Annotated in this window: 47 protein-coding genes (2 of these 47 only partly in view); 27 read left to right on the top strand and 20 right to left on the bottom strand. The window is 72.2% G+C overall.

What is annotated here, in order from left to right; genetic code table 11:
- A protein-coding gene (locus WMF22_RS21760) for an ATP-binding protein (RefSeq protein ID WP_438036893.1) crosses the window boundary here: on the top strand, positions 1-155 show its 3' end. Its footprint begins 2,032 nt before the window's first position; only the last 155 of its 2,187 coding nucleotides appear in the window; the start codon falls outside the window, past its left edge; the stop codon is at positions 153-155.
- Between the two features lie 37 nt (positions 156-192).
- On the opposite strand, the gene WMF22_RS21755 is transcribed toward WMF22_RS21760, so the two are convergent.
- From WMF22_RS21755 to WMF22_RS21740, 4 genes are all read right to left on the bottom strand, one after another.
- Complete coding sequence (locus tag WMF22_RS21755) at positions 193-1,383, bottom strand: phosphodiester glycosidase family protein (protein ID WP_437300951.1); 1,191 nt, start codon at positions 1,381-1,383, stop codon at positions 193-195.
- A 159-nt stretch (positions 1,384-1,542) separates the two neighbouring features.
- Positions 1,543-2,031 (bottom strand): hypothetical protein, encoded by a 489-nt coding sequence (locus tag WMF22_RS21750; protein WP_437300950.1) that lies wholly within the window; start codon positions 2,029-2,031, stop codon positions 1,543-1,545.
- On the bottom strand, positions 2,028-2,534 hold the full coding sequence (locus WMF22_RS21745; protein WP_012236567.1) for a hypothetical protein: 507 nt from the start codon (positions 2,532-2,534) through the stop codon (positions 2,028-2,030). Before WMF22_RS21745 ends, WMF22_RS21750 begins: the two co-directional genes overlap by 4 nt.
- A gap of 243 nt (positions 2,535-2,777) precedes the next feature.
- Positions 2,778-3,566 carry a hypothetical protein gene (locus tag WMF22_RS21740; protein ID WP_438036892.1) on the bottom strand — a complete coding sequence of 263 codons (789 nt, stop codon included), beginning with the start codon at positions 3,564-3,566 and terminating at the stop codon, positions 2,778-2,780.
- Between the two features lie 145 nt (positions 3,567-3,711).
- On the opposite strand from WMF22_RS21740, the gene mutY reads away from it, so the two are divergent.
- Both mutY and WMF22_RS21730 read left to right on the top strand, forming a co-directional pair.
- Positions 3,712-4,902: an A/G-specific adenine glycosylase gene (gene mutY / locus WMF22_RS21735; protein ID WP_437300948.1), complete on the top strand. Its 1,191-nt coding sequence runs from the start codon at positions 3,712-3,714 to the stop codon at positions 4,900-4,902.
- Positions 4,903-5,283: 381 nt separating this feature from the next.
- The gene (locus WMF22_RS21730; RefSeq protein WP_020736650.1) at positions 5,284-5,439 is read left to right on the top strand and encodes a hypothetical protein; all 156 of its coding nucleotides are present in this window, start codon (positions 5,284-5,286) and stop codon (positions 5,437-5,439) included.
- Positions 5,440-5,517: 78 nt separating this feature from the next.
- On the opposite strand, the gene WMF22_RS21725 is transcribed toward WMF22_RS21730, so the two are convergent.
- The gene (locus WMF22_RS21725) at positions 5,518-5,934 is read right to left on the bottom strand and encodes a hypothetical protein (protein ID WP_437300947.1); all 417 of its coding nucleotides are present in this window, start codon (positions 5,932-5,934) and stop codon (positions 5,518-5,520) included.
- Between the two features lie 336 nt (positions 5,935-6,270).
- On the opposite strand from WMF22_RS21725, the gene WMF22_RS21720 reads away from it, so the two are divergent.
- The 3 genes from WMF22_RS21720 to WMF22_RS21710 all read left to right on the top strand — a co-directional run bounded on the left by WMF22_RS21720 (position 6,271) and on the right by WMF22_RS21710 (position 8,386).
- Positions 6,271-6,948: a hypothetical protein gene (locus tag WMF22_RS21720; protein WP_437300946.1), complete on the top strand. Its 678-nt coding sequence runs from the start codon at positions 6,271-6,273 to the stop codon at positions 6,946-6,948.
- The gene (locus WMF22_RS21715; RefSeq protein ID WP_437300945.1) at positions 6,945-7,355 is read left to right on the top strand and encodes a hypothetical protein; all 411 of its coding nucleotides are present in this window, start codon (positions 6,945-6,947) and stop codon (positions 7,353-7,355) included. The genes WMF22_RS21720 and WMF22_RS21715 overlap by 4 nt, the downstream gene beginning before the upstream one ends.
- A gap of 65 nt (positions 7,356-7,420) precedes the next feature.
- Positions 7,421-8,386 (top strand): hypothetical protein, encoded by a 966-nt coding sequence (locus WMF22_RS21710; RefSeq protein ID WP_438036891.1) that lies wholly within the window; start codon positions 7,421-7,423, stop codon positions 8,384-8,386.
- A gap of 40 nt (positions 8,387-8,426) precedes the next feature.
- On the opposite strand, the gene WMF22_RS21705 is transcribed toward WMF22_RS21710, so the two are convergent.
- Positions 8,427-9,854 (bottom strand): sulfatase, encoded by a 1,428-nt coding sequence (locus WMF22_RS21705; RefSeq protein ID WP_438036890.1) that lies wholly within the window; start codon positions 9,852-9,854, stop codon positions 8,427-8,429.
- Between the two features lie 192 nt (positions 9,855-10,046).
- Between WMF22_RS21705 and WMF22_RS21700 the strand changes: the two genes are divergently transcribed.
- Together WMF22_RS21700 and WMF22_RS21695 are read left to right on the top strand one after the other, a co-directional pair.
- Complete coding sequence (locus tag WMF22_RS21700; RefSeq protein WP_437300942.1) at positions 10,047-11,144, top strand: hypothetical protein; 1,098 nt, start codon at positions 10,047-10,049, stop codon at positions 11,142-11,144.
- A gap of 24 nt (positions 11,145-11,168) precedes the next feature.
- Positions 11,169-13,244 (top strand): hypothetical protein, encoded by a 2,076-nt coding sequence (locus tag WMF22_RS21695; protein WP_438036889.1) that lies wholly within the window; start codon positions 11,169-11,171, stop codon positions 13,242-13,244.
- Between the two features lie 84 nt (positions 13,245-13,328).
- On the opposite strand, the gene WMF22_RS21690 is transcribed toward WMF22_RS21695, so the two are convergent.
- Positions 13,329-15,215, bottom strand: a complete 1,887-nt coding sequence (locus tag WMF22_RS21690; RefSeq protein WP_437300940.1) for an aconitase family protein — start codon at positions 15,213-15,215, stop codon at positions 13,329-13,331.
- A 620-nt stretch (positions 15,216-15,835) separates the two neighbouring features.
- Here WMF22_RS21690 and WMF22_RS21685 point away from each other — a divergent pair.
- The 5 genes from WMF22_RS21685 (at position 15,836) to WMF22_RS21665 (ending at position 22,620) form a co-directional block, all read left to right on the top strand.
- Positions 15,836-16,183 (top strand): roadblock/LC7 domain-containing protein, encoded by a 348-nt coding sequence (locus tag WMF22_RS21685; RefSeq protein WP_438036888.1) that lies wholly within the window; start codon positions 15,836-15,838, stop codon positions 16,181-16,183.
- The gene (locus WMF22_RS21680; RefSeq protein WP_437301589.1) at positions 16,180-16,647 is read left to right on the top strand and encodes a type II 3-dehydroquinate dehydratase; all 468 of its coding nucleotides are present in this window, start codon (positions 16,180-16,182) and stop codon (positions 16,645-16,647) included. Before WMF22_RS21685 ends, WMF22_RS21680 begins: the two co-directional genes overlap by 4 nt.
- A gap of 39 nt (positions 16,648-16,686) precedes the next feature.
- Positions 16,687-17,208, top strand: a complete 522-nt coding sequence (gene accB, locus WMF22_RS21675) for an acetyl-CoA carboxylase biotin carboxyl carrier protein (protein WP_438036887.1) — start codon at positions 16,687-16,689, stop codon at positions 17,206-17,208.
- Between the two features lie 21 nt (positions 17,209-17,229).
- Entirely contained in the window at positions 17,230-18,576 is a 1,347-nt protein-coding gene (gene accC / locus WMF22_RS21670) for an acetyl-CoA carboxylase biotin carboxylase subunit (RefSeq protein WP_437300937.1), read from the top strand.
- 219 nt (positions 18,577-18,795) lie between these two features.
- Entirely contained in the window at positions 18,796-22,620 is a 3,825-nt protein-coding gene (locus tag WMF22_RS21665; protein WP_438036886.1) for an FAD-dependent oxidoreductase, read from the top strand.
- 130 nt (positions 22,621-22,750) lie between these two features.
- On the opposite strand, the gene yhbY is transcribed toward WMF22_RS21665, so the two are convergent.
- The gene (gene yhbY / locus WMF22_RS21660; protein WP_012236550.1) at positions 22,751-23,053 is read right to left on the bottom strand and encodes a ribosome assembly RNA-binding protein YhbY; all 303 of its coding nucleotides are present in this window, start codon (positions 23,051-23,053) and stop codon (positions 22,751-22,753) included.
- Positions 23,054-23,424: 371 nt separating this feature from the next.
- On the opposite strand from yhbY, the gene WMF22_RS21655 reads away from it, so the two are divergent.
- The 3 genes from WMF22_RS21655 (at position 23,425) to meaB (ending at position 25,704) form a co-directional block, all read left to right on the top strand.
- The gene (locus WMF22_RS21655; RefSeq protein WP_438036885.1) at positions 23,425-24,219 is read left to right on the top strand and encodes an arginyltransferase; all 795 of its coding nucleotides are present in this window, start codon (positions 23,425-23,427) and stop codon (positions 24,217-24,219) included.
- Between the two features lie 62 nt (positions 24,220-24,281).
- On the top strand, positions 24,282-24,560 hold the full coding sequence (locus WMF22_RS21650; protein WP_438036884.1) for a hypothetical protein: 279 nt from the start codon (positions 24,282-24,284) through the stop codon (positions 24,558-24,560).
- A 67-nt stretch (positions 24,561-24,627) separates the two neighbouring features.
- Entirely contained in the window at positions 24,628-25,704 is a 1,077-nt protein-coding gene (meaB, locus tag WMF22_RS21645) for a methylmalonyl Co-A mutase-associated GTPase MeaB (protein WP_438036883.1), read from the top strand.
- 50 nt (positions 25,705-25,754) lie between these two features.
- On the opposite strand, the gene WMF22_RS21640 is transcribed toward meaB, so the two are convergent.
- From WMF22_RS21640 to WMF22_RS21625, 4 genes are all read right to left on the bottom strand, one after another.
- On the bottom strand, positions 25,755-26,036 hold the full coding sequence (locus WMF22_RS21640) for a hypothetical protein (RefSeq protein ID WP_437300932.1): 282 nt from the start codon (positions 26,034-26,036) through the stop codon (positions 25,755-25,757).
- An 11-nt stretch (positions 26,037-26,047) separates the two neighbouring features.
- Entirely contained in the window at positions 26,048-27,031 is a 984-nt protein-coding gene (gene nth, locus WMF22_RS21635) for an endonuclease III (protein ID WP_438036882.1), read from the bottom strand.
- Positions 26,994-28,229 carry a Fic family protein gene (locus WMF22_RS21630; RefSeq protein WP_438036881.1) on the bottom strand — a complete coding sequence of 412 codons (1,236 nt, stop codon included), beginning with the start codon at positions 28,227-28,229 and terminating at the stop codon, positions 26,994-26,996. The genes nth and WMF22_RS21630 overlap by 38 nt, the downstream gene beginning before the upstream one ends.
- 969 nt (positions 28,230-29,198) lie before the next feature.
- A complete protein-coding gene (locus tag WMF22_RS21625; protein ID WP_438036880.1) occupies positions 29,199-34,496 on the bottom strand; it encodes a protein kinase domain-containing protein in 5,298 nt (1,765 codons plus the stop codon).
- Positions 34,497-34,851: 355 nt separating this feature from the next.
- On the opposite strand from WMF22_RS21625, the gene WMF22_RS21620 reads away from it, so the two are divergent.
- The 4 genes from WMF22_RS21620 to WMF22_RS21605 all read left to right on the top strand — a co-directional run bounded on the left by WMF22_RS21620 (position 34,852) and on the right by WMF22_RS21605 (position 40,613).
- Positions 34,852-35,151, top strand: coding sequence for an FtsB family cell division protein (locus WMF22_RS21620; RefSeq protein ID WP_437300928.1), 300 nt, complete (start codon positions 34,852-34,854; stop codon positions 35,149-35,151).
- Positions 35,152-35,454: 303 nt separating this feature from the next.
- Positions 35,455-37,092, top strand: a complete 1,638-nt coding sequence (locus WMF22_RS21615) for a hypothetical protein (RefSeq protein ID WP_438036879.1) — start codon at positions 35,455-35,457, stop codon at positions 37,090-37,092.
- A gap of 487 nt (positions 37,093-37,579) precedes the next feature.
- Entirely contained in the window at positions 37,580-39,139 is a 1,560-nt protein-coding gene (locus WMF22_RS21610) for a pre-peptidase C-terminal domain-containing protein (RefSeq protein WP_438036878.1), read from the top strand.
- 355 nt (positions 39,140-39,494) lie between these two features.
- The gene (locus WMF22_RS21605; protein WP_438036877.1) at positions 39,495-40,613 is read left to right on the top strand and encodes a DUF1566 domain-containing protein; all 1,119 of its coding nucleotides are present in this window, start codon (positions 39,495-39,497) and stop codon (positions 40,611-40,613) included.
- A gap of 97 nt (positions 40,614-40,710) precedes the next feature.
- Here the strand turns inward: WMF22_RS21605 and WMF22_RS21600 are convergent, their stop codons facing one another.
- The 3 genes from WMF22_RS21600 to WMF22_RS21590 all read right to left on the bottom strand — a co-directional run bounded on the left by WMF22_RS21600 (position 40,711) and on the right by WMF22_RS21590 (position 46,046).
- Positions 40,711-41,589 (bottom strand): class I SAM-dependent methyltransferase, encoded by an 879-nt coding sequence (locus tag WMF22_RS21600; RefSeq protein ID WP_437300923.1) that lies wholly within the window; start codon positions 41,587-41,589, stop codon positions 40,711-40,713.
- A gap of 45 nt (positions 41,590-41,634) precedes the next feature.
- Positions 41,635-43,266, bottom strand: a complete 1,632-nt coding sequence (locus WMF22_RS21595; protein ID WP_438036876.1) for a protein kinase domain-containing protein — start codon at positions 43,264-43,266, stop codon at positions 41,635-41,637.
- Positions 43,267-43,643: 377 nt separating this feature from the next.
- Entirely contained in the window at positions 43,644-46,046 is a 2,403-nt protein-coding gene (locus WMF22_RS21590) for a DEAD/DEAH box helicase (protein WP_437300921.1), read from the bottom strand.
- A 295-nt stretch (positions 46,047-46,341) separates the two neighbouring features.
- On the opposite strand from WMF22_RS21590, the gene WMF22_RS21585 reads away from it, so the two are divergent.
- From WMF22_RS21585 to WMF22_RS21560, 6 genes are all read left to right on the top strand, one after another.
- Positions 46,342-46,434, top strand: a complete 93-nt coding sequence (locus WMF22_RS21585) for a hypothetical protein (RefSeq protein WP_437301588.1) — start codon at positions 46,342-46,344, stop codon at positions 46,432-46,434.
- A 225-nt stretch (positions 46,435-46,659) separates the two neighbouring features.
- Positions 46,660-47,013, top strand: coding sequence for a DUF4398 domain-containing protein (locus tag WMF22_RS21580; RefSeq protein WP_437300920.1), 354 nt, complete (start codon positions 46,660-46,662; stop codon positions 47,011-47,013).
- Positions 47,014-47,039: 26 nt separating this feature from the next.
- Positions 47,040-47,507 (top strand): DUF4398 domain-containing protein, encoded by a 468-nt coding sequence (locus WMF22_RS21575; RefSeq protein ID WP_438036875.1) that lies wholly within the window; start codon positions 47,040-47,042, stop codon positions 47,505-47,507.
- Positions 47,508-47,690: 183 nt separating this feature from the next.
- A complete protein-coding gene (lspA, locus tag WMF22_RS21570) occupies positions 47,691-48,374 on the top strand; it encodes a signal peptidase II (protein ID WP_437300918.1) in 684 nt (227 codons plus the stop codon).
- Between the two features lie 255 nt (positions 48,375-48,629).
- Entirely contained in the window at positions 48,630-49,310 is a 681-nt protein-coding gene (gene lspA, locus WMF22_RS21565; protein WP_437300917.1) for a signal peptidase II, read from the top strand.
- Positions 49,311-49,312: 2 nt separating this feature from the next.
- Positions 49,313-50,251, top strand: coding sequence for a prolipoprotein diacylglyceryl transferase (locus tag WMF22_RS21560; RefSeq protein WP_437300916.1), 939 nt, complete (start codon positions 49,313-49,315; stop codon positions 50,249-50,251).
- 230 nt (positions 50,252-50,481) lie between these two features.
- Here WMF22_RS21560 and tatC read toward each other — a convergent pair whose 3' ends face one another.
- The 3 genes from tatC to rlmN are packed head-to-tail and all read right to left on the bottom strand — an operon-like array spanning position 50,482 to position 53,377.
- Complete coding sequence (gene tatC, locus WMF22_RS21555; protein ID WP_437300915.1) at positions 50,482-51,381, bottom strand: twin-arginine translocase subunit TatC; 900 nt, start codon at positions 51,379-51,381, stop codon at positions 50,482-50,484.
- Complete coding sequence (gene tatB, locus WMF22_RS21550) at positions 51,378-52,091, bottom strand: Sec-independent protein translocase protein TatB (RefSeq protein WP_438036874.1); 714 nt, start codon at positions 52,089-52,091, stop codon at positions 51,378-51,380. Before tatB ends, tatC begins: the two co-directional genes overlap by 4 nt.
- A 44-nt stretch (positions 52,092-52,135) precedes the next feature.
- Positions 52,136-53,377, bottom strand: coding sequence for a 23S rRNA (adenine(2503)-C(2))-methyltransferase RlmN (rlmN, locus tag WMF22_RS21545; protein WP_438036873.1), 1,242 nt, complete (start codon positions 53,375-53,377; stop codon positions 52,136-52,138).
- A 310-nt stretch (positions 53,378-53,687) separates the two neighbouring features.
- Between rlmN and WMF22_RS21540 the strand changes: the two genes are divergently transcribed.
- Entirely contained in the window at positions 53,688-55,151 is a 1,464-nt protein-coding gene (locus tag WMF22_RS21540) for an alkaline phosphatase D family protein (RefSeq protein ID WP_438036872.1), read from the top strand.
- 103 nt (positions 55,152-55,254) lie between these two features.
- Here WMF22_RS21540 and WMF22_RS21535 read toward each other — a convergent pair whose 3' ends face one another.
- Complete coding sequence (locus WMF22_RS21535; protein WP_438036871.1) at positions 55,255-56,688, bottom strand: OmpA family protein; 1,434 nt, start codon at positions 56,686-56,688, stop codon at positions 55,255-55,257.
- Between the two features lie 245 nt (positions 56,689-56,933).
- A protein-coding gene (locus tag WMF22_RS21530; RefSeq protein ID WP_437300910.1) for a trypsin-like serine protease crosses the window boundary here: on the bottom strand, positions 56,934-57,671 show its 3' portion. 198 nt of this gene lie beyond the right edge of the window; only the last 738 of its 936 coding nucleotides appear in the window; its start codon lies off the right edge, out of view — the gene reads right to left on this strand; the stop codon is at positions 56,934-56,936.

The raw sequence follows: 57,671 nt of genomic DNA, 5'->3' as shown, positions 1-57,671 counted from the left end.
CGATCCACCCGCGCGCCCGCGTGCTGTACATCTCCGGCTACGCCGAGGACGTCCTCGCGGGCGCCGAGCCCGATCGCGAGCTCGCGCTGCTGCAGAAGCCGTTCACCCCCGAGACCCTCGCGCAGCGCCTGCGCGACCTGCTCGATCGCCGTTAGCGACGCACGCTCTTCCGGGCGCGGCGAGGGCCGGCGGTCACCGCCCGCCGCGCTCGAGGGCGTCGCTCTCGGGCGCCGGATCGGCGATCCCGAGCGGCGCCGACGGCCGGCGGCGTCGCAGGTAGAAGAAGTCGCGCTGCGCCGGCTCCGCGACGTACTCCTCGGGCTTGAACTGCACGTCCGGGATCAGCGCCGAGCTGGCGCGCGGACCCGCGCCGTCCGCGCCGCGACCGTACAGGAGGAAGCGGGGGTAGGCGTGGTTGACGTCGAGCTCCGCCACGTCGTGCGCGCCCGCGGCCTTCATCCCGCGGGCGAGGCTGCGGGCTGTGACGGCCTCGCCGAGCCCGTAGAAGAGCAGCTTGCCTGTCGCGTCGACGCCGAGCGCCGAGCGTCGGATCACCGTCTCGCCGCTCACCGTCGCGCCCCAGTCGCGGTTCGAGTCGTACAGCGCGTGGTGGAGCTCGCCCTGCTCGACCAGGCAAGGCGGCGTCTGCCGGTACGCGGCCATGCGGGCCTCGCCGTCGCGCAGCTCGGGCCAGGTCCGGATCCGCACCGCGCCGCTGCGGTAGAGCGCGATCGTGCACGCCCTGTCGCGCGGCGGCAGGAACGTGTCGCCGTCAAGCATCATCCCGTAGTGGCCGTGCATCGCCTTGAAGCCCCCGTTGAAGGCGGCGACGAGCTCCGAGGCGTGGCCCCCTGGCACGAGGCCAGGGCGCCGCTCTGCCGGGACGTCCGGCGAGAACGGCTCCTTCGTGCCCGCGACAAGCCGGAGGTCGACGCGCCCGAGATCGATCGCCACCACGGCGATGGCCGCGAACACGCGCTTCGGGTCGGGGTGCACGACGCTCTTCCAGAGCACCTGCGCCTCGCCGGGCCGGGCGGCGCTGTCGCCGATCGGCGTCCAGACGCCGTCGCCCGTGGCCGCGACCTCGGGGAAGGGCGGCTGGAACGAGGCGGGCGACGTGACCGTCTCCGCCTTCGGGCCCTCGGCGCTCTCCACGGCCTCCGCGGCGGCGGCGGGCGGGGGCTCCCAGAACGTCTTCGGGGCCGCGTCGCGGTAGAGGGTCCGGTTCAGCCGATCGGCGACGCCGTAGGCCACGTCCTCGGCCCACGCGACAGGCGCGGGACCGACCACGGCGCGCACGCCGTCGGCGAGGGCCGGGCCGAAGCCGCGGACCTCGTGGATGCCGTACCAGAGCGCCTCGACGGCGATCGCGCAGAGCGCCACGCAACGCAGCGCGCGCTCGGGCCAGCGAGCGCGGGAGCGCCGCCCGCGCAGGGACCCGCTCGCAGAAGGGGGCGAAGGGTTGTCCAAGGCGATACCGAGGCTACCCGATCGCACGGGCAGCCCCAAATTTCGGGCTTCGAGCGCGCGCGGCGGCGCTCGTTACGGCTGCCCGTGCGCCATCGTCCGAGGGCCATCCTTGAACAGGATCTCGATCTTGCCCCGATCGATGACCTTCGCGACAACGCCGTCGCCGAACTTGCTGTGGTGGATCAGCTCGCCCTCGCCGAAGGTCAGCGTGATGCGGTACGGCTTGAACGCCCCGGACGGCTGTCCCGCGATGGCGCGCTCCCAGGCGAGCGTCTGATCGCGCTCGGCGCGCTGGGCAGCCGTGAGGCGCTCCGCGCCGCCGCGCGGCGAGCTCGACGCGGCCCGCGGCTCGCTGCTGCTCCGAGCGGAGGCGCGCGCCGCCGCGCGGCTCTCCCGCTCGCTCTTCGGCTGGCGGTAGAGGTGGTGCGACATGCAGGTCTTGCACTCGACCTTCTTCACCACGTCGCCGACCATCGCGATGATCCGATGGGTAAGATCGAGGCGGCACTTGGTGCACCAGGCGTCGACTTCGCCGCCCGTCCTAAGCTTTTTCGTCGTCACTTCTCCTCACGGCGCCGGTCTCGCCCGGTCTCTTTGCTTCGGTCTTTGACGTTCACCTGAGCGGTGACCTCCGGCTTCGGCAACCCGGTCCTCGGCTCGTCCTGGCTGTCGTCTCTCTTGGCCGCTTCGTTGGGAATGAAGCGGATCTCGGTCTTGATCTCGAAGGAGAGCTTCGTCAGCACCTTCGTGATCTCGTCCGCGAACTGGGTGTGCTCGAGCACATCCCGGATCTCCTTCGCGACGACCCGGTAGAGACCGTTCTTGGTCTCGTCGATCTGGGTATAGAGGTAGTGGAGGACCTCTTTGGGCAGCTTGAGGTCGCCCACGAAGTGTCGGAGGTTCTCGGGCCCCTCGCTGAGCTTGTCGATGCCGCTCTCGACGGCCCGCTCGACCACGCGCTTGAAGATCTCCGGGATAGCGCGCTCGAAGAGGCGTTTCTTCTCGCCTTCGCCTTCCACCTTGTCCCCTTCGTCCTCGCGGAGCGGCTCGGTGTCGTCGGCCATGGCTCGGGCTCCCCTAGCGGGACGGGGCGGCCACGTCAATGCAGGGGTGCGTGCAGGGTGCCGGCGTCGCGCCATGGTCCATGGATCTGCCGGATTTTGACGACGATGGGGAGCCTTTCGCGCGCGTCTGGCAGACGAGAGAGCTCTGCCTTCGATCTCTCGCAGCGGACACTGCAGTGACCCGGACGGAAATCGTGGCGCCCGGATGTCCGTGGAGCGGGCGATGGTCGAGGCGGCGCCAGCTCAGAGCTCCTCGTAGGCGTCCGTCTCGTTGTTCATCTGGTACGTCTCGTCCTCGCTCGCTTCCGCTTCCGTGCCGGCATCACCTTGGCGCGCTCGTTTGTAGGATTTCAGCATCCAGACCTCCGCTGCGAACCGGCCGCTGCCGCGGCGGGCGCTGATCTCCACGGTGGCGTTGTCGTCCTCGAGCGCGCAGAAGGGCCGATCCGGCTGGACGATCGGCCATGCGTCCTCGGTGCCGTCGCTGGCGATCATCGCCCCGCGGCTGCTCCGCACGGCGACGTCCAGGTTGAGGACCCCCGGTCCGCCGACGGCGAACACCCGGTAACACGCGCCCCGGACCGCCTGCAGCTTCTCCGTGACGATCGCGCCGCCTTCGGCCACCTGCCCTTCGATCGGCTTCGGCGAGACCCGGCGCATGCCGTTCTCAGGGCCGCAGAGCAGCGACAGGCGCGTCACGTCCTTCAGCGGATCGCCGCTGATCCTGAAGTTCCCATAGCAGCGCACCCAGGGACCGCCGACGCGCACCGGGAGGACCGGCAGATCGAGATCCGTGCGCGCTCCGGCGTCGCCCTCGCCCTGTCCCGCGTCGACGTCCGCGAGCCCGCCGGTCCCGATCGTCGCGGCTGGGTGCGTCGGCGCCGCCGAGAGCACGACCGCTGGGCCCGGCTTGCCCTCCCAGGGGCGCGGCTCGTCGCGGCACCCAGGCGCGACGAGCCCGAGGATCAGCGCGGCGCAGAGGCGCGCTGCCCGGGGGAGCAGCTGGGGTGGGCAGGGGCGCCGGGACGACACCGCGGTCGGCTCTTGCGCTAGAGTCCCGCGCGATGGAAGCGTTTTCTGAGCACCGCGAGCGGCAGCCGCGCAACCTCAGCGATCCGTGCGACCTCGGCGATCCGCGCGATCCGCGTCGACGGCGCGGAGGCAGGGCCCCTCGCGCGTGAGGACGACGTCTCGCCCGCCGCGCCGCCGCGCCTCGTCCGGTGAGCAGGGCGCTGGCGCCCCTCCGCCCGCAGCGCCGGACCCGGGCGAGCGCGACCGGGAGATCGCGGCCGCCCTCGAGGCCTGGTTCGGCCGCGTCGCGCGCGACCTGCCGTGGCGGAGGACGCGCGACCCCTACGCGATCTGGCTGAGCGAGGTGATGCTCCAGCAGACCCGCGTCGAGACGGTGATCCCGTACTACGAGCGCTTCCTCGCCCGCTACCCGACGGTCTTCGCCCTGGCCTCCGCCGAGATCGACGACGTGCTCTCGCTCTGGAGCGGCCTCGGTTACTACCGCCGCGCCCGCGTGCTCCACCTCGCCGCGCGCGAGGTCACCGCGCGCCACGACGGCGCGCTCCCTCGCGACGTCTCCGCGCTGCTCGCCCTGCCCGGCGTCGGCGCGTACACCGCGGGCGCGATCGCGAGCATCGCGTACGATCAGCCGGTGCCGCTCGTCGACGGCAACGTCGCCCGGGTGCTCTCCCGCATCGAGGGCATCGACGACGACATCCGCAGCGCCTCGGGCACGCGCAAGCTCTGGTCCACGGCCGAACGCCTCGTGCGGGGCTCAGCGGACAGCGTCCATCCCGGACGCTTCAACCAGGCCTTGATGGAGCTCGGCGCGACCGTGTGCACGCCCCGGAATCCCCGCTGCGATGCCTGCCCCGTCGACGGCGCGTGCGTCGCGCGCGCCACGGGGCGGCAGGCGGAGCTGCCGGTGATCGCCCCGAAACGCGACGTCCCGGCGGTCGCGATGGTCGCCGCCGTGGTGCGGTCAGGCGATCGCGTGCTCTTCGCCCGGCGCGCCGAGGGAGGTCTCTTCGGCGGGCTCTGGGAGCCGCCCATGGTCGAGGCGCGCTCGCTCGCGGACGCCCGCGCGCTCCTCGAGCTCGTGGGCGTCGCGCGTGACGCGGCGCTCCGCGAGGTCGGCCGCGTGCGCCACATCCTCACGCACCGGCGCCTCGACGTGACGGTGGCGCGCGCCGAGGTGTCGGCCCCCTGGCGCTTCCGGGCAAAGCTTGCCTCCCCCTACGAGAAGGCGGCGTGGCTCGATCCGGGCGCGCTGGATATCGGCGTTTCCAAGCTCGCGCGAAAGGTCCTGTCCGCCGCATCGGCGCCGGACGCCGGAACGGCGCGAAGACCGCGATGACCGCGCGCGTGCGGGCTGAACGCCTGCGCGCCTCGGCCGTCGGCGAGGCCGGAGACGGCTCGAAATCGCGGTGTTGCGGCGCTCCGGGCGCGCCGCGCTCCGCTGCGGGCGGGGGGCGGCGCCGCTTGCTGCTGAGCCGCAGCGACGCAGCGGCGCGGGCTAGGGCGAACGCCATATGTCGCCGTGGAACGCCGGGGGCTCCGGCGCCGCTGCGCCGACGTCGTGGCATGGAAGGCGCTTGGTGAGGTGACGGGCAGGCCCTCTAGCCTCGCGGCGCCGGCGGTGGCCGGAGCTCGATTCAAGCCTGGGAGCTCAAGCGACATGGATGCGCGACGACGGACCACAGAGACGCTGCCCACGGCGAGCGCACCTGTGCGATCCATGACGGTGATGGCGGACGACGGAGCGCTGTACGTGCTGCCGCTGTGCGAGCGGATCGTGCTCGATGTGCTGGCCTACGAGGACGAAGGCCTGCTGGCCTTCATCCGCATCGACGGAGAGGTGGTGGCGGAGCTGCCCGTGCTCGGTCAGGCGTGACCGGGCCAGACCTCGTCGCGCGCCGTGCGTGACGGCGCGCCGCGGCCTCGGGCCGTCACGCGCGGCGCGCGCCGCCTGTCAGCCCGCGTGCCGCCGCATCCGCTGGGTCACCGGTTGCTCGTCCTCTCCTTCGGCGTCCGGCTCTACGGACTCGACGTCCTCGTCTTCCAGGAGGTAGGGCAGATCGCCGTCGTCATCGTCGTGCGACATCACGACGTCGCTGATGTCCTGGCCCCTCGTCGCGCCTTCCAGGAACTCCGCCCCGAGGTCGCTCGCCAGATCGGCGGCGGCGTCGGCGGCGTCCGGGTTCACCTCGAACTCGGTGCTGCCGGCGTCGTTCGGGTGGTGGTGGTAGCCGCGGACCTCGTCGTCGAGCGTCGGGATCACGTCGCTGATCTCGCTGCGCGGGTTCACCTTGCCCCGCAGCGGCGGCGCCGCCGCTGCGTCGAGCATGTCGACGAACGGCTCGTCCAGCTCGCTCGCGCCGGCCCACATCGCGGCTTCATGGGCCGGCTTGCGGGGCCTTCCCGGTTCGCTGCGATCTTCTCGTTCTCGATGCCGCGTCGCGCTGGCGCGCGGCGCGCGCAGCGCCGACGGCTGTGCGGCGGTGCCTTGCCTGCCTCGGGTGCTTGAATTGCTCACGGTGGTCTCACCATGCAGGGTCCGGTCCGCAGGTGAAGCGGGCGGATACGCAGCGGTGGCGAGCGCCATGCCGGGGGCGCGCGGCGCCGTCGCCGGCCGGCGATGCCGCGGAGCGGCTCGCGCGGCGCGCGGCCGGGACGCAATTGAGCGTGCCAGCGGGCGCTGCCTCGGGGTAGAAGGCTCGTGGCCATGCTGGAACTCCGGACCGGGCTCGCGCTGGTGGCGGTTCTGCTCGGGGCATCCTCGGGGCGCGCTGCCGCGGCCCAGCCCGCCGCAGACCGCGGCGCCGAGGGGGACGTGGCGCCGTTGCCAGGCGAGGATCGCGGCGGCGCCGAGCTCGATGCGTACCGCGCGCTCGCGCGGCCACCGGGGACGGCGGGGCGGGTCGTGTCGACCGTCGCGATGGGGAAGGGGATCCGGTTCAACAACCCCTACCGCCTGCAGACGCAGCTCGGCGAGACGGCGGAGTCGCTCTCGCTCACCGCGGGGTACCTCGATCTCGGGGTCGCGCTCGCGCTGGGGCCGGCCGACGGCGTTCAGCACGGCGGGGCGCTGCGCTTCTCGGTCGCCGTCGGCGGCGTCCCGCAGGAGTCGCTCACGCCGAGCTACTTCGTCGCTTACCGCGGCCTCTCGCGCGTGCTCGGGTACGGGCGGCTCGGCGCGGCGATCCTGATCGAGCCCGACGTGAACGTGGGAGGCGAGCTCGCCCTGGGGCTCGGGTATTCCCTGCTCGCGGGCGTCGCGCTCTCGGGCGAGATCGTCGGGGATCTCTTCTATGGCGCCGCGACGTACGACGCGGCGTACACCGTCTACCCCGTCGTCTCGGCGCAGCTCGGGCTCATGATCGATCACGAGCTCCTGCCATGAGCTTGCCGGAGCGCGAGCGTCGAGGCGGGCGCCCCCGGGCGAAGGAGATCGCCGGCGTGGCGGCGCTGCTGCTCTTCGTGGGCATCGCGCCGGTGGTCGGCGACATCGGCAGCTGCGGGCAGGCGCCGGAGGAGCTCGACCCGTACAAGTTCTTCGCGCTGAAGGCGCAGATCGACTGCGCCCGGTGCGACGAGTGCGGCCTGCGCACGCGCGCCTGCGACGCCGCCTGCGCCTTCGAGGCTGCGCCGGAGCTCCCGGCCGGCTGCTATCCGCTGGTCCACGACGGCGAGGTGTGCCTGCACAAGCTCAAGTTCGCGAGCTGCGACGAGTACCGCGGCCACATGGCCGACGAAGGCGCGTCGACCCCGACCGAGTGCAATTTTTGCCCACTGGAAGAGGCGCCATGAGCGGGCGTGGCGCAGTCGCTTCCGGCCGACGCCTTGCGACTTCCGCTCGGAGCTTCTCGTTCGCGGTGCTCGTCGCGGTCCTGTCCGGGTGCGCCTCGAAGCCGGCGCTCCTGGCGAGCTACGACGACTACGCGGCGTACCGGGCGACACGCGTGTCGAGGACCTTCGAGGGGCGGCTCTCGGCGGCGTCGGCCTACCTGGAGCGCCATCCGCGCGGGGCCTTCGCCGACGAGGTGCGCGCGTACCTCACGCGGGCCGAGCCGATCTACTACGCGGCGAAGCGCAGGACGGCCGCGGGCCTCACCGCGTACCTCGCGACGCTGCCCAGGGGCGCGTTCCGCGATGAGGCGACCCACCGGCTGCGCGAGCTCGTCCGCGAGCGCAGCGCCGGCGACGTCCTCTCGCGCGCCGCTCAGGAGACGGAGGCGCAGCTCGCGACGCAGCGCGCGGATCGCGCGCGGGTCGGCGAGGAGGTCACCGCGTGGCTGCGCCGGTTCCTGGACAGGGGGGCGTGGGGGCGGCCCCTCGCAGAGGCGCCGGCGGAGGTGATCGTCCCGTTCAGCCTGGCGCTCCCGCCCCCCCGCTGCGCGCCCGCCGACGAGCGCGCGGGCCCGGGCGCGGCGGTCTGCGCGAAGCGGATCCCGCTCTGGTTCGTCGTGACGGCCGAGGGCGAGAGCGCGCCCCGTCAGGCGGAGATCGAGGTCGCCGTCCTCGAGGACGCGGCGGGCCGCCCGATCGAGGTCGCGATCGGCGGGCCTGCGCTCTTCACGCGCCTCGAGGAGGCGCGCTCGGCGCGCGAGGTCGCCCCGGACGACGCGATGGGCCGCATCGGAGGCATCGCCCTGGCGGTCGAGCTCGCGCGCAGCGCCTTCGCGGCGCGCGTCTCGGGCGATCCGTCGTGCGGCCGGCAGGCGGTGGCGCCCGTCGTCCTCCACCTCGAGTGCGAAGGCGCCCGCCTCGTGGCGCGCGCCGGGATCGAGGAGGGCGAGGACGATATCGTGACGCTCACCGTCGCCCCGCCGGCGCGCTAGCGCTGGTCCTCGGCGGCGCCGGCGCGCGGCGCTCCGCGCGCTAGCACCGCTTGTTGGTCTTCTTCCCCTTGAGCTTCGCCGTGTTCTTCGGGCACACGTCCTTGATGGCCGCGGAGCGCTCCTTGTAGAGCGCCTTCATCTCCTCGAAGACCGGCGCCTGCGTTCGCTTGAGATCCTTCGTCTCCCCCGGATCCGCGACGACGTCGAACAGGTCGAACGCGTCGTCGTCGCCGTACGCGATGAGCTTGTACTGCCCGTGGATGAGCGCCCTGCGCCGGTCGTTGTCGCTCGTGCGCGGAAGATCGACGATGACGTCGCGGGGCTCCGGCGTCGCGCCGTGGAGCTCGGGCACGAGGCTCTTGCCCGGGAAGGACGGCTCTGCCGGCGCGCCGGTCAGCTCCAGGATCGTCGGCGCCAGGTCGATCGAGCTGCGAGGCACGTCGATCCGGCGCGGGGTGATCCCGGGCGCCTGGATCATCAGCGGCACGTGGGTGAGCACGTCCCACACCTCGAAGCCGTGGCGGTACATCTTGTGCTCGCCGAACGCCTCGCCGTGGTCCGCGGTCACGATGATCGCCGTGTCCTTGGCCCACGGCTGCTGCGCCACGAAGTCGAGCAGCTTGCCCACGTGCATGTCCGTGAACCTGACCTCCCCGTCGTACTTGTCGCGCGCGCGCTTGCCGAACGTCGGGATCCCCTCGTGCGTCATGTACACGTCGTGCGGATCGAGGAAATGGAAGTACGCGAAGAAGGTGCCCGAGGTGTTCGCCTTGTCGGAGAGCATCTTCATCGCGAGCTCGAGGTGCCCAGGGCTCGTGACGTTCCGGTCGGTCGTGTTGTCGGCCGAGAGCCCCGGGACGATCTCGTACACGTCGAAGCCCTGACGGAAGCCCGCCTTCTGGTCGAAGTAGAAGTGCGCGTGCGCGCTCATCGTCCGCACCCCGGCCTTCTGCAGGAGCTCCGGGAACATGAGCACGCTGTCGGGGTAGTTGCCGAAGAAGTAGCCGCTGCGATCGACCTCGCTCGGGTACCGGCCGGCGAGGAAGCCGCCGACGCTCATCGATGTGTACGACGAGATCGCGTAGTGGCGCGTGTAGCTGACGGACTTCTTCTCGAACGCGGTGAGCACGGGCGCGATGTCGCGCTCGTACCCGTTCCACGGCATGTCCGCGCGCAGGCTGTCGATCGAGACAACGAGGACGTTCAGCCTCTCGCGCTGCGCTGCCGGCGCCGCCGCGGCGCCGTCCTTCCTGTCCGTCGCGGCGGTCGTCGCGGCGCTCTCCGCCGTGGCGGCCGGCGCCGCCGCGGCGGGCTCCTGCCGCGCCGCGGGCTCCGGCGTGCGCGCGGGCGGCGGCTGGCCGTCGCCGTCGCGAGAGCAGCCCGCCCCGGCGCTGGCGAGCGCGAGCGCGAGCGCCGCCGCGAGGCGCGCCGCCGCGAGGCGCCGGTGATCCAGGCGCGGGAGCGCCATGGACGAGAGGGCCGGCGAGGAGGGCGCCCGAGGGCCTTCCGGTCCCCTGGCGCACATAGGTGAAGCGGGCGTGTGCATGGCCGCCGTCTTACTCCGACTCGCGCCGCTCCGCCAAAACCGCACACCACGTCCGACTCGCGCCGCGCCGCCAAAACCGCACACCACGGGCGAGTTCCGCTATGCTGTCGGGTCATGGCCCCGGTCCCTCGCAACCCTCCGCCGCTGCCGCCCTCGGGCCGATCGCAACCGGGGGGGAGGCCGGCGCAGGAGCCGCCGAGGCCGCTCCCACCCGACGCGCCGCGGCGCGTCGGCGAGCACGTCAGCCAGGCGCTGAAGGACCACATCACCGAGATGGCGCTCGGCCTGCTCGAGGAGCAGATGCAGGCCCGCATCGTCCACTACCGCGCCGATCTCGAGACCAACCCCGAGCTCGACGCCGTCACCGCGCAGGTCGTCGCCCAGCTGAAGGTGATCCAGGCGTCGGCGGGCGCCGCGGATCGCGGGGCGAAGAACCGCGACGCGATCCGCGACGCGCACGAAAAGACCCTCTGCGCCCTGCTCGAGCGGGTCATCCGCGAGGACGGCATCTCGCTGCTCGTCGAGCGCCGGCTCAAGAAGATCCACAGGAACCTCGCCCGCCTGTTCTTCCAGTCCGAGCTCCACGAGAAGACGCGCGGCCGCGACGGCGCGCCGAAGGTGATCCACCACGGCGAGCAGGCGCTGTTCTACGTGCTGACCCGCTACAAGAACCGGATCGAGGCCGAGCTCGACGGCTTCGAGTTCGCCTCCGAGGACGCGCGGGAGCAGTCGTTCGAGCTGCTCGCGAAGCTGACGAAGGACATGCAGGACGCCTTCCTCGCGCGCCGATCCAGCGAGCTCAGGCGTATCGTGTCGGTGGTGCACGCCGTGCTCGTCGACTTCTTCAGCGTGCAGCTCGCCCAGAGCCTCGGCGAGATCTCCGCGCGGGTCGTGCAGGACGCGCGGACGTTCGAGGGCAGGGCGTACTCGTACAAGGTGACGAGCGAGGCGTTCCCTCGCTTCCGCGCCGCGTTCGAGCGCCACCTCATGGTGATGCTCGTCGGCTTCGCCGAGGACGAGCTGGTCGCCCAGCTCGCCGATACAGCGGGCGCCGAGCGCGACGAGACGATCCTCTTCATCACCGATCCCCACCTCTTCAGCATGATCTGCGGCGAGGTCTGCGAGGGGCTCTACGAGTTCCTCTGCAACGAGGGTTTTCTCGACCTGCCGCCCGACTGGCGTCGCGCCTCGGCGGCGCCCTCCGACAGCTGACGCAAGCGAAACCCAGGGACATTCATGAGACGGTACGACGTCGCGCGAGCGGGCTCCGGCCTGCTCCTCGCTCTCACGCTGCTCGCCGGCTGCGCGCGCGGCCCCGATGTGGACGCCTCGGGGCTCGCGCTGCGGCGCGTGGTCATCTACAGGAACGGCGTCGCGTATTTCGAGCGCCGAGGGCTCATCGACGCCGATCAGGTGACCTTCCGGGTCCGCAAGGAGAAGGTCGGCGACTTCCTCGCGACGCTCGCGGTCATCGAGGCCGGCGGCAGCAGCGTCCGGAGCGCGTCGTTCCCGGTGGAGGTCGACGACGGATCCGGCGAGGACGAGGCGCCGTCGGAGTCCGGGCCCGAGGTGACGACCGTGCCGCCGCCGAAGGACAAGGGGGCGAAGGAGCGCGACGACGACCACGAGAAGGTGAAGCTCACCCTCGACGGGCGGGAGCACGATCTCGTGATCGGCTACGTGGCGGAGACGCCTGTGTGGAGGCCTTCCTACCGGCTCGTGATGGGGGCGGGCGGGGCGCAGGGCGCAGCGCCGCCCGCGGGCTCGAAGCAGGCGCACCTCCAGGCGTGGGGCATCGTGCAGAACCTCTCGGGCGAGGACTGGAAGGGGGTGAAGCTGTCGCTCGTGGCGGGCGCGCCGCTCGCGTTCCAGGCGACGCTCGACCAGGCGGCGATCCCGCCGCGCCCCATCGTCAGCGACCAGGGCGAGGTGATCGCGTCCGTGCCGACGAGCGAGACGACGCTGGCCACCGAGGCCGCGCCGCCGCCGCCGCCGCCCGTCGCGCCTGCGCCCGCGGCGCCGGGCGACGCCTCCGAGGAGTACGCGTTCGCAGACGAGGTCGAGGCCCAGATGGAGAAGGGCGGCGCCAATCTGCGGTCCGCGAGGCGGAGCGCGACTGCCACGGTGCCCGCCGCGAAGCCGAGCGTGAGGCTGAGCGACCGCGAAGAGGCGCGCGCCGGCGGGCAACACGCGGGGCCGCAGCTGAAGCGGGCCGCGCCGGCGGCGGCGCCGCCGCCCATGGCGATGAACCCCTCTCCGCCGCGCAACATGAGCGCGCTCGCCGCGGTCGCGATGGAGGCGGGCACGACCCGCTACGACATCCCGTTCCCTGTCGACATCCCCGACAAGAGCGCGACGATGGTCCTGCTCCTGGCCCGGCAGGTCCCCGGCGAGTCGATCTTCCTTTTCGCGCCCGACGGCGGCGTGCCCGCGTCGAGCTCTCACCCGTTCCGGGTGGCGCGCTTCACGAACGACACGAAGGGGCTGCTGGAGCGCGGCCCCATCGCCGTCTTCGAGAACGGCGCGTTCCTGGGCCAGGGCATGGTCGAGCCGCTGCCGCCGGGGGCCACGACGACGGTGCCGTTCGCGCTGGAGCGGGGCCTCGCCGTCGATACGATGCGCGAGGAGAACGCGGAGGGCGCGCGCCTCGCGAAGATCGAGGGTGGCGCGCTCGAGATCGAGCGCGACTGGGTCACGCACACGAAGTACGCCGTCCGCAACGGCGCCGACCTCGCGGCGAGGACGCTCGTGAAGCACCCCCGCTTGCACGGGACGCGCCTGCACGCGCCGCCGAAGGGCACGGAGGACAACGTCGGCACGGGCAGCGCGCTCGTGCCGATCGACGTGCCGCGCCGGGGGACGGCGGTGCTCGACGTCGACGAGCGGCGGCTCTTCCGGCAGCAGATCGACTGGCTCGACCAGCTCGCCGACGACGCGGTGCAAGGCTACATGAAGGACCCGCGCGCCGACGCGGCCGTGGCCAAGCAGCTCGGCCAGGCCTGGGACATCCGGGGCAAGCTCCGCCCGGCGATCGACGAGCGCGACAGGATCCTCGCCGAGCAGCAGCGCCTCGAGCAGCAGAGCCACGAGCTCCGCCAGAACCTCAGGGCCATCGAGAAGAACAAGACCGCCGACGAGCTCCGCCGCGACCTCACGGATCGGCTCGCGAAGGCGTCGGCGCGCCTCGACGAGATCACGAAGCGCGTCATCGTCCTCGAGATGCAGATCAACGAGCAGCAGATCCGCTTCCGCGACCTCACGAACGAGATCAAGCTCCTCGCCCCGCTGGCCCCCGTGCGCGCGGCTCCCTGAGCGCTGCTGTCCGGCTCCCCGGCTCCCGGTGGAAGGCGCCCCCGCTCCTGCGGGGGCGGCCTCGCCACCGGGATCTCGACCCGGCTACCTCGCTGGTTTGCCCGCGCTGGGCGGCTGCCGCACGGTGCCTGCGTGGGTCCAGCTCCGCTCCATGCCGGTCGCGAGCCAGGCCACCTCGACGCGCTCGCTCCCGAAGATCGCCGCGACGCGATCGCCCCACTGCGCGGGGGCGGGGAGCTCCACGCTCTTCTGGTCCTTGATGCTGCCGAGGGCCTCCGTGCCGACGAGGAACGTGGCGATCCCCTCGCTCGCGAACGCCGACACCGCGGTGCTCGGGACGAAGGGCGCGACCACCGCGCGCACCGTCGAGAGATCGGTCGCGCGCTCCGCGACCGCCCGCACCTCGTCGAGCGTCGACAGGACGAGCGCCACGCCGTCGGCCGGCTTGCCCTCCGCCGGAGCGGCCGGCCCCTCTTGGTCCGCGGCGGCCGCCGCGGGCGCCTCGACCGGCGCAGGGGCGGCGCGCCCGCGCGCGCCCACCGCCGCGTGCCCGTTCACCTTCGGCACGCCGGCGAGCACGTCGAGCGTCAGCGGCCCCTTCCACGGCACCGCCGCGGGCGCCGGCGGCGGCTTCTTCGTGCTCACCTGCTCCCCCTTCTTGTCGCGGAGGATCAGCACGTCGTCGGTCGGCAGCGCCCGCGGCACGGTCACCCGCACCGGCCGCTTGAACGACCGCGGATCGCCGACCGCGCCCGTGGCCACCGCGTAGGCCAGCGTCTCCGCCGAGGCCACGACGAACGACGGCGCCCCGGCGATGCGCGGCTCCGGATCCGCGGTGCGCAGCGACAGGCTGCCGGGCGGCGGCGGGTAGATCTCCGACGTGACGACGCGCCTGTCCGGCTCGACGATGCGCGCGCCCGTCGCGACGAGATCGACGAGCGCGCCCGACTGCGCGAGCACCTCGAGCACCTGCCGCGACGGCGGCGCGACGAGCAGGTCGAGCCGCGACGGGACGCGCTTCGACTTGAGCAGCAGCGCCGCCGCGAGCATGTCGCGCAACGTCACGCCGGAGTCGCCCCCGAGGACGACCTGCGCCACGGGCTTGCCGGCGAGATCGCGGACGGGCCGGACCACGCCCTCCTCGTCCATGAGGAGCGGATCGACCGTGCCGAGATCGATCGAGACGACCTCCTCGCACGGCGCGCCCGGGTCCGGCACGAGCGCGCGGTGGGCCTTCGACCTGCGCTGATCGCGGAGGAAGACCTCCGTCTTCTCGTCGCTCACGAACAGCGCCGCCGCCGCGCCGACCTGCGGCGCGATGCCGCAGAGCACCGCGCGGTCGCCCACGGAGAGGAGGCGCGCGCTCGGCCCGGCGAACTCGAGGATCACCGGCGCGTGGTGCTCGCCTTCGATGCGGCGCACCACCTCGTCGAGGTTCCTGCGGAGCAGCTCGAGGGCGACGTCCCGCGCGCAGACGAACGGCCGCACCCGGCCCGAGAGGTGGATCTGCACGCTGCGCGGCGGCCGGAGCCAGACCGAGCCCGTGGCGAGCGCCTGCCCGAGCTGGCTCGGCGAGACGACGAGCGACAGCATGCCGATGCCGCCGACCGTCGTGAGGCGCGGGTCGTCCGTGAGGGCGAGCCGCGCCGGCGCCGCGAAGCGCTCCAGGTGGACGGGCGCAGGGAAGCCGATGCCGGGCCGCGCGATCGGGATGTTGTAGGTCGGGAACTCGGGCGACACCGAGTGCGGGCTGCCCTCGTCGATATCCGCGAGCGAGCTCGCGTCGGCCACGCAGGTGCCGTCGTAGGCGACGGCGACCTCGACCGGCGTCTTCTTCATGCCCGTGGCGATGGCCTCGGCCAGCGCGCGCGACGGCGCCCTGGAGAGGATCACCTGGTCGACCTTGACCTGGACGAGATCACCGCGCAGCTGAGGATCCGTCGCCCGCCCGGCGAGGATCTTCTGGGGCATCGTGCGGGGGGGATCCCCGGCTCGAGCACGCATAGATGTTGGGCCGTCCTTGTTTTTCTTGATGAGATGGCGGATGCGGCGCACGCCGCTCCCGACCACGTTTGACGTCGGCCCCCCGGCGAGACGCGCCGGTGGGATCCGCCTCCGGACCTTGCCGCGAGGCGAAAGAACGGCCGCACGTTAGCCGCTCGCCTGGACGAGGGTCAAGGCGTGCTTTGGAGCGGGCCCCCAGGGGCGGGAATCGCCCGGCTGGGACCAGGATGCAAGAGGCAAAGCGCCCGCCCGGTCCAACGTTTCGCCGCGCTTCGTCTGTCGCGTCGGTTGCGTCGGTTGCGTCGGTTGCGTCGGTTGCGTCGGTTGCGTCGGTTGCGTCGGTTGCGTCGGTTGCGTCGCTTGCGCCTGTCGCGCTGGTCCACGATGGCAGGCGGCCGGTGCGAGCTCTCGCGGCCGGCGCTGCCGCGCGCGCCCGGTCGCCATCGGCCTGGCCGCGCGCGGCCGAGCGGGTCGGGCGACCAGGAAGAGCGCCCGCTCTCCCGGGCTGCGGCGCGAGATGCCGGGCCAGGTTCGTTTGTTTTCCCGATCGTGCCGCGCTTGGGTAATCTCGGCGCATGTTCCAGGCCGTGCTGAAGGAAGTCGTAGAGAACACCGAGGGCGGCATCGCGACCCTTCTCATGGATTTCGAGGGGATCCCGGTCGACAGCTACTCCAAGCCGGGGGCCGCGTTCGACATCACCACCATCGGCGCTGAGTTCAGCGTCGTGTTGAAGTCGATCCAGCGCGCCGCCGAGATGCTCGACGCGGGCAACGCCGCCGAGATCGCGATCCAGGCGGAGAAGGTAACCACCCTGATCCGCGTCGTGAACAACTCGTACTTCGTGGCCTTCTCGATGGCGCCCGACGCGAACATCGGCAAGGCCCGGTACCTCCTGCGCACCAAGGTGCCGGTGCTGCTGAAGGAGCTCGCCTGAGCGGCTTCAGCATCTCGGTCATCTCCGGGCCGAACCTCGATCGACTGGGCAAGCGCGAGCCAGCGATCTACGGCACGGCCACGCTGGATGACGTTCACCGCGCCGTCGAGGAGGCCGCGAAGGCCCGCGGCGCCTCGGTGTCGTGCATGCAATCGAACTGCGAGGGAGAGCTCGTGACCGCGATCAGCCACGCTGGCGATCGCGGCTTCCACGGCATCCTCCTCAACGCCGGTGCCTACACGCACACCTCCATCGCGCTCTATGACGCGATCCGCGCGAGCGCGCTTCCTACCGTCGAGGTGCACATCTCCAACCCGGACGGGCGTGAGCCGTTCCGCCGTCGCTCCCGCATCGCGCCTGCGTGCATGGCGCGCGTCGCGGGCTTCGGTCCGAGCTCGTACGTCCTCGGGCTGATCGGGCTGATCGGGCATCTGGAGAAGCTGCGATCCGACGAAAGAGGTTGAACATGCGCCGTCACTCTGGTTGAAAGGCGGCAAACATCGATGGCCGAACGTCCTTCCATGAACATCAACCTCAAGCAGTTGCGGGCGCTGGTACGCATCTTAGAGAAGCGCAACGTGAGCGACTTCGAGTTCGAGGACGAACACGTTCGCATTCGCCTCACGCGCGGAGGCGTCATCCCGCAGGGCGCGGCGCCGCACCTCGCGCCCGCCGCCTTCCAGATCCACAGCGCGCCGGTCGCGCCGCCGGCGGCACCTGCGCCGGCCGCCGCGCCCGCGCCGGCGGCCCCTGCCGCGCCTGCGGAGGCGGCGAGCGACGAGGGGATCTCCTATGTGACGTCGCCGTTCGTCGGCACGTTCTACCGATCGCCGTCGCCCGATGCGCCCCCGTTCGTCGATGTGGGCAGCGCGATCCGCGTGGGTCAGGCGCTCTGCATCATCGAGGCGATGAAGCTGATGAACGAGATCGAGGCGGACTCTCCGGGCACGATCGTCGAGATCCTCGTCGACAACGGCAAGCCGGTCGAGTTCGGGCAGCGTCTCTTCAAGGTGCGGCGCAGCTAGCGCTGCCCGGGCGAGGGTGCCGTGTTCCAGAAGATCCTGATCGCCAATCGCGGCGAGATCGCGATGCGTGTCATCCGCGCCTGCCGCCTGCTCGGCATCCGCACGGTAGCCATCCACTCCGAGGCGGACGCCGCGGCGCTGCACGTCCGGTTCGCGGACGAGGCCGTGTGCGTCGGTCCGGCCGAGGCGTCGAAGAGCTACCTCAACATCCCGCAGATCATCGCGGCGGCGGAGGTCACGGGCGCCGACGCGATCCACCCGGGCTACGGGTTCCTCTCGGAGAACGCGAAGTTCGCCGAGCTCTGCAAGAAGTGCCGCCTCACCTTCATCGGGCCGACCGCGGAGGCGATGCGGACCTGGGGCGACAAGGTGTCCGCGCGCGAGGTCGCCAAGCGCTTCGGCATCCCCATGCTCAGCGGCACGGGCGTGCTCAAGAGCGCCGCGGACGCGGCCGAGCAGGCCGAGCGCGTCGGTTATCCGGTGATCCTGAAGGCCTCCGGCGGCGGCGGCGGCAGGGGCATGCGCATCGTCCGCGAGGCCAGCGAGGTGCAGCGCTCGTTCGAGATCGCGACGCAGGAGGCCCTGAGCGGCTTCAAGAACCCGGACGTCTACCTCGAGCGCTACGTCGAGGCGCCGCGCCACATCGAGTTCCAGGTGCTCGCGGACCAGCACGGGGGCGTGTGGACGCTCGGCGAGCGCGAGTGCTCGCTCCAGCGCCGGCACCAGAAGGTGATGGAAGAGTCGCCCAGCCCGGCGATGGACAACGAGAAGCGCTCCCGGATGGGCGACATCCTCCGCGCTGCGATCCTCGAGACCGGCTACACCGGCCTGGGCACGCTCGAGTTCCTGATGGATGAGCGAGGCGAGCTCTTCTTCATGGAGATGAACACCCGCGTCCAGGTCGAGCACCCCGTCACCGAGATGGTGACCGGCGTCGATCTCGTCGCGCAGCAGATCCTCGCCGCTGCAGGCGAGCGCCTCTCGCTGCCCGACACGCGGCCGTGGAGCTTCCGGGGCCACGCCATCGAGTGCCGGATCAACGCCGAGGATGCGCGCTCGTTCGTGCCGTGGCCGGGCCTCATCACGGAGTACCACTCGCCCGGCGGCGTCGGGATCCGCGTCGATTCCGGCGTGTACGGCGGCTTCCGCGTTCCCAGCTCCTACGATTCGCTGGTGGCCAAGGTGATCGCGCACGGCGCGAACCGGGCCGAGGCGATCGCCAGGCTCCGGTGCGCGCTCGACGAGTTCATCATCGGCGGCATCCGCACGAACATCCCGCTGCACCAGGCGCTGCTGCGTGATCCAGAGGTCGTCGCCGGCAACATCTCCACGCATACGATCGAGCGCGTCGTCTCGCAGGGGTTCTGACGCGACGCACCGGCGCGGTTGACGTGTCGATGAGCGCGCAGCGGTTGCGTGCTCGCGTGCTCGACGCGCTGACCAGCGCAGGGCGAGCTCGATTGAATGTTGCTCGAGCACCAGGTCGAACGTGCGACCTGGTGCTACTTTACGTCGCTCTCGAGGCTGCGTGGGCAAGCCCTCGTCGGGTGAGCGAACCCCTTGAACTAGAAAGCATTTGCCGCGGGTATGGAAGCGAACGCTGGAGTGCAGGCTGACTTCTCTTCGTGGGTGCAGGCGACCTCCGATGCCTCCGAGCTCGAGCTCGGGCTCCCTGGTTTCGGCTACGCCGATCTCTTCGACCCCGCGAAGCTCGCCGAGCTGACGGAGCGGTTCGAGGCGTATTTCCACGCAGCAGACGAAGGTGCCTACGCGCGCTTCGACGCGTACCGGACCTCGCTGCGCGCGGCGCAGGCGGACGGCGCCGGCGCGGGCCGGCCCGCGCTCACGCCGGAGCAGGTCTCCGAGGCGCTCCTCGCGGCGGCGCCCCACGTCGGCCGCTTCGTGGCGATGCTCTTTCGGGTCGAGCGGGAGACGCAGGCGCAGATCGACGCGACCCTCGAGCGGAGCGCGCTCTGGGACTTCAAACGCGAGTTCTCGAAGAAGCGCCTGTTCAAGCCGAACCCGGGGAAGGCGTGGCGGGGCACGCACGTCGAGGCGGCGCACGCGGCGCGGCGGTCGCTCGCGGCCATGGGCGCGCCTGCGAGCGTGCTCGACGGCGGCTCCGCCGCGGAGGAGCTCGCGATCGCGCGCGCGACGCTCGCCCTGATCGAGGTCGACGAGATCGCGCGCAAGGCCGCGAAGGCCGGCGGCGCGAGGTGGACGGACGAGCTCCGCGAGCGGGCGGCGAAGGTTCGCGCTGCGCTGCGGGAGGACCCGGCGCTCGCCGAGGGGGTGGCGCCGGCGGCGGCGGTCGCTGGCGCGGAGCCGACGGAGGCCGAGGACGGCGCGGTCGTGGCGCTCGCGCTCGACGCCGTCGAGGCGTGGCTCGCGGCGCGCCGCGCGGACGAGCACGATCCGGCGCGGCGCTGGCCGACGCTGAAGGCGCCGCGCACGCTCGACTACCAGGAGCTCGTCCAGCTGCAGAGGAAGGGCGCGAACGGCAGCCCGGGCTCCGCCGAGCTCCTCGTCGGCCCCGAGCACGAGCGGAGGGAGCGCGACGGGTTCGCGCTGACGGACCGTCGCGCGCCGCCCCGCGAGGTCGAGAGCCAGGTCGACTACTGCCTCTTTTGCCACGATCGCGACAAGGACTCGTGCTCGAAGGGCCTGCGCGACAACAAGACCGGGGCGATCAAGGCGAACCCGCTCGGCGTCGAGCTGAACGGCTGCCCGCTCGACGAGAAGATCAGCGAGATGCACACCATGCGAGGGCGGGGCGAGTCGATCGCCGCGCTCGCGCTCGTCTGCCTCGACAACCCGATGTGCCCCGGCACCGGCCACCGCATCTGCAACGACTGCATGAAGGCGTGCGTCTTCCAGAAGCAGGAGCCGGTGGACATCCCGCAGATCGAGACCGCGGCGCTCACGGACGTGCTGTCCCTCCCGTGGGGCCTCGAGATCTACGGGTTCCTCACGCGCTGGAACCCGCTCGACGCGCTGCGGCCGCACGCGCTCCCGTACAACGGCAAGAACGTGCTCGTCGTCGGCCTCGGCCCGGCCGGCTACACGCTGTCGCACCACCTCACGCGGCAGGGCTTCGCGTGCGTGGCGATCGACGGGCTGAAGATCGAGCCGCTGCCTGTCGAGCTCACGGGCGACGAGTCGCGCCCGCCGCGCCCGGTCAAGGATTTCAAGCGGCTCTACACGGAGCTCGACGAGCGCGTCCTCCTCGGCTTCGGCGGGGTGAGCGAGTACGGGATCACGGTGCGATGGGACAAGAACTTCCTCACCGTCCTGTACGTCACGCTGGCCCGGCAGCGGCTGCTCCGGATCTACGGCGGCGTGCGGTTCGGCGGGACGATCGATCTCGACGACGCCTTCCGGCTCGGGTTCCACCACGTCGCGATCGCGGCGGGCGCGGGGCGTCCGACGATCATCCCGCTCAAGAACAACCTCGCGCGCGGCATCCGCAAGGCGTCGGACTTCCTGATGGCGCTCCAGCTGGCCGGGGCCTACAAGCGCTCGGCGCTCGCGAACCTCCAGGTGCGCCTGCCGGCGGTGGTGATCGGAGGCGGCCTCACGGCGATCGACACAGCGACGGAGCTCGCCGCGTACTACGTCGTGCAGGCCGAGAAGACGGCCGACCGGCTCGACGCGCTGGTCGCGGAGCGCGGAGAGGCCGCCGTCCTCGCGATGTTCGACGAGGAGGAGCGGGAGTTCCTGGCCGAGCAGCGGCGCCACGCGGAGGAGATCCGCGACGAGCGCGCGCGCGCCGCGCGCGAGGGGCGCCCGCCGCGCTTCCAGGGCCTGATCGACGCGTGGGGAGGCGTCTCGCTGGTCTACCGGAAGCGGCTCATCGACTCGCCGGCGTACCGGCTGAACCACGAGGAGGTCGCCAAGTCGCTCGAGGAGGGGATCCGCTACGTCGAGAACCTCGCCCCGGTCGAGGCGGTGCTCGACGAGCGCGGGTGCGTCTCCTCGCTCGTCTTCGATCGGCAGGAGATCGTCGACGGCAAGTGGCGGAGCGCGGGGCAGGCGGTCTCGATCCCCGCCCGCACCGTGTGCGTCGCGGCCGGGACGAGCCCCAACGTCACATACGAGAAGGAGCGCCCGGGCTCGTTCGTGTTCGACAAGTGGCGGCAGTTCTTCCAGCCGCACCGCGCCTACGTCGACGAGGGCGGCGCGCTCAAGGTGGAGCCGGCCAAGGCGAGGGAGGGCTTCTTCACGAGCTACAACGACGGCGAGCACGCGGTGAGCTTCTACGGCGACAACCACCCCCACTACGCGGGGAGCGTCGTGAAGGCGATGGCGAGCGCCAAGGACGCGTACCCGTCCGTCGTCGCGCTGTTCCGCAACGACATCGCCCGGCTCGGCGAGGAGCCGCAGGCCGCGCGCGACGCGCGGCGGCGCGACCTCTTCGCCCGCCTCGATCACGACCTCGGCGCGGTGGTCGAGCGGGTCCAGCGGCTCACGCCGACGATCGTCGAGGTCGTCGTGCGTGCGCCCGCGGCGGCGCGGAAGTTCGAGCCCGGGCAGTTCTACCGCCTGCAGAACTACGAGGTGCGCTCGCCCGTGATCCGCGGCACGCGGCTCGCGATGGAGGGCCTCGCGCTCACGGGCGCGTGGGTCGACAAGGAGAAGGGGCTCTTGTCGCTCATCGCGCTCGAGATGGGCGCGTCCTCCCGCCTGCTCGCCGCGCTGCGCCCGGGCGAGGAGGTCGTCGTGATGGGGCCGACCGGGACGCCCACGGACATCCCCGAGGGCGAGACCGTGCTGCTCGCCGGCGGCGGGCTCGGCAACGCCGTCCTGTTCTCGATCGCGAAGGCGCTGAAGGCGCGCGGCGATCGCGTGATCTACTTCGCCGGCTACCGGCGAGGCGAGGATCTCTTCAAGCAGGACGAGATCGAGGTGGCGACCGACCAGGTCGTCTGGTGCACGGACGGCGGCGCCGAGATCCCCCCGCGGCGCGAGACCGACCGCCACTTCCGCGGCAACATCGTCCAGGCGATGAGGGCCTACGCCGAGCGCCAGCTCGGCGGCGAGCTGGCGGCCCTCTCGGAGGTCCGTCGCATCATCGCGATCGGCTCGGACAAGATGATGAACGCCGTGCGCGAGGCGCGGCACGGCGTGCTGGCGTCGCACCTGGATCCGAAGCACGTGGGCATCGCGAGCATCAACTCGCCGATGCAGTGCATGATGAAGGAGGTCTGCGCGCAGTGCCTCCAGCGGCACGTGGACCCGGAGACGGGCAAGGAGACGCTGGTCTTCTCGTGCTTCAACCAGGACCAGCTCATCGACCACGTCGACTTCAAGAACCTCGCCGCGAGGCTCCGGGCCAACACGGTGCAGGAGAAGCTGTCGAACGCCTGGCTCGATCACCTGCTGGCCGAGCGCCCCACGCTCCGGCACGTCTGACGCGGCTCGGGCCTCGGCGACCCGAGGCCTCGCCGCCGTGGAACGTGGGAAGGCGGCCTCGGCAGCGGCTCGTCGACTCGAGGCGCCCGAGGCCGCGCAGGGGGGCGCGGCCGCGCGCGGCCGTTCGCGGTCAGCTGCCCGCGGGCAGCTTGATCTTCGGCTCCTTGGGGTGGCGCCGGTACAGCAGGATCGTCCGCCCCAGCGTCTGCGCGACGGCGGCGCGGAGCCGCTCGGAGAGGGTGTCGGCGACGTCGTCCAGCTCGTCCGGGCACTCGGTGCCCAGGCGTACCTTCACGAGCTCGTGCCGCTCCAAAGCGGCGTCGACGGCCGCGACGACGCCGTCGGTCAGGCCGGCCTTGCCGAGCTGCACGACCGGGTCGAGGTGATGCCCCAGCGCGCGGAGGTGGCGGCGCTGCTTTCCTGTCAGATCCAAAGCGTTCGGCCTTTCTTGAGGCGGTCGCGCGATTCGGGCGCTCGATGGTCGAGGGACGTCCCCGTCGCGGTCGCGCGCGCGGTCATACCGGCCTCCGAGCCAAGCGAAAAGGGCGCGCCGCTCGGGCTCTTCGCACGACGCGTGAATCGCTCAAGCTCCAGCGCCGGTGAACCGGAGCATGCAGCATACGTGGGGTGAACGTGGGTTTGCATGGGTGGATGTGCGACAAAGGCCAGCGCGGCGCAAGCGGGCGGAGCTCACAGAGGGCCCGGGCGCTCTGGGTTTTGCTTGACGTGGCCGTGCAACAGGCATCCCCTTGATCTGGCGGCCGGCGGCTCGACGGGGGATCGGGCGCTCGGATCGACACCGACATGGGCTCATCGAGCGAGCGAGATGCGGTAGCGGGGCAGGACGCCGAGCTCCCTCGGCTGGCTGAGGGGGCGGACCCGATCGAGCTCACGGTCCATGACGAGGTGAGCCCCTGTCCGTACCTGCCTGAAGCCGAGGCGCGGATGCCGCTGCGCGTGCCCATCCGTCCGCTCACGCGCGCGGAGTTCGACCAGCGGCTCGTCGCGGGCAACCGCCGCCATGGCAAGCTGCTCTACCGCACCCAGTGCCCCTCCTGCCGCGCGTGCGAGCCGATCCGGATCGTCGTTCGTGACTTCGTCCCGGGCCGCACGCAGCGCCGGGTGCTCCGCCGTGGAGAGCGGGTGGTGGACGTCGAGATCGGCCCGCCCGTGACCACGCGCGAGAAGATCATCCTGTACAACCGGCACAAGCACGGCCGGGGGTTGATGCGCGATGACGGTCCGCTCGGCGCCGAGGGGTACGAGGCGTTCCTCGTGGACAGCTGCTGCGAGACGTTCGAGATGCGCTATCGCGTCGGCGGCCGTCTCGTCGGGGTCGCCGTCGTGGATCGGGGGCAGGATTCGCTGTCCGCGGTCTATTCCTTCTATGAGCCCGAGCTGGAGCCGCTGAGCCCCGGTGTCTTCTCGATCCTGAAGCAGCTCGAGCTGTGCCGTTCCTGGGGCCTCCGGTACCTGTACCTCGGCCTTTACGTCGAGCGCTGCTCGCGGCTGGTCTACAAGGCCCAGTACCTGCCGCACGAGCGGCTCATCGATGGCCGCTGGCGGCGCTTCGAGCGGCAGCCGCCTGCGGCGCCATGACTGGAGCACGCCGCTCGATTTCGCGAGCGCGCCGCTCGGTGTCTCGTGGCAAGGACGTACCCATGTGGAATCGCGCTCTCGCTTTCACCTCGTGCGCTGTGCTCTGGGCTCTCTTCGTCGTCGCGTGCGGCGACACGAGGCCGATCTTCGACACCGCCGCCGGGGGCGCCGGGGGCGCCGGCTCATCGGCAGGCGGGGAGGGCGGAGCAGGCGGCGGTGAGGCCGGCGGCGGCGCGGCCGGCGGCGATGGCACGGCCGGTGGCGACGGTACGGCCGGAGGTGGCGGCACCGGCGGCGGCGGGAACGGCGGCGGCGGCGGCAACGGCGGCGGGGCAGGGTAGGGTAGCCCGGCGCCGCGTCGCCCGCGGGCCGGTTGTGTTCCGGCATCGCCGGGCCTAAGCCGCTCGCGTGCATCCGATCGCAGCCAAGGTCCTCGCCCGCGACATGCGCGCGACGGCGCGGGCCTGCCGGCTCGCCGACGACCGCGCCGGCGACTATGCCGTGATCCTGAAGGATCTCTTCCCCCATACCGGCCGCGCCTGGGTCCTCGGCGTGACGGGGAACCCGGGGGCAGGCAAGAGCACGCTCACCGATCGGCTGATCGGCGTGTTCCGGGGGCAGGGTCGCCGGGTCGCCGTGGTGGCGGTCGATCCCACGAGCCCGTTCACCGGCGGCGCGATCCTCGGCGACCGCATCCGCATGCAGGCCCATTTCGGCGATCCCGACGTGTTCATCCGGTCGCTGGCGACCCGGGGCGCGCTGGGCGGGCTGTCGCGCTCGGTGGTGGACGTCGTGCGGGTGCTCGACGCCTGGGGCGCGGACGTCGTGGTGGTCGAGACCGTCGGCGTCGGGCAGGACGAGCTCGAGATCACCCGGATGGCGCACACGACCCTGGTCGTCGCCGCGCCGGGGATGGGCGACGAGGTGCAGGCGATCAAGGCGGGCATCCTGGAGTGCGCCGACGTCTTCGCCGTGAACAAGGCCGACCGGGACGGGGCCGACGCGGCGGTGCGCGATCTGGAGCTCATGATCGCGCTCGGCGGCGAGGTGGCCGCGGCCTCCGGACGGGCGCGCGGGCACAGCGCCGCGGCGCTCCACGCCCGCGCGCAGAGGGCGCCCTCTCCAGGCGGCGAGCCCGTCGAAGGTCCGTGGGAGCCCGTGATCGCGCGGACCGTGGCCACACGCAACGAGGGCGTGGCGGCGCTCGTGGACAAGCTGGAGGGGCACCGGGCGTGGCTGTTCGGGACCGAGGCCGGCGCTGCGCGCCGGGAGGAGCGCCTGCGCGAGGCGATGCACGTGCAGCTCCGCGACGCGCTCACCGACGCCGCGGTCGCCGCGCTCGGTCCCGCGCTCGAGGCCGCGGTGCATGCCGTCGCGCGGCGCGAGGTCGACCCCTACACGGCGTCGGAGCGGCTCGTCGCGGCCTTCCGCAGCGCTGGCGCCGTCACGCCTGGCGCCGCCGTCGCGCCCGGCGGCGGGACCTGAGCGGCGGCCAGGAGGCCGGGCGGCCGGCTCAGGTCGACCGCGCGGCAGCGCTAGTCGATGCAGCGATCCAGCGCGTCTTTCTCGGGTTTACAGGACGTACTCCACTTGTCGTCGCGGTTGCAGATCCCGGTGTCGTCCTCGCACGCCAGGAGAGCGTCGTACTGATCGACGCAGCCGCGGCGGTCGGCGTCCACGTACCTGTCATCGTAGCGATCGAGGCAGTCGCCGTACTCGCGGTCGCTGCACCCCTCGCAGTCGCACTTGTAGTCGCAGAGATCGTCCTCCAGAGGGCTGCACGCGGGGGTGACGAGGCAGGCAAGGGCGAGGATCATGTGCGGAGCCTTCATTGGCCCGAGGTTATCCCGTGTCCCCGGCTCCAGCGCGATAAACGGCTCGCTGGGCGCCGAGCGACGATGAGCCGCGCTCGCCCGCTTCCCGCCTTCCGCCGGTGCGCTCGACACCCACTTTGCGCGCACCGCGGCTCGCGCTCACGGCGCGGCGCCGCGGCGCCGCGGCGCCGTGGCGGCTTGCGCCCCACGCTCTCTGCGCGGAACGCGCTCGGGCACGCGCCGCTGATCCCGCAGCCTCCGCACGCGGGCTTCCTCGCGAAGCAGATCCGGCGGCCGTGGAAGATCAGCGTGTGGGACAGCATGTCCCAGTCGCGCCGCGGGAAGAGCGCCACGAGGTCGCGCTCGATCTGCTCTGGCTTGTCGCTGGCCGTCCACCCGAGCCGCTGCGACAGGCGCTGCACGTGGGTATCGACAACGACGCCCTCCGGCGCTCCGAAGGCGACGCCGAGCACCACGTTCGCCGTCTTGCGCCCGACGCCAGGCAGCTTCACGAGCTCGGCGAGCGTCCTCGGCACCTCGCCGCCGTGCCGCTCGATGAGGCCTCGCGCGAGCCCCACGATGTTCTTCCCCTTCTGGTTGAACATGCCCATCCCGAGCCGCTTGAGGAGCGCGCCCACCTCGGCGGCATCGGCGCTGGCGAGAGCGCGGGCGTCGGGATACGCGCCGAACAGGTGGGGGGTCACCTTGTTGACCAGCACGTCCGTCGTCTGGGCGCTGAGCACCGTCGCGACGAGGAGCTCGAACGAGGATCGATGATCCAGCTCGCAGTGGGCGTCCGGGTGCAGCGCGCGCAGCCGCGCGAAGGTGGCCGGAGGCGTGCTCGGCGCTGCGCCCTCGTCGCGGTGTCGGTCTGCGGGATCGACAGCGACGGACGCGGGCGGCCGGCGCGCGCCTCGCCCCGTCGGGACGAGGCCTCGCGCGCGACCGCCCTCTGCCGTTTCAGCTGACGAAGGCGCGCTTCCGCGTCTCATGCTCATCGAGGAGCTTCTCGACGCTCGCGAGCGCGTTCTCCACCGACTCTTGCACCATCTGCAGCACCGTCGTCGCCGAGCCCTTCAGCGCCTCGTAGTAGCGCTGCCGCTCGGTCGAGTGGATGATCGACGGAGGCAGGCCCGTGCGGAGCAGCAGCATGTTCATGAACAGCCTCGCGACCTTGCCGCTGTCGTTCGGGAACGGGTAGACCCGCAGCAGATCGTAGTGCGCGCGCGCAGCGATCCGGATGCCGTTCCGCGTCTTCCGCGTCTCGGGGTCGTTCAGCCAGTCGATGATCTGACGCACCTTGTAGGCGATCTTGTCCGGCGGAGCGTACTCGTGGAAGTAGAGCCGGTGCTGGGGGATGTCCTTGCGGTATTTCACCGTCTTGAGATCCCCCTCCTCCGGATGGAGGATCAGGTACAGCTTCTTCATGCAGTCGAGCGTGAGCGGGGCCCGCTTGTTCTCGCCCTGCTCGCGCACGTACGCGATGGCCTCCTTGTGCCGCCGGATGTCATCGTACGTCGGCTGAAGGCTCGAGTCCGTCACGAGCGGCGCCGGGCCGGCGAGGGCCGCGCGCAGCTCGTCGAACGTGTAGACCACCCCTTCGAGCGCGCTGTCGTGGTAAATCCACGACATATCGAGGCTGTCGATGTAGCGCCGCCGGAAGTCCTCCGACTGCGCGCTCAACCGCTGCTCGATGATCGCGCTGCGCTCCTCGATGGTGGCGCGCCGAGGCGGCGGCAGCATCGGCAGCGGCAGGGTGACCACCCGCGGCGCCTCCCGGAGCGGGACGCGACCCGGACGGCGCTCGATCGAGGCCCCCGCGCTCTTCCCCTTCGCCACGCCCGGCCGCGCGCTCTTCTTGTCGACGACCGGCTTCTCGCTGGTGCGCGACGGCCTGTCGCCCGTGCGCGACGGCCTGTCGCCCGTGCGCGACGGCCTGTCGCTCGTGCGCGACGGCCTGTCGCTCGCCCGGCGCGGTCGCTCGGCCTCGCCCGGCGCGGCCTGCTCCCTGACGTCCTTGAGCTTCAGCTTCTCCTTGAGCTTCAGCTTCTCCTTGGGCTTCGGCTGATCGTCGAGCCTCAGCTTCAGCTTCTTGCGGAGCTTCGTCGGCTCGGCCGCCGGCGCCGCGATCGCCCGCTCGGAGCGCGCCGCGATCTTTCTCCTGACGAGCCTCGGCTTGGCCGCCTTGACCCGCACGAGCCTCGGCTTGGTGGCCTTGGCCCGCGCGACCTTCGTCTTCGCGGCCTTCGCCTTCCGCGCCCGCCCGGCGACCGCCCTGGTCTTCGCGGTCCTGGTCTTCGCGGTCCTGGCCTTCGCGGCCCTCGGCTTTGCGACCCTGGCGCGGGTCACCCTGGCCTTCGTGGCCTTGGTCCTCGCCGTCTTCGCCCGCGTCGCCTTGGCCTTCGCCGCCCTCGCCTTGACCTTCGTCGCCCTGGCCTTCGCCCTGGCCTTGGTGGTCCTGAGCTTGGCGGCGGTGCGCGTCGACCTGGCCTTCGTCCTGGCCGCGGCCTTCTTCGCCTTGGAAGCGCTCGTTCGCTTCGCGGCCGCGCGGGTGGCCTTCTTCGCCCTCCCGACCGCCGCTTTCTTCCTCGCGCCCGTACGGGTTGCCCGCGCCGGTGCGCGCGCCGCCTTGCGCCGCGCCGGGGCCGCCGACTTGCGGGCGGTCGCCCGTTTTGTCGTGGTTTTCCGGCGCTTTGCCGCCTTTACGGCAGCGGTGCGTCGCGCAGCAGGACGAGAGGACGCGGCCTTCCGCTTCGGCTTGCGCGCAGCTGAGCGGGCGGCAGGCTTTGCCTTCCGCGTCCGCGCTGTCGAGGCTGCTCGCCTCGAGCTCGCCGCGCTGGCCTTGGTCGCTCTCTTCCGGTCTTTTTTCGAAGTTTTTCGGGTCTTCTTTGCCGCCATGGGCGTGCTTTCACACAATCGCTCAGGCTGCCCGCTGCCACGCTGCGGCGAGCTAACATACGATCGAAAAGGCCTAATGCCGGCCAGCAGCCTAGCAATTTGGGGATTTATCCGTCAACCAGTCCGGTGCGGAAGTGGGCAGGAAGCGACATGCCGCAGGTGGATCGTCGATGATCCAGTTGACCCGCCCTGCCAGATTGCGCCCGCGGTCCTGCCAGGCGTGGCCCGAGGCAGGGCGCGAGCGCTCCGCGACCGAGGGGCCGGCCCTCAGCTGTCGATGTTGATGCCGAGCCGCTGCCGGATGGCGAAATACTCCTCGCTGGCCGCGAAGAGCGTGAGCTCCTTGAGCCTCTCCTTGTGGGGGAGGGCGGCGCTCGCCTCGTCGGTCGCCTTGATCATCTCCTGCGCCAGCTCGAGGTCGTTGGCGAGGAGGAAGCCCGCGCGGTCGGCCGTCAGGTCGACGCCGGACACCCAGCGCTTCAGGTCGATGGCGCCGGCCTGGAGCAGCTTCGTCACGGCGCTCGCGAGCTGATCGCGCGCCGGCCCGACGAGGATGGGCTCCAGGACCGCCAGGTCGTCCATCACCGGCCCCTCCAGCTCCTTCGTGATCGGGAACGCGGGGGAGATCAGCTTGATCGCCGCGAACAGCCAGGCGCGCAGGCCGGTGCCCGTCGGCACCAGGTGCCGGAGGTACATGCCCGGCCGGTAGTAGGTGAGGTGGCGGGCCGCGATGAACGCGGCGGCCTGCGTGGGCAGGTCCATCTGGAGCGCCGCGGCGCCGAGCACGATCGCCGGGACGTGCGCGTGGAGGAACGAGACGCCGCCCCCGTCGTTCGGATCCTGGAACGTGAGCGGCGGCGCGAGGCCCAGGACGCCCGCCGCGTAGTAGAGCGTCTGCGACATCGGGTAGGGGTGGCGCGAGAGATCGAGCTGGTAGGCGAGCTGGTAACCGAGCGCCTCCAGCGGCTGCCCGTTCTTCCTGAGCACGGCAGGCTCGATGACGCCGAAGACCGCGGTCAGGAGCGGATCCGCGTCGGGGTGGACGAGCGCGGTCGCCCACGCGTTGTCGTCGAGCGGCTGCTGCGCCGCCGCGGCCGTGTCGGGGCGCAGGCGCCGGAAGAAGCGCTCCTCGTCCGGCTCGGCGGCGCTGAGGCAGCAGAGCACCTGGCACAGGCAGAAGGCCGCGTCGGCGCGCTTCGCCTCGGTGTACATCTTCCGGAGCAGCCGGTACGCGTCCGGCTTGTACGGGTTGCGCCGCAGGATCGGGGCCTGCGCGGCCACCGCCTTGTCCAGGTACTCCGCGGGGTTGCTCGCGTAGAGGTTCGCCAGGAGCTCGTTCCGCGCCTCGCTGTCCGGATCGAGCGTCTGCGCCGCCTCGTAGGCGTCGATCGCCTCGCTCATCCAGCCGAGCTTGTCCTTGTAGAGGGCGCCCAGCCGGTCGAACGTCTCGAGCATCTTCGCCGTGTCGTTCTCCTCGGTCGCGCGGTCGAGCTCGACCTTGAGCAGGCGCTCCACCTCCTCGTGGTCGCCCTTCTCGCCGCGGAGCTCGATCGCCTCCGCGAGCGCCCGGGTGAGGGACGGATCGAGCGCCAGCACCTCGTCGTAGAACGCGGCGGCCCGGTCGAGATCGCCGAGCTGCCGCGCGCTCACGATCGCCGCCGTGTGCAGGTACTTCGCCTTCTGCCGGCTGTCGTCGATCTTGGCGGCGAGCTTGAGGACGATGTCGACGAGCTTCGACCAGTCCTTCTCCTCGCTGTAGAGCTGCATCAGCTTGGTGAGGATCTTCCGGTCGTCCGGGCGCTCGTCCAGCGCCGCCACGTAGCTCTTCGCGGCGCGCGCCCGGTCGTGGAGGTGCGCCGCGAGCAGGTCGCCGATCTCGAGCAGGAGCGCGCTCCGCTCCTCGCCGGTCACCACGTCGAGCCGCCGGTGCTTGAGGCGCACGACCTCCTCCCAGTCCCCCTTGGCCTCGAAGACCCTGGAGAGCAGGGCGAGCGGGGCAGGGGACTCCGGGAGGAGATCGGCGGCGCCGTTCAGCGCGGCCACCGCGCCGTCCGGGTCGCCGGCCGCGAGCCTCGCCTCGCCGAGCCCGAGGAGCGCCTCCGCCCGATCGCGCTCCGGCAGGCCGGCGCCGAAGCGGTCCACGAGGCGGCCGTAGAGCTCCGCGGCCTCCTTCGCCCTGCCTGCGTCGAGGTTGACCCTGCCGGCCCGCGAGAGCGCCGCCGGATCGTCCGGCGCGAGCGCGAGCAGCGCCTTCACCGTGCCGATCGCCTTGCCGCTCGAGCCGCTCTTGCCGAGCGCGTCGACGTAGCGGAGCAGCAGCTTGAGCCCCTGCTCCTTCGGCAGGGCGTCGACCCGGCTCGCCAGGAGCTCGTAGTGCCGCGCCGCCTCGAGGAAGCGGCCCGCCTCGAACGCGAGATCGCCCGAGATCATGAGCCCGAGCGCGCCCGTCGGATCGAGGTCGACCGCCCTCGTCGCCGCCTCCGCGGCGCGCCCGTCGTCCTTGAGGCGCTCGCGGAGGAGCAGCGCCATCTCGCCGTACAGGCGGCCCTTGGCGAGGTTGCCCTCCGCGACCTCGGCCTCGCGCGCGATGAGCTCGACGGCGCTCGTCGCGTCGCCCCGGGCGAGGTAGGCCGCGCGCAGCGCCGAGGACGCGCCCGCGTTCTGCGGCTGCGCGTCGAGGGCCATCTTGTAGCGCTCGATCGCCCCGTCCCGATCGCCCTTCTCCTCGAGCAGCTTCGCCGCGCGGATCCAGAGATCGGCCCTGCTCTCCGCCGTCTTGGCCGTCGCCGCGAGCGACTCGATCGCGCTCAGCGCCGCCGCGGCGTCGCCCGTCGCGGCCCGCACGTGCGCGAGCGACTCCAGGGCCCCGGCGTGGTGGGGATCGATCGCGAGCACCCGCTCGTAGGCCTTGCGGGCGCGCTCGGGCGAGCCGATCTGCTCGAGGAGCACGCGCCCCATCGCGAGCAGCAGCTCCTCCCGGCGCTTGTCGTCGGGCACGATGCCGAGCTGCCGCTCGTAGAGCGACACAACGTCCTCCCAGCGCTCGAGGGCGCGGTAGTGCCGCCCGAGCGCGGCGAGCGAGCCCTCGTGCGCGCTGTCGATCCCGAGGATCGCCTCGAGGGCCTCGGCCGCCCTCGCGTGATCGAGGAACTCCTCGTCGTGGATGCCGGCGATCCGCTCGTAGAGGTTGATCTTCTGGCGCGGCGTCGCGCTGACGTCGATCTGTCGCGCCAGGTTCTGGAGGAGCGCCGCGTAGCTGCCGGCGCGGCTGTGGATGCGATCGAGGCCGCGCAGGGCCGTCAGGCTGGCCGGATCGAGCTCGAGCGCCGCCTCGTAGCGGCGCGTCGCCTCGCCCAGGTCGCCGAGCCGGTCCTCGTAGAGCTCGGCGAGCTTGCACATCGTGTCGACGCGCTCCTCGCCCCGCAGCGCCTCCGCGCGCCGCTCGAGGATCTTGGCGTAGCCCGCGTGATCCTCGGCGCGCCGGTAGATCCTGAGCAGCGCCTCGCACGTCCTCGTGTGCCCGGGGTCCTCGGCGAAGATCTGCTCGTAGAGGTCGCGCGCGCGGCCCGCGTCGCTCAGCTTCGCCTCGAGGAGCTCGGCCGCCGCGGCGCGGAGGTCGCGCGCCTCCCCCGGGGTCGCGGCGCGATCGGCCCGCGAGAGCAGCACCTGGACGAGCTCCTGCCACTGCTGGGCGCGGCGGTAGACCTGCGAGAGCCCCTCCAGCGCCTCCTCGTTCGCGGGGTCGAGCCCGAGCACGAACTGGAAGCACGGGATCCCGAGGTCCGCCCGCGCGACCTTCTCCGCATACCAGGGCCCGAGCCGGTTGAAGAGCGCGAGCTTCGCCTCGGCCGGCATCGCCTCGTCGGTGCTCGCCTGGCTCAGGATCTGGAGCGCCTCGGACCAGATCTTCATGTCGTTGCCGGCCGCGCGCTCCAGGTCGACGGCGTACGCGTCCTGCTCCGGATCCTGGGCGAGCGCCTGGGCGAAGGCGAACACCCCCTGGTCCTTGTCGTCGAGCTCCCGCACGTAGAGGTGCCCGATCTCGTTGAGCGCCCGGGCGCGCTCGCCGGCGGTCTCGGCGCGCTCGCTCCGCTGGAGGAGCATCTCCACGAGCTCCTCGTGCTTGCCCAGCGCCTTGCGGAGCTCCTCGAGCGCGGTGAAGGCGATGTCGTCGCCCGGGGCGAGCTCGAGGAGGCGCAGGTAGACCGCCTCCGCCTTGTCGTGCAGCCTCCCCTTCTCGTAGATCCTGGCCGCCCGGAAGTGCAGGAGCTTCTTCGCCGCGACCGCCTGGTCGTCGCCCTGGCCAGGCGCCGAGCCCGCGTCGATCTGCTCCGAGGCCATCACGAGCGCCTCGGCCACCCGCCCCGGGTCCGCTCCCCGATCGACGGCCGCCTCGACGGCGAGCGCGAGCTCCGTGTCCGTGGGGCTCGCGACGAGCCGATCGATGAGGTCGTTCAGCCGCGCGCCCTCGATCGCCGCCTCCTGCTGCTGCGGCTTGCCGAGCGGCTCGATCGCGTCGAGCACCGCGCGCGTCCCCCTCGGCCGGGCGGCCTGCGCTTTCGCGAGCAGGCGCCCCGAGAGCTCGTCGATGTCCTTGCCCACCCAGCCGCGCGGCGCGACAGCGCTCGGCGGCGGCGGCGGCTCGACGAGGTGGGCGACGGCGATGTCGACCGCGGCGGCGCCCGAGAACACGGGCTTGCCCGTGAGGAGCTCGAAGAGCAGCGCGCCGAAGGCGTAGAGATCGCTCGCGGGGCCGACGCTCTCGCCGCGCAGCTGCTCGGGGCTGGCCGCCTCGACGAGCTCCGGGCTGGACCACCCGGCGCCGAGCCGATCGCCGCCGACGTCGACGAGGATCGGGAGCGGCTCCCCGTCCTCACCGCGGGCCACGACGACGTTCTCGAGCTTGAGCGCGCCGTGGACCAGGCGCTGCTCGTGGAGCGCGGCGAGCCCGCCGAGGATCCCGCGGAGCAGCGGCTTCGCCTCGTTGATGTGGAGCGGCCCCGAGCGCGCGAGGCGCGCCGAGAGCGGCAGCCCGTCGACGTGCGTGTACGCCACGAACGCCCGGCCGCCCACGATCCCCGCGTCGACGCCGCTCGCCAGGTTCTCGTGGTGCACCTGCGCGGCCAGGCGGACGTGGGTGAGGTACCTGCGCACCGCCCGGCTGTCCCGGGTCGCCTCGCGCCGGAGCACCTTGAGCGTCCGCGGCTCGGTCCCCCGGGTCGCCGCGTAGACGAGGCCCCGGGGGCCCTCGCCGATCTTTCTCGTGACGATGTACTCGCCGAACGCCTCGCCGGGCCCGAGCTCCTCGGGCAGGCCGAGCCCATGGACGCCGAGGGCGCGGACGCGCGCGTCGACCTCTGCGCGCGAGGCGATGACGGCATCGATCAACGCATCGATGGCGTCGAGCTCCACGCAATGATCCGTGAGGGCGCGCGCGAAGGAGGCCTTGGAGGCGCTGCCCCCGATCTCGGCCGGGCTGAAGCCGAGGAGGTCGGACGACAGGGCCATCAGTTCATCGAGCGAAAAGAGGCGCTCGAGCTCGCCTCGGACGATATCAATCGACATGGGACTCCTCGGGCCGAGCCCTCGTGCCGGCGTTGCGCGCGCAGCGAACCTGCCGGACGGCGGGGGACGTGGGGCATGCTAGCGAAGCTTGGGCCTCCATGCGACATCCGACGAGCGCGTGGTTTGCAGGGCGATCCGGCGGCGCGCGGCGCGACGGCGGCGCTCGACGTGGGCGCAATCGACGTAGATCGACGTCGATCGACGTGGCGCGCGGGGTCGTGCTCACCGCGCCTGCCCCGCCGAGACACGCCGGGTAGCCCGGTAGCCCGGTAGCCCGGTAGCCCGGTAAGAGATAACGCGGAGTTGCAGGAACCCTGGAGGAAAGTTGACAGGAGCGCGGAGGACGTGCGAGCGGATGTCCGTGCGTCGAATAGCGCAGTTCCTGGAGCGGACCCTCCCCATCGCGGTGCTCATCGTCGCCGTCGTGGGCGCACCGATCATGATCTTCTCGCCGCAGGGGCTGCCCCGCCTTCGGGAGCTCGAGAGAGAGCTCGCCGACGTCGAGGAGGAGAATGCCGAGCTCGGGCGGCAAATCGAGGCGCTCCGCGGCAAGGTGGCGCGCCTGCGCGACGACCCGACCGCCGTGGAGAGGATCGCGCGCGACAACCTGGGTCTCGTGCGGCAGAGCGAGGTGGTCTTTCAGTTCTCCCGCTGAGGACTCCGGGGCTCTCGGCCCTCCCCAGGCCTGCTGTCCTGTCGACCCCACGGCTCCGCCGCGGAGGCGCTCGACGTGAGAGCATGAGCCGCGCTCGGCGCCAGGACGTGAGCCAGCGCTCGGCGCGAGCGCATGAGCTCGCCTGGCTCTCTGCCTCGCCCGGCGCGCGCCACCCCGCCGCCTGGGGGGGCGAGGGAGCGGGCCCGCTGCCCGCTCGCCGCCCGTCCAGAAGGAGCCGCGTCCGTCGTGACCGGATGCGGGGCGCTGCACGCTGGCAGCGTCCTTTCTGGTATTGTGCAGCGAGTGTCGCTAGACCTGGGCCGCCTCCTCATCGCCGCCGGCGCCGTCTCCAAGGCTGAGGTCGAAGCCGCCCTCTTCGTGGCGGTCCTGCGGGGCATCCCGTTCCCTCGCGCCCTCATCGACCGCGCCGCCCTCAGCGAGCGCGCCCTGGAGGAGGAGCTCGATCGCCACGGCGGCCTCGCGCTCCGGCAGGTCGTCGGCGCCCGCGATCTCGTCGCGCGCTTGCCGCGCGCCATGTGCCGCCGCCTCGGCGCCGTCCCGATCCGCATCGATCCCGGCGTCGGCACCATCGACGTCGCGGCGGCCGATCCGCTCGATCGCCACATCGCCGACGAGTTCAGCTTCCACCTCGGCGCGCCGGTGCGCATCTTCCGCGCGCCGATCACGGCGATCGAGGAGGCCATCCGCGCCCTCGATCTCGACGAGCGGGAGCAGGTCCCCTCCCGCGCGCGGCGCGCGACCCCGGCGTTTCCGCACGGCGCGCCCCAGTCGACCATCCCGCCGCCGCCGTCGACCGAGGTGCCCATCCCGCTGATCCGTCGCGCCTCGGTGCCCTCGTTCGACGAGGTGAGCCTGGTCGAAGCGCCGAGCGGCAAGCATGGCCACCGCGGAGCGGGGCACAACGGTCGCCCTCAGCGCGCGGACACGCCCGCGGCGCACGAGGACACGATCCTGCCGCTCCGCCAGGCCAAGGCGGCCCCCGGCGCGCGCGGCTCTCCCGCGAGCGCTCGCCGCTCAGCGGACGCCGAGCGCGGCGCCGGCGGGAGGGCGACCGGGCGTCAGGCGGCCCTGCGCGCGCCGGCGGTCGAGCCGCCGGCCGTCTCCTTTCCGCCGCCTCCGCCGGTGGAGATCTCGCCGCCCTTCAAGCTGCTCGCCTCGATCCTGCCCCAGGCCTCGCCTGGCCCCGACCGCGCGCCGGACAGCGCCGGGCGGGAGCCGGCCCCCTCGACGCGGCGCCTCGGCCGGCTCCCGCTCGACGCGCCCTCCGGCCTCGCGCCGCGCTCGCGCCGCCGCTCCGCCGATGCGGAGGCCCCGCCGCCTGGAAGCGGAAGGGCTCGCCCGGAGAGCGCCGCGCCGCCGTCGAGCAGGCGCTCCGGGCGGCTCCCGGCGCTGCCCCCCGCGCCCGAGCCGGAGCTCGGTGATCCCCTCGACGACGATCCGCCGCCGCAGCCGTTCGTCGATCTGAGCGACGTCATCGACGCGCTGTACCTCGCGCGCACGCGCGACGACGTCATCCGGCTCGCGCTCCGGGGGATGCGGCTGTTCGCCGGGCGTGTCGCCATCTTCGCCGCGCACCGCGGGGTCTTTCGTGGGTTCGCGTGCAACGCGGAGTTCGGCGACCAGGAGGCGCTGCGCAAGCTCTCCCTCCCGATGGATCAGCCGAGCGTGCTCGCCACGGCCGTGGCGACCCACCTCTACGTCGGCCCGATCCCCGGCACCCCAACCCACGCGCCGCTGCTCGACGTCATGGTCAACCCGAGCCTCGACGTCGCCGCCGTCGCCGTGCAGGTCGTCGGCCGGCCCGCGATGATCCTGGTCGCCGATCGGATCCTCGACACCTCGAGCGGCTCGCGCCGGATGGTCGAGCTCGCGCGCGCCGTCGGCGAGGCCTTCAGCCGGATCCTGTCGGCGCGCGGCTGAGCGCCCGCCGCCGTCCCGCGCGACGAGCGCTGCGCGCCGTCCCGACGCTGCCCTGAAGCATCGCGCCGCGCTCGGCGCCCGGAGGTGCCCGCGCGCTGTCGGCTGCCGCGGCGCTCGCCGCTGCGCCCGCGCGCGCCGCGTTGCAGCCGTCGCGTTGCATGCATGCGTTCCGCGCCTTTCATCGGCGCAACGGAGGCAGGAGGATCCCGATGCCGCCCCGGTGCAAGTACGCGTCGCCCGATCTCAAGATGTGTTGTTTTCCAGTGTATCTGTCCGACGTGATCTGTTCGCTTCGCATGTCACGAGAATTTTCCCGTGACAAGGGAACCGTGTCCGCTCCCTTCGAAATTTTTTACAATCCTGAACCCTTTTTATGAACGGCGGTCAGATTTGGCTATCCGACTGAGGGTCAAATCGGGTTAAGGCATTTGGGTCTCATCGAGTTCGCGTGGACAGCGTGATTCGCCTCCCCCGAAAGGAGCTCCAAATGCATCCTGCAAAGCCGCAAGAGAGCAATGTGATCGCCCGTAAGCTCGTTCTGGTGATCGCTGGTTTGACCGCCGCCGCGGCCGGTTGCTCGGCAGACGTCGGCGGCGCCGACTCCGAGGAAGTCGGCGCGAATCAGCTGGGATTTGAGCGATTCGAGCGGACGGTGTTCCGGGAGCCTGACACCGGCATCTACATTGTTAACGGGGATACGCCGGTCGTAGATATCAAGCATCTGCGCGAGTTCTGGGAGGCGCATGTGCGCGATGGTGCGCTGATCGTCAACCAGGAAGGCGGGGAAGACGTCATCTGGACGGCGGAGCAGCGGCACAACCTCTCGTACTGCGTGAGCACGAGATTCGGGGAGAAGTACGAGGAGGTCGTGACGGCGATGGCGGATGCCGTCAAGGCATGGGAGGACGTCGCGGACGTCGACTTCATCCATGTGGAGTCTGCCGACTCGCGCTGCACATCGAGCACCAGCGACGTCCTGTTCGACGTGAACCCCGTCAACGCCGGCGGCCAGTACCTGGCGCGCGCCTTCTTCCCCGGCCAGTCGAGGTACTCGCGGAACGTGCTGATCGACAGGACCGCTTTCGGCAGCACGCGGCCCACGATGACGGGCATTCTCCGCCACGAGCTAGGCCACACCCTTGGCTTCCGTCACGAGCACACCCGTCCTGAGGCGGGCACCTGCTTCGAGGACGACAACTGGCGTTCCCTCACCGAGTACGACGGCGCGTCCGTCATGCACTATCCCCAGTGCAACGGCACGGGCGACAGCACGCTTGTCCTCACGCAGAAGGACATCGCGGGCGTCCAGTCGCTCTATGGCACGCCGAGCGGAGACGGCGGAGACGGCGGAGATGGCGGAGGCGGCGGAGGCGGCGGAGGCGGCGGAGAGCCGCCGGCCGGGGAGCCGACCACCGAAAACTTCAGCGGCCGCCTCGCCCGGGGAGCCTTCGATGCGGTCGGGCCCGCCGAGGGGTTCGAGGTCGTGGCCGGGACGACCCTCACCGTCGTCATGACCGGGACCGGAGACCCCGATCTCTTCGTGAAGTTCGGTGATGCGCCGACGGCGAGAGCGTTCGATTGCCGGCCCTACCTCAGCGACGCCAACGAGACCTGCACGCTCGATGTGCCCGCGGGCCAGACGAGGGCCTTCGTCAAGGTGCACGGCTTCACGGCCTCGACCTACGACATCGAGGTGCGCTACTCCGCGCCGAAGGCGCCCGGAGGCGAGCCCGGAGGCGGCGGCACAGAGACGTCGACGAGCTTCGACGGCAGCGTCTCGCGGCGCGAGACGGCGTCCCACGGGCCGATCTCGGTGGTTGCCGGGACGACCCTCCGGGCCGTGATGAGCGGCACCGGGGATCCCGATCTCTACGTGCGGTTCGGCGAGCAGCCCACCCTGAGCGCCTTCGACTGCCGGCCTTACCTCGACGGCGCCGACGAGACGTGCGAGCTGACGGTCCCGGAAGGGCAGTCGGAGGCCTTCTTCCTCGTGCAGGGGTACACGGAGAGCACGTACACGGTGAAGGTCGACTACACGACGCCGTGACGCGGCGGACCCTCGGCCCGCAGAGGCGGAGAGGGCGCCAGACGCAACCTGCGTAGAAGAGGTCGACGCGGCGGAGAGGCACCGAGGTGCACGGGCTCAACCCCGCTCTCCGCCGCGCGTCGTTCTTCCATCATGCTCGCTTCGCCTCTCATGGGCCGACCGGCCCGCGCGGGCGGCGCGAACGCCGCGGGCGCGGGGGAGCGAAGCGGCGGGCGGGCGGAGGGCGGGCGGGCGGGCGGCGATGAATGAGATGACGCGAGCCTGCGGCGCGAGGCGCTGCGAGGAAGTCGACCCCCGCGCCCCGGTGGATGATAGGCTGCTGGCCCGGATCCTCTCCTGGCGCCGCCGCTTGCCCATGCCGAACGAGACCCCTCACGCCCTTCGCTTCACCTGGCTGTTGGCCGCGCTGCTCGTGGAGTCCATCACGCTCGCCGGATGCATCGGAGAGCCCTTTCAGCTCGGCAGCAGCGGCGGCGGCGAGCCGATCGGCGGCGGCGGCAGCGAGCCGATCGGCGGCGGCGGCGGCGAGGGAGGGACCGGCGGCGGCGGCGGCGAGGGAGGGACCGGCGGCGGAGGGCCGTCGCCCGTGCCGGTGACATGGCCGGACTCGCCGACAACGCGCTGCTCGAACGGGACCACCGTGCTGGAGGTGTGCCCTGGGCCCTCGGCGCCGTTCTTCGGACAGGACGGGAACTACGAGATCGCCGTCCCCTCCTACACAGAAGCCGACGGCGCGGTGGAAGACTCGGTGACCGGGCTCACCTGGGAAAAGGTGGCGGAGAACGGGACGTTCACGCTGGGCGGCGCGCAGGAGCACTGCGCGGCGCTCAGCGCGCAGGGCATAGGCGGCCTGTCGGACTGGCGCCTGCCGACGCGGATCGAGCTCGTCTCCATCCTGGATTTCGGCCATGCCACGGCGTTTCCCGATATCTTCTTCACGTCTACCCAGGACAGCTTCTACTGGTCCGCGACCGACGTCGCCGCGGACAGCTCGTTCGCCTGGGGGGTGCTGGCCAGCGATGCGTCTCTCGGCTTCTTCCCGAAGGACGACACGGCCGGCGCGCGGGCGCTGTGCGTCGGAGGTGTGAAGGGGATCGCGCCGGCCGATCTCTCGCCCGGCGAGGACTGGGTGCTCGATCGCTCGACGGGGCTCGTCTGGCAGCGCCACGCCTCCCTGACCCGGTTCATCTGGAGCGACGCGCTCGCGCACTGCGAGGACCTCGACCTCGCCGCGAAGAGCGACTGGCGGCTGCCGAGCGCGAAGGAGCTGCTCTCGATCGTCGATGATCGGCGGTCCGGGCCGGCGATCGACCTGGAGGCCTTCCCGGGGACGCCGTCCGACGTCTTCTGGTCGTCGACGCCCGCCATCGGCAGCGCGGAGAAGGCCGTCCTCGTCAACTTCACGAACGGCGCGTCGCAGGACCACACGGTCCGCGATCGGCGGCTCGTGCGCTGCGTTCGCTCCGACGGGTGAGCGCCGCCCACGCGCCGAGGGGCGGCTCCGATGGCGGGTGGCATGCGCCGCCGCCGCCCACCCGCTGCCCGCGATGAGCCCGGGCCGCCGCGGCGGCTCAGCCCCCGGGCTTGACGAACTTCAGGACGAAGCGGTCGCTCGTGCCCCGCTTGTCGCCCGCCACCATCGGCGAGGCGTTCCAGTCGCGCGTGTCCGTGGGGCTCCGGAGGAAGGTCGCCTCGGCCGCGAGCCGGAAGCCGGCCTGCTCGATCTCCTCGCGCACGATCTTCTCCTCGATGCGGTGGAGCGTCTTCACCTCGGTGACGCCCGTCCCGGCGCGCCCGGCGTGATCGACGATCGCGAACACGCCGCCGGGCTTGAGCGCGCGGAAGATCGCGCGGTTCATCGCGGCCCGGTCCGCCTCCATCCACACCGTGTCGTGGTAGAAGAGCACGAGGAACACGGCGTCGAGATCCCGCGCCTCGGGCGGCAGCGGGTCGTCGAGCTCGCGATCGACCCGGACCACCGGCTTCATCACGGGCTTCTTGAGCCGCTCGCTCCACGGCTTCTCGGCGAAGCGCTCGAGGACGAAGCGGTTGTTCTGCGCATAGACGACCCCTGCCGGCCCGACCGCCCGCGCCAGGAGCTCGGCCGAGTAGCCGCCCCCCGCCGAGAGCTCCGCGACCTTCATCCCCGGCTGAATGCCGAAAAATGCGAGCGTTTCCGCAGGCTTGCGGCCGGCGTCGAGCGCCCGGTCGGCGTCCGCGCGATCGGCGGCGTCGACGACGGCGCGCAGGGCAGCGGGCACGTCGACCGAGGCGACCGACAACGGCGCCGGGGCGACAGCGTCGCCCGGGGCGGGGGCCGCCGCAGCGGGCGGCGCGTCGGGCTGAGCCGGGGGCGCAGCCGTCGGAGGCGGAGGAGCTGCGGGCGGCGAGGCGCTACAGCCCGAGAGTGCGGTCAGGGCGAGGGCGAGGAGGACATGAGGGCGTCGCATGCCGCGCTGCTAACCGAGCGGACCGAGCGCCGCAAGCGATGCGGCTCACGGGGTGCCCGCGGCGGGGGCGGTGCCCGCGGCGGGGGCGGTGCCCGCGGCGGGGGCGGTGACCGCGGCCGGCGCAGCGCCCGCCGTGGTGCCCGCGGCCGGCGCGGCACCTGCGGTAGAGCCTGTGGCGGGCGCAGCGCCCTCGGCGCGGCTGGCAGGGGAAGGCGCTCTTCGCAGGGGCAACAGCGCGGCCTGCACGGCGGCGGTGATCTGCGGCTGCACGGCCCGAACGGCGCGGTGCACGGCCGCCGGGGAGGCTGCGCTCGGTCCGCCGCGGCCGACGCGCACGCTGGCGACCGCGATCCCCGCCAGCGCGGCGCAGGCGATCACCCCCGCGAGCAGGCGCTGCCGCGTCGCACCGGCCGGCGGGAGGACCGCGCCCGGCGCCGAGGACGGCGGCCGCGCCTCGTCGCGCGGCCTCGGCGTCAAGGAGACCGCCCCCCTCGGGCTCGACGCCTGGTGCGGATCGAGCGAGCTCTCCTCGCTGGACGCCGGCGCCACGGCGTGGAACCCGCCGCTCACCGGGGCGCTCGACGGCGCCGGGAGCGCCGCGTCGATGCCACCGAGCGCGTCGAGCGCATCGAGCGCATCGGCCTCGCCGCCGAGCACCTGCGACGATGGGCCGGGGCGCCGCGTCGCGCGCAGGGTGAAGGGGCTGTCCGCGTCGGCGCGCGTCAGCTCGCCCCCCTCCAGGTCGTCTTCGTCCTCGGGGAGCTCGGGCGTGTGGGGGCCCGGCGGACGCGACTCCGGCGACTCCTTCAGCGCCGCGCTCACGAGCGCCCCGAGGTCCTCCGGCGTGCCGATCTCGTGGCCTGCCTCGCGCAGCGCCTCGATCGCCTCCAGCATCGCGCGCGCGTCGGGGAAGCGGTCGTCCCGGCGCGGCGCGAGCGCGCGCGAGAGGATCGCCTCCAGCGCGGGGCTCACCTCGGGGCGCAGCTCGCTCGCCCGCAACATCTGCCCCTCGCGCGCCGCCGCCATCCGCGAGGCGGCGCTGCTCCCGGGGAAGGGCCGCGTCCCGGTGAGCATCTGGAACAGGACCACCCCGAGGGCGAACACGTCGGCGCGCGCGTCGACGCGCTCGCCGTCGAACTGCTCGGGCGGCATGTAGCTCGGCTTCCCGACCAGGTCGCGCCTGGCGGCGTCCCCCACCTCGCCCCGCGTGGCGATCGCCACGCCGAAGTCCGCGATCTTCACGACGCCGCTCAGCGAGATGAGCACGTTTCCAGGGCTCACGTCGCGGTGCACCATCAGCCGCCCCTCGGCGGCCGAGCGCTCGTGCGCGTAGCCCAGCCCCTCGAGCACCTGCGCGGCGACGAAGAGCGCGATCGGCACCGGAACGGACTCCCCGCGCGCCCAGAGCCCCTTGCAGAGTCGCCCGAGATCCGTTCCGGACACGAGCTCGAGAACGAGGTAGAAATCGCCCGCTTCGTCCACGCCGAAATCGAGCACCTCATCGATGTTGGGGTGCTTGAGGCGGGTCATCATGCTCGCCTCGGCGATGAAGAGCTGCCTGAGATCGTCGCTGCCGGCGTGCATCGGGACGATTCGCTTGATGGCGACCGGGACCTCCTCGCCGTCCGGCCCGAGCGCGACCGCGCGAAACACCTCGCCCATCCCGCCGCGCGCCATCCGCGGTCCAATGGCGTAACGCCCCAGAACAACCCCCCTCGATGGCGCGCTCTCCACGGTACCCCGACTCTAGATTGCACCGAGGGGCGGGGTAAAGGGGCGACAGCGCTCGATCTCCAGAGATGCTGCGGTCGATTGCACAAATTTGCACAAATCGACTCGTGGTGTTCCCCTCTGCGCCGAAACATGGCTGTCACATCGCCAGCGGGGGCGACGGCGACACGTCCACGACGAGCGCCCGTCGCGAGCGTGGTAAGGGGCTCAGGGGCGCAGAGCGAGGTGGATGTCGCTGGATCTGCGTGGGTCGGGTACCCGTCCGCTCAGGACATTCCTTGCGGCGCGCCGCTGCGAGCGCCCGGAGGCGCTCGCCGCCGGGCTCACGCCTGGTGGAGCAAGATCGCGAGGAGCCCGAGCGACGCGCGCTTGCGCTTCGCGTCGATGCTCTCCGTGGCGCCGACGCAGAGCGGACAGCCGGCCTCGTCGCAGCCGCAGCCGGCGATGAGCTGCCGCGTGCGCGCGAGGAGCTCGTCGCGCTGCTCGTAGATGCGCTCGGAGAGCCCGACGCCGCCTGGCACGTTGTCGAACAGGAACAGCGTGGGATCGAAGACCCCGGCCGCCTCTCCGCCGGCCGGGACCTCCCGCGCCTCGCTCCCGTCCTCGAGCGTCTGGCCGATGTCGCGCGGATCGCACATGAGCGAGAGCGTCGCGACCGTCTCCAGCGCCCGCGCGATCCCGCGCAGGCCGTCGATGGCGGTCGCGCGGCCGAGGCCGAGCTCCTCGCAGAGCGGCTCGGGCACGGTGAGCCAGAACGAGGTCGTGTGCATCTGGATGTCCGGCAACCGCACGTCGCCGTATCCCGTGTTCTCGTGCGTGTAGAACTTGATCTTCTTGTAGCCGACCACCTTCTCCACGATGCTCACCTCGCCGAAGGCGGCGGTCGCCCGGCCGAGCGGGGCGGCCGCGCTCTCGTCGAGGATGCTCACCTTCCGGTGGGTGAGCGCTGTCGTGAAATAGTCGGGGACGACCTTCGTCACGAAGGCTTTGTGGTTCTCGTAATCGAGCCGCTCGACCTGGTACTGCTCGCCGTCGTGCTGGTAGATGGCCTGTTCGTGGAGCATCGTCGGCGCCGCGCGCCAGTCGAGCTCCGCGAGCGTCTTGCCAAGGGCCTTGTCGATGATGACGAAGTTGTCCCAGCCCACCGAGCGCAGGCTCACGTGGTTCGCCGGATACGCGTCGGTCGCCCAGTGGAAGCGATCGTTCGACTCGTGCACGACCCCGTTGTCCTGCAGGAAGCGGAGCGCCGCCACGGTGTCGTCCGGCGCCATCGCCGCGTAGGGCTCCCCCTTGAGGAACGGCAGCTCGAACGCCGCGCACTTGAGGTGCTGCACGAGGATCTCGGTGTTCTGCGGATCGATCCGGGCCGACTCGGCCCCGCGCTCCAGCAGGTAACCCGGGTTCCTCGCGAGGTACTGGTCGAGCGCCGCGCTGGTGGCGCACAGGACCGCGATGCTCGTCTTGCCGCGCCGGCCCGCCCGGCCGAAGCGCTGCCACGTCTCGGCGACCGATCCGGGGTAGCCGGCGCAGATCACCGCGTCGAGCTCGCCGATGTCGATGCCGAGCTCGAGGGCGTTCGTGGCCACGACGCACAGGATCTCGCCCTCGCGCAGCCCCCGCTCGACCCGCCGGCGCGTCTCCGGGAGGTAGCCGCCGCGGTACGCCATGATCGCGTCCTCCGCCCCGATCTCCTTGCCGACGCCCTCGCGCAGGTACTTCAGCATGATCTCGACCGAGTTGCGCGACTGGCCGAACACCAGCGTCGGCACGCGGGCGCGGGCGAGATCCCCGGCGAGGCGCACCGCGCTCTTCAGGGTGCTGGCGCGCACCCCGAGCTCCGCGTTCACCACCGGCGGGTTGTACAGGAAGAAGCGCCGCGGCCCCCGCGGGGCGCCTGACTCGTCGATGAGCTCGAGCTCGTCCTCGGCGATGCCCAAGAGGCGCGCGGCGTGCGCCCGCGGGTTGCCGATCGTCGCCGTCGCGCAGAGGAAGGTCGGGCTCGATCCGTGGAACGCGGCGACCCGGCGCAGCCGGGCGAGGACGTGGGCGACGTGCGATCCGAACACGCCGCGGTAGGTGTGGAGCTCGTCCAGCACGACGTAGCGCAGGCGCTGGAACGTCCGCGCCCAGTGCGCGTGGTGCGGCAGGATCCCCGCGTGGAGCATGTCGGGGTTGGTCATCACGATGGGGCTGCGCTCGCGCGCCGCGCGCCGGGCGTCGCCCGGCGTGTCCCCGTCGTACACGATCGCCGGGATCGTGAGCCCCGCCTCGCGGATGAGCGCGTGCAGGCCGGCCTCCTGGTCCCGGGCGAGCGCCTTGGTGGGGTAGAGGTAGATCGCGCTGCCGCCCTGGCCCGACGCGGCGCCCTCGGCGAGCGCGTCGAGCACCGGGAGATGGAAGCAGAGGCTCTTGCCGCTGGCGGTGGGCGTCGCGACGACCACGTGCCGCCCCGCCCGCGCCGGCTCCCCCGCGGCGCTCGGGCCTCTGGGCGTCGCGCGGGCCGCCGCGAAGGCCCGCGCCTGGTGGTCGTAGAGCCGATCGATGCCGCGCCGCTCCAGGGCGCCGCGGAGCGCCGGCGAGAGCGCGTCGGGCATCGGCGCGGTGCGCGCGTCGGCCGGCGGAAGCTCGCGATCCGCGGTGAAACAAGGGCGGACGTAGCCGGAGGCAAGCCACGACGAGATGACGGTCTCGACGCCGGTCTCGATCTTCCAGGGGGGCGACGGCATGACGCAGGTATACTAAACAGATGCGCCGTGTCACTCAACCGGATCGGGCGCGACGCACACGTCGGCCGCCGCTGCGCTGGCCTGCGCGGCCGGGAACTCGGAGGGCGGCGCGCAGGTGAGGGGAGGACGGCGCGCGGGTGAACGGCCGGCGCCGCAGGCGCGGCGGATCGGCGCGGCAGGCGGGCGTGGCGGGCCGGCGCGGAACGCGGTCGCGGCGGGCTGCCGCGGCAGGCGGGCGTACAGCGGAGAGGGGGCCTCTCCCGTCCTCGAACGAGATCCGGTGTCTGGGGCTCTCCTGTGGTCCAGTCGCCGCAAGCGACGCACACGGCGGCTCCGCCGAATGGCTCGTTTGCGCGCAACGGATGGGAAGCGCGGATACGGCGCGTGAGGCGATGTCTCAGCGTCGTCGTGATTCCTCCTGCACCGACGGACGCAGGGCGGCGCTTCTCGCGTGCGCGCTCAGGCGCCGCCCCGAGGCCGTCGGCCCTGGTGTGCTGGTTGCCTGAGGACGAGCCGATCGACGACGGAGATCCGGAGTCGATGATCTCATCCGCTCTCTCACCCGCCTTCTCCGGGCGACCTCTCGTCCGGGGCTGGCAACGAGGTGTCGCACATGAAAAACGCAGTGTTCTTGACGCTCTTCGGCGCGTCGGTGGCGGGGTGCGCCGCGTACGCTCCGAGCTTCGGCGAGCGGCTCGGCGCGTCGGAGGCGATGATCCGAGCCGCCGAGGAGGTCGGAGCCGACGAGGACCCGCGGGCGGAAGCCCACCTCCGCCTCGCCCGGGAGCAGGTGCAGCGGGCGACGAGGCTGTCGGCCGACGGCGCGCCCGATCGGGCGCGGCGCATGCTCCTGCGCGCGCAGGCGGACGCGGAGCTCGCGCTCGCCCTCATGCGCGAGGCGCAGGCCCAGGCCCGCACGCGCGAGGCGCTCGAGGAGGTCGGATCCATCCAGCGGCAGCTCCGCTAGGGCTCGCGGACAGGAGGCGCGGAATCATGCGAAACAATCACGGGACGGTGGCCATTCTGCTCGTCGGCGGTCTCCTGGGGTGCGCGAGCGCCCCGCTCCCGCCGAAGGAGCTCATCGAGGCGAGGAAGAGCTACGAGCGCGCCCGGGCGAGCGCGGCGGCAGAGCTCGCGCCCGCGGACCTGCGCGGCGCCACCGAGGCGATGGAGCGCGCGGAGCAGGCGTTCGCCGGGGGGAGCGAGCTCGCCGAGGCGAGGGATCTCGCGTACCTCGCGGGGCGCCGGGCGCAGCTGGCCGAGTCGCTGGGGCGCGCGGCGGCCACGGAGCGGCAGCGCGGCGCGGCCCTCCAGGCGTACGGCGAGCTGCACCTCGCGCTGCGAAGGAGGGGGGCGCCGGCGGTCGACCCGGCCGGTCCGACCGATCCTCCCGGACGGGAAAAGGCGCCGGTGCGATCGCGCGCCCCGGAGCGTCCGGTGGTGATCCTGAACGAGCGGTGAACCGGCGCGGCGATCGGCGGAGGAGGCGCGGGCGAGAGCGGAAGACGGAACCGGACGGCGCGAGGGGGAAAGCGGACGAACGGAAGAGCGGAAGAGCGGGAGAGAGGAGGAAGACCGCCGCCGGGCATCACCCCGCTCGAGGCTGTTTGCTCCGTGCCACGCCATCGCGTAGAAGCGAGGACGATGTCCTCGGACGCACCGCAAGCGTCGCCCGTCGCGCACCTCCCCGACGACCTCCCCAGCGAGGAGCGCGCCTCGCTCCGCTTCCTGGCCGTCGTGGCGCTCGTCTCGTGCGCCGCCGACCTGGTGACGAAGGGGTGGGCGCACGCGCGCCTCGCCGGGTTCGACCCGAAGCGGTCGGGCGCGAAGGTCCTCACGATCATCCCGGACCACCTCGATTTCATCTTCGCGCAGAACCCCGGCGGCGCCTGGAGCTTCCTGCGCAGCCTCCCGGACGGCCTGCGGCGGCCGTTCTTCCTGTTCGTCTCCGCCGCGGCGATGGTCTTCATCTTCTCGATCTACCGGCGCGTCCACAGGGACCAGACGGGGATGAAGTGGGGGCTCGCGCTGGCGCTCGGCGGCGCGATGGGCAACCTGGTCGACCGGATCCGCTACGGCTGGGTCATCGACTTCATCGACGTGTACGTGATCCGCGGCGGTCGGGAGTTTCACTGGCCGACGTTCAACGTGGCGGACATCGCGATCGTCGCGGGGGTCATCCTGATGTCCAAGGACATGATCGTCGCGACCCGCAGCGCGAGCGCGCCGTCTCCAGACGCCCGCGGCGCCTCGGAGGGCCCGGCGGGCGGCGACCCCACCCCTCCGCTATCGACGGAAGCGCCTCCGCCTGTGCCGCCGGCCAGCTGAAGGGCGCGAGCGGGCGGCTCGGCCGGAGCAGACGGCGCGGCGCCGGGGCGCGGCGCGGCGCACGCAACTCACGCACGTCAACTGACACGCGCGGGGCGTGAAAGACCCGCGCGGCGGCGCCTGCGGAGGGAAGCCTTTGCCGGAGCGCTCGGTTTGTCGTAGAGGAACGCGCTCCGCATGACTGAAGACGCGACGCCGCGAGACGCTCCCGTTGAGACCGAAGGTGCCCACGCGGAGTCGCATCGCTCCGCGCCCGTGAACGCGCCGGCCGGCGAGCCGCCGGCCTCCGCCGGCGAACGCGACCACGAGGGGCGCGGCTCCTCGCCGGAGGGGGACGCCGACGACGTGGTCGCGCCGGCGAAGCCCGCCTACCGGCCGTCGTACGTGTTCCTGATCGCCGTCGCGGCCGTCACCCTGGCCGCCGATCTCGGCACGAAGTGGTGGGCCAAGGACCGGCTGGAGCCGCAGGCGCTCACGGATCTCACCGCCGCGCCGCGGCCGCTCTCGTTCCGGAAGATCGAGGTGATCAAGGATCACCTGAACATGATCTTCGCGAAGAACCACGGCGGGGCGTGGGGCATCCTGGGCGACGAGAGCGAGGCGATCCGCCGCCCGTTCTTCCTCCTGGTCTCGCTCGCGGCGATCGTCTTCATCGTCTCGCTCTACCGCAAGCTCCACCCCTCCCAGACCGCGCTCAGGTGGGGGCTGCCGCTCGTGCTCGGCGGTGCGCTCGGGAACCTGGTCGACCGCGTCCGTTACGGGTACGTCATCGACTTCATCCAGGTCCGGCTCACCTCGACGTTCGTGTGGCCGACGTTCAACGTGGCCGACATCGCGATCGTCGTGGGCGTCGGGCTGATGGCGATCGACATGTTCTCCCCCCACCGCCCCGAGCTCGCGGGGAAGGCGTCCGGCGCGAAGGCGTCGGCGGGCTGACCATGCGGCCCGAGCTGTTCCGCCTGCTCGACGTCGCGTTCCCCGCCTACTTCCTGCTGCTGCTGACCGGCTTCCTCTTCGCGACGGCCATCGGCGCGCTGTGGGCGCGGCGGATCGGCGAGGACCCGGATGTGATCGTCGACCTGGGGCTCGCCTGCCTGCTCGCGGGCGTCGTCGGCGGCAGGCTCCTCCACGTCGTCGCCGACGGATACTTCTGGGATTACGTGCACCTGTGCACCGATCCGTCGCTCGTCGACTGGAAGGTCGAGCAGGCGCTCTGCGCGTCGCGGTACCACGGCGTGTGGGACGCGGCGAAGGGGGTCTGCCACCCGGTCGAGCGCGATTGCCTGGCGTGGGCAAAGTTCTGGGCCGGCGGCCTGACGTACTACGGCGGCTTCGTCGGCGCGTCGGCGATGGCGTACTGGCTGCTCAAGCGCGATCGGTTCCCGTTCTGGAAGGCGGCGGACATGGCGGGCTTCGCCGTCCCGCTGGGCCTCGGGTTCGGCCGGATGGGCTGCCTGCTCGCCGGCTGCTGCTTCGGCCTGCGCACCGACGGGGCGTTCGGGCTCTCGTTCCCGCCGAACAGCCCCGCGAGCGAGGCGCAGTTCAAGCTGCTCGAGCTCACGAGCCCGCGCCTGCCGTCGCACCCGGTGCACCCGACGCAGATCTACGAGTCGGCGATGTCGTTCGCCATCGCGGCGATCTGCCTGCTCTACGTGCACGGGCGGAAGCGGTACGACGGGCAGGTCTTCGTGGCGTTCCTCGGCCTCTACGCGCTCGGGCGCTTCGTGCTCGAGTTCGCGCGGGCCGACGACCGCGGGGGCCTCGTTGGCCTGTCCACGTCGCAGCTCATCGGGCTCGCGATGGCCGGCGCCGCGGTCGCGATCCACGTGGCGCGAAGCCGGAAGGCAGCGCCCGCGGCCGCCGCGCCCGCCGCCTGATCTGCGCTGTCGCGGAGGACGGCGCGCGGACGACGCCGCGCGGGGGTTCTGCGATGCGCCGCGCCGCCGCGGAAGATGGCGCGCGGACGACGCCGCGCGGGGGTTCTGCGATGCGCCGCGCCGCCGCGGAGGACGGCGCGCGGACGACGCCGCGCGGGGGTTCTGCGATGCGCCGCGCCGCCGCGGAGGACGACGCCGCGCAGGCGGCCCGGCCGGCGCCGCGCCGCCCGTCAGCCCTTGGTGACTTCCTTCTCCTTGCGCGCCTTGTACGCCGCGCGCTGGGCGTCGGTCGGCGGCTTGCCGAAGACGTACGCGAGGCCGATCGAGACCACGTAGAGGAGGCACATCGGCACGGCCATGACGAGCTGGCTCGTGATATCCGGCGGCGTCAGGACGGCGGCGAGGATGAAGGCGCCGAACACGAACCAGCGGCCGAACAGGATGAGCTGGATGTAGTTGATGACGCCGGCGATGGAGAGGAAGAGCACGATGAGCGGGATCTCGAAGATGATCCCGAAGCCGAGCAGGAGCTGGGCGACGAAGTCGAGGTAGTCGCCCATCATCACGGTCGGCGTGATCGTCACCCCGTCGCCGCCGACCGTGCCGGCCAGGCTGAGGAAGTAACCGAACGAGATCGGGAAGGCCGCTCGCCAGCCGAACCAGCCGCCGCCCACGAACAGGATCGTCGAGAACAGGACGAACGGGATGACGTAGCGCTTCTCTTTGGCGTAGAGGCCGGGCGCGACGAACGCCCACAGCTGGTAGAAAATGAACGGCGACGCCATCGCCGCGCCGCCGATCATCGACAGCTTGAAGTAAGCGACGAACGCGGCCGCGGGCGCGCCGAAGTGGAGCGAGGGGTTGCCCGCCAGGCTCTGCTCCCGCCACGCCTGCACGAACGGGACGGTCAGGAAGTGCAAGAGCTGCTCGCGCACCTCCCACCCCACGATGCAGGCCGCGAAGAAGACAAGGATGCTCCGGACGAGCCGCTTTCTCAGCTCGTCGAGGTGCTCCCAGAACGACATCGGCTTGTCTTCGCCCGGATCCTCCGCGGCGTCGCTCGACGCGCCCTCCGCCCCCTCCGCCCCCGGGGAGTCGCTCTTCACCGCCGCCGCCTGCTCCTGGCTCATGACGTCGCTCCGTTTCCGGTCGCCACGCCCTGCATCGCCGCGGCGCTCTCTGCGGCCGCGGTCGCTGTCGCCGCGGTGGTCTCTGTGGTCGTGGGCGCTGCCGGCGCGACGGTCTCTGCGGCCGCGGTCGCTGTCGCCGCGGTGCTCTCTGCGGCCACGGGCGCTGTCGCCGCGGTGGTCTCCGCGGTCGCGGTCGCCGTCGCCGCGGCGGTCTCGACGCCGACCGTGGCGTCCGCCGCCTGCGCGGTCTCCGTGGGGGCCGCGCTTTCCGGCGCGACCGGCTGGCCGGCGGCGCCGTCCGGGGCCGCGTCCAGCGTCACTCCGTAGGCGTCGCAGCCGAGGACGGGGTACTCGCGCTCGCGGGGCGGGTTCACGACGGGCGGCGGCGGCGGCTCGGGATCCGGCGGCCTCACGCGCGGCGTGGACGAGGCGATCGTACCGGCGGTCACGGCGCCGACGACGGGGTTCACCAGCGTCTCGATCACGTTGACCCGCGACAGGGCGCGGAGCTCGCGGAGCTCACGCTCGAGCCCCTCCTGGCGGATCAGATCGTCGATGCCGCTCTGCGTCCGGAGATCCGTGCTCAAGCGGCGGAGCTTGGCGATCCAGCTCCCCGCCGACCGCATCATCGCAGGCAACCGCCGGGGACCGACCACGATGATGCCCACGATGGCGAGCACCATGATTTCGCCGAAGCTGAAGCCGAACACGCGCGCAAGCTAGCGCGCGTGGGAGCAGGGATCCATAGCGACGCTCACGCTGGCCTGGGCGGCGCGCTCGGCCCGACGTCGGCCGCGCCCGCGGTGGCCCCGGCGCGGGGCGGCGCCCGGCGGCCGCCCGGCCGCTGCGCCTCCGCCGAAGGCCGCGCGAGCTGCCCGCACGCCGCGCCGACGTCGCCCCCGCCCGAGTAGCGCACGATCGAGCCGACGCCGGCGGCGGAGAGGACCGCGCGGAAGGCGTCGAGCCGCGCCGAGCGCACGAACGGATCGGCCGCCGCGCCGCGTTCATCGCCGCCGTCCGGCGAGGGCAGGGGATCGCCGGGCGCGCCGATCGCGTTGTAGGGGATGAGGCTGAGCCGGGGAGAGATGCCGTGCTGCGCCGCGAAGCCGCGGGCGAGCGCGGCCAGGCACGCGGCGTCCTCGTCCGTGTCGTTCTGGTCCGCGAGGAGCGTGTACGCCCACATCGGCGCGTGCCCGCTCGCGCGCGCGTGCTCGCCCACGGCCGCGAGCACCTCCTCGAGCGGGTGCGCGCCGTCGATCGGCATGAGCAGGCGCCGCTTGCCGGGGCGCACCGAGCCGAGCGACAGGCCGAGCCGGACCGCGGGGACCTCGGCCGCGAGCCGCCGGATGCCGGACGGGAGCCCCGCCGTGCAGACGGTGATGTTGCGCATGTCGATCGCCTGCGCGCTCGGCTCGGAGAGCACCCGGATCGCCTGGATGACCCGGTCGGCGTTGGCGAGCGGCTCGCCCATGCCCTGGAACAGCACGCCGTGGACGCGCGCGCCGCCGCCCACGGTGGCGTCGAGATCACGGCGGATGAGCCGCACCTGCTCGACGATCTCCCAGGCCTCCAGGTTGCGCGTGAGGCCCATGCGCCCGGTGGCGCAGAAGGCGCACGCGAGCGCGCAGCCGACCTGCGAGCTCACGCACGCCGAGTACCGGCCCGGCCGCTCGAGCGGGATGCGCACCGACTCGACCGTCGCGCCGTCCTCGAGGCGGAAGGCGTATTTCACGAACGGATCCTCGGCGCTCGCGCGCCGCTCGACGAGCGCGAGCGTCCTGATCTCGCCCGCCGAGCGCGCCGCGTCGAGCGCGGCGCGCCGGACGGTCGCGGGCGCGCGGGCGGGCAGCTCGCCGAGGCGGTGCGCCAGGGAGACGATGCGGCGCGCGTCGGTGAGGTCGATGCCGCACGCGCCGGCGAGCTCCTCCGGCAGCACGGCCTGGAGCGCGAGGCGGGGGCGGCGTTCGTCCGGGCTGCTTCGAGGGCTGGGATCCACGGCGGATACCGACTAGCGCGCCAGCGCGGCCCAGTCTACGGCCGCGCGCGCATGTTTCGCGGGATCCGCCGGAGGGGGCGCGGGTTCACGCCGCTCCTTTCGGCAGGGGGATCGCGGTGCCGCCGCACCTGGAGGCGTGAGCGCGAGCGCCGATCTCCTCTGGTCCGACGCCCCGCCCCTCTCGCGAGCGCCTCGAGCGAGCCGAAAAACTTGCGTCCGGCCGCCCGCGACGAAACATAGGGGAGAGTGCCCGCCAGGACCACGGCGCCTCTTCCCTCAGCCTGACGAGCTCTCGCCAGAGAGGCGGACCATGGCGTTCAAAAGCGCAGTCATCGGACACACGACGCAGACAACCAGCAGGATCTTGGCCGTCTTCGAGCGGCCCAAGGGGAGGGCGAGACTGGCATTCGCGGACGACAACGGCGTTCGCACGCTCGATGTGCCGATCAACAGCGCGCCGCCCTTCGGGCTCGCCACGTTCGAGCTGAGCGGGCTGAGCGGCGAGAGGGTTCGTTATGGCATCGTGGAGCACGACGCTGGAGATCCGCTCCCCACACCCGCGGACAACCTGAGCATCAACGGCTCCGCCTTCCGCACCGTCACGAACGGGCCGATTCGAATCGGCCTCGTGAGCTGCAACGACATCGACAACCACGAGTTTCCCAAGGAGCGGCGCGGGGCGATGTGGCGGGCGCTCAAGGCCCTCGTGGACGAAGGCAAGGTGAACCTGCTGGTTCACGCCGGTGACCAGATCTACGGCGACGGCGATCCCACGGGCTGGTCGCCCTCGGAGGGGCGCACCGCCGCGTACCGCAGGCACTACGTGCAGACGTGGTCGCACCCTGACGTGGCGGCGGTCCTCGGGAGCTGCCCGAACGTCATGATGTGGGACGACCACGAGATCTACGATGGCTGGGGGTCGAACAACAACGACGGCTCGCCGCAGGCCGTGGAGCGCTACAGGGCCGCGGAGCAAGCGTTCAAGGAGTTCCAGGTGGCGCTGAGCCCGAGGGACCGCCTGAGCAGCGCGGGGTTCGGCTGGATCGCGAAGCACGGCGACGTCGCCATCCTCGCGGTCGATGGGCGGTCGCAGCGCTCGTGGAGGAACGGGGCGATCCTCGGCAAGCAACAGCTCGACGACCTCGAGCTCAGGCTCAACGAGCTCGCGGCGCTCGATCTCAGGCACCTCTTCGTCGTGGTCGGCACGCCCGTCGTCTACCTGCCGCTCGCGGCCGCGGAGGCGCTCACGAACACGTTCAACATGTCCTCCGTCGATGACATCCGGGACGGCTGGGCTGCCTCCAACAACCAGAACGAATGCAGGCGTTTCCTGATGTCTCTCATGAACTTCGCCGGCTTCAGCCCTCGCACCCAGGTGACGCTCATGGGCGGCGACATCCACGTGGGCACGATGGCGCACATCGACACGGTCCTCGGGTTCGGGCAGCCGCGCTCGCGACCGCGCCTCTATCAGGTGACCGCATCCGGCATCGCGCGCCCTGCCCCCAGGGGGATGGCCCGCATCATCCTCTCGCTGCTGACGAACGGCGGCAGTCAGAACCTGTTCAACGGCGATATCAAGGGGTTCCTCCGGGAGATCGCGGGGTCCGATCACAGGTACTGCGTCACGCATCGCAACTTTGCGATCCTCGATCCGAGCGACGGAGCCGACGACTGGGACAGGAACAACAACCTGGTGGTCCGCTTCCACGTGGAGAGGGACAACGGCGCCATCGGCGTCCTCGAGCAAGTCCTCCCGAGAGTGCACACGTGAGCGTCGACCGGCGATGCGCCGGCCTTTCGCCGGCGCCGGTACCCTGCTTCCGCAGGCCGGCGCCGGTACCTCGCTCCTTCCATGGAGGGGGTGAGTCGTCGCTTCAGAGGCTCAGGACCATGACGTCGATCCGGCGGTTCTGCGCGCGCCCGCCGGCAGTGTCGTTCGACGCCGCCGGTTGCTCGGCGCCCATCCCGGCCACCTCGATGCGATCGGGGGCGATCCGTCGCGCGGTGAGCTCGTTGCGCACCGCCTGGGCTCGCGCCAGCGACAGCGATCGGTTCCCCTCGGCGCCGCCCACGGCGTCGGTGTGCCCTTCGATGCGCACCCGCGCGGAGGGATAGGCGCCGAGGATGACGGCCAGCGCTTCGAGCTTCGGCCGCGAAGCTTCGGTCAACTCCGTGGTCCCGAAGCGGAAGGTCACGCCTTCCATCGAGAAGCGCTTGGGGCCGTCCGCGGCTCCGGCGTCGAGGTACCGCGCGATCTCCGCCTCGGAGCCGTGCTCGTCGACGGAGAGGACCTTGCCGCCCGGGAGCGTCATCACTCCGGCCGTGATCCTGAGCTGCTCGACGATCTCCGGCGCGCCGGGGGGCGCCTCGCCTGGCGCGGCGGCCGTGGGCGCCTCGCCTGGCGCGCTGGGCGGCGCCTCGCCTGGCGCGGCGGCCGTGGGCGCCTCGGCGCGCGGCGCCTCGACCTGCGGCGGCGCGGCGGGCTGGGCGAGATCGTCCCCCGGAGCCGCCGCGACCGGGGCTTCGTGCGTGGGCTCGGCGGCGGTGCGCTCCTGCCTGCGCTCGCGTGCGAACGCCCAGAGACCTCCGAGCACCGCCGCTGCCAGCAAGGTCGGGAGCAGCCACTCTCGCGTCTGACGTTGACGGGCAGGCCCCTCACGCGAGGGAAGCGGGGTTGACGACTCCGTCGTTCGGGACGGGACGGGCGATACCGCATCATGCGGCGGCCGTTCGCGCGACGCCGCAGCGACGAAAGGCGCGCTCGCCGCCATGGAGGGAGCGAGGAATCCAGCGAGGCCCGCCGGGGCGCGTGGATCGTCCTTGAAGGCTTGCTTGTGATGAGAGAGCAGATCGGCGAGCCCTCGCGCGGTCAGCCCTCGCGACCTCACCTCGCGGCCGAGCACGCACGCGGCGATCGGAGCGACCAGGCCGAGCATCGCGGTCGAGCACCGCTGCTCTGCGCCGGAGGAGCGGGAGATGAGATCGATCATCCCGCTCGCGCGGTCGCCGAACAGGCGGGCGATCATCGACTGCCCATGATGCGAGAGCTCCTCGGCCTGCTCGGCGCGGAGGGGCCCCGCCCTCCCGAGCAGACCTTCGTAGTCCCGCTCGGTGATCATCTTGAACAGCTGCGCTGCGCCGCTCTCCGAAGAGGCGACCTGAGCCATTCCGGCGAGCAGCGTCGGCACCGAGCTCTCCGCGGCGCCGCGCACGTTCGTCGGCGATTCATCGCTCAGGCCCAGCCCCTTCGTTGCGGCCGAGATGAGCTCGGGCGTCAAGAAGCCCCTGGTGGTGTCCAGCAACGACATGGTTCCGATCCCTCCGGGAAGTGGTCATCGGCGCGGGCGAGGCAGCGTCATCGCGCACGCGACGCTGCCCGCATGAGCGTCGATCCCGTGTCTGTCTTCCGCTGGCACCGCGCGATGCGAGCGACGTGCCGGCACGCCCGCGCGTCGCGCGCTGTGCCGCGGGTGCACACGGCCTGCTCCTGCCGCGTCCTGCCCCTCGCGCTCGGCGAGGCGGGCCGGCGGCGACGGCGAGCGGCGCGCGGCGATCAGCGTCGTGCGAGCGCGGCCGTGCGGGCCTCGGCCGTCAGCGCGGCGAAGGCGTCCGTGCGCGTATAAACGTGGTTGCCAGCCGCGGTGCACCCCGCGCCTCGCGACGTGATGCCCACGACGTCGCCGCGGTCGGCGTCGATCACCGGACCTCCCGAGTCGCCGGCGCAGGTCGCCCCCTCGATCTCGAACTCGCGCGGACCGAGGACCTTGCCGGTCGCCGGATCGGCGCGGGGCCCGACGGCGGCGACGAGGCGCGGACCGCGCGCGGCGCGGACGCCGAGCCGGTTGGACGCCCCGCCGCCGTACCCGACGGCGACCACGCTGTCGCCCGGATCGATCGCCCCGACCTCGCGCATCCGCAGGGGCGCCACGCCGGTGAGGGGCCGATCGAGCACCAGATAGGCGATGTCCGCGTCGCAGAGGACGCGCTCTTTCCCGTGCAGCGTGGCCACGGCGCGCGCCCGCGCGGCGTCGCGGGAGACATCGATATGGTCCCCGGTGTAAATGGCGATCTCGGAAGGATCGATGTCTCCGCCGACGTGATCGCCGTTGTGCGACCTGCCCGAGCGATCGCAGCGGGGGGCCGCCGTCAGGTTGCGCGAGATGCAGTGACGCGCCGTCAAGACGAGGTTCGGCTCGACGAGCGCGCCGCTGCACAGGCTCACGCGTCGATCGCCGCCTCCGGGATCGCGGTGTGATACGGCCACGGCGACGACGGAGCGCGCGGCGCCGTC

Source organism: Sorangium sp. So ce204 (assembly GCF_051526795.1).
GTDB classification, from domain to species: Bacteria; Myxococcota_A; Polyangia; order Polyangiales; family Polyangiaceae; genus Sorangium; species Sorangium cellulosum_B.
Note: the sequence above shows the minus strand (reverse complement) of the source record. Positions and strands in the feature narration are given on the sequence as shown.

Excerpts from the sequence above, each read along its gene's own strand:
- WMF22_RS21715 (WP_437300945.1), top strand. The coding sequence starts at position 6,945 with ATGAGCTTGCCGGAGCGCGAGCGTCGAGGCGGGCGCCCCCGGGCGAAG.
- WMF22_RS21720 (WP_437300946.1), top strand. The coding sequence starts at position 6,271 with ATGCTGGAACTCCGGACCGGGCTCGCGCTGGTGGCGGTTCTGCTCGGG.
- WMF22_RS21590 (WP_437300921.1), bottom strand. The coding sequence starts at position 46,046 with ATGCCGTCGCCCCCCTGGAAGATCGAGACCGGCGTCGAGACCGTCATC.
- tatC (WP_437300915.1), bottom strand. The coding sequence starts at position 51,381 with ATGAGCCAGGAGCAGGCGGCGGCGGTGAAGAGCGACTCCCCGGGGGCG.
- WMF22_RS21560 (WP_437300916.1), top strand. The coding sequence starts at position 49,313 with ATGCGGCCCGAGCTGTTCCGCCTGCTCGACGTCGCGTTCCCCGCCTAC.
- WMF22_RS21605 (WP_438036877.1), top strand. The coding sequence starts at position 39,495 with ATGCCGAACGAGACCCCTCACGCCCTTCGCTTCACCTGGCTGTTGGCC.
- WMF22_RS21625 (WP_438036880.1), bottom strand. The coding sequence starts at position 34,496 with ATGTCGATTGATATCGTCCGAGGCGAGCTCGAGCGCCTCTTTTCGCTC.
- WMF22_RS21730 (WP_020736650.1), top strand. The coding sequence starts at position 5,284 with ATGACGGTGATGGCGGACGACGGAGCGCTGTACGTGCTGCCGCTGTGC.
- WMF22_RS21595 (WP_438036876.1), bottom strand. The coding sequence starts at position 43,266 with ATGGCGCGCGGCGGGATGGGCGAGGTGTTTCGCGCGGTCGCGCTCGGG.
- lspA (WP_437300918.1), top strand. The coding sequence starts at position 47,691 with ATGTCCTCGGACGCACCGCAAGCGTCGCCCGTCGCGCACCTCCCCGAC.
- WMF22_RS21535 (WP_438036871.1), bottom strand. The coding sequence starts at position 56,688 with ATGTCGTTGCTGGACACCACCAGGGGCTTCTTGACGCCCGAGCTCATC.
- WMF22_RS21690 (WP_437300940.1), bottom strand. The coding sequence starts at position 15,215 with ATGCCCCAGAAGATCCTCGCCGGGCGGGCGACGGATCCTCAGCTGCGC.
- WMF22_RS21725 (WP_437300947.1), bottom strand. The coding sequence starts at position 5,934 with ATGTGGGCCGGCGCGAGCGAGCTGGACGAGCCGTTCGTCGACATGCTC.
- WMF22_RS21700 (WP_437300942.1), top strand. The coding sequence starts at position 10,047 with ATGGCCCCGGTCCCTCGCAACCCTCCGCCGCTGCCGCCCTCGGGCCGA.
- WMF22_RS21610 (WP_438036878.1), top strand. The coding sequence starts at position 37,580 with ATGCATCCTGCAAAGCCGCAAGAGAGCAATGTGATCGCCCGTAAGCTC.
- WMF22_RS21650 (WP_438036884.1), top strand. The coding sequence starts at position 24,282 with ATGTGGAATCGCGCTCTCGCTTTCACCTCGTGCGCTGTGCTCTGGGCT.
- WMF22_RS21705 (WP_438036890.1), bottom strand. The coding sequence starts at position 9,854 with ATGGCGCTCCCGCGCCTGGATCACCGGCGCCTCGCGGCGGCGCGCCTC.
- WMF22_RS21620 (WP_437300928.1), top strand. The coding sequence starts at position 34,852 with ATGTCCGTGCGTCGAATAGCGCAGTTCCTGGAGCGGACCCTCCCCATC.
- WMF22_RS21540 (WP_438036872.1), top strand. The coding sequence starts at position 53,688 with ATGGCGTTCAAAAGCGCAGTCATCGGACACACGACGCAGACAACCAGC.
- WMF22_RS21600 (WP_437300923.1), bottom strand. The coding sequence starts at position 41,589 with ATGCGACGCCCTCATGTCCTCCTCGCCCTCGCCCTGACCGCACTCTCG.
- WMF22_RS21665 (WP_438036886.1), top strand. The coding sequence starts at position 18,796 with ATGGAAGCGAACGCTGGAGTGCAGGCTGACTTCTCTTCGTGGGTGCAG.
- WMF22_RS21655 (WP_438036885.1), top strand. The coding sequence starts at position 23,425 with ATGGGCTCATCGAGCGAGCGAGATGCGGTAGCGGGGCAGGACGCCGAG.
- WMF22_RS21575 (WP_438036875.1), top strand. The coding sequence starts at position 47,040 with ATGCGAAACAATCACGGGACGGTGGCCATTCTGCTCGTCGGCGGTCTC.
- WMF22_RS21745 (WP_012236567.1), bottom strand. The coding sequence starts at position 2,534 with ATGGCCGACGACACCGAGCCGCTCCGCGAGGACGAAGGGGACAAGGTG.
- WMF22_RS21695 (WP_438036889.1), top strand. The coding sequence starts at position 11,169 with ATGAGACGGTACGACGTCGCGCGAGCGGGCTCCGGCCTGCTCCTCGCT.
- WMF22_RS21580 (WP_437300920.1), top strand. The coding sequence starts at position 46,660 with ATGAAAAACGCAGTGTTCTTGACGCTCTTCGGCGCGTCGGTGGCGGGG.
- nth (WP_438036882.1), bottom strand. The coding sequence starts at position 27,031 with ATGAGCATGAGACGCGGAAGCGCGCCTTCGTCAGCTGAAACGGCAGAG.
- accB (WP_438036887.1), top strand. The coding sequence starts at position 16,687 with ATGGCCGAACGTCCTTCCATGAACATCAACCTCAAGCAGTTGCGGGCG.
- WMF22_RS21640 (WP_437300932.1), bottom strand. The coding sequence starts at position 26,036 with ATGATCCTCGCCCTTGCCTGCCTCGTCACCCCCGCGTGCAGCCCTCTG.